We start from the raw sequence: 55,331 nt of genomic DNA, 5'->3' as shown, positions 1-55,331 counted from the left end.
AGCCGCTCGGTGACCACCCGGGCCACGTCGGGGCGCACGTCCGGGTCGACCCAGGCGGCGGTGACCAGGGCGAACAGGGCCGCCTCGGTGACCCAGTCCTCGACCCCCCAGACCAGGTCCAGCAGCACTTGGCGCCGGGTCGACTCCGCCCACGGCTCGTCGGTGCGGTGGTGCAGCAGGCCCAGGCACGCCCACACCTGGACGCAGCGCACCCAGAGCGAGGGGTCCTGCCCGAGTACCCGGCCCAACGCGGTCGGCGGCGCCTCCGGCGGGTGCGCCAGCAGGCCGAGCAGGTCGTCCAGTTCCAGGGTGGCCAGGCCCACCGCCGCGTCGTACGCCGCCGGCGGGTGCGACCACGCCGGGTGGGCGAGCTGCCGCAGCCGCGCCGCCGCCTCCGGCGAGGGCGCCGGCACGGCGGGCACGACCGTCGTCCCGTCGGGTCGCCAGAGCTGCCGGGCGGTCGCCCGCCGGGGCTCGCGCGGGTCCGGGTCGGGCACGCCGGCCACCTCGATCCGCAGCCCGGGCGCGGCCGTCGCGGCGGCACGCAGCGCGCTGGGCGGCGGGGGCTGGTCCAGCCGTACGGCGCCGAGGCCGACGCGCTCGTCGGTGACGGCCTGACGCAGCGCGTCCACCACCGGCCCGGTCGCCGGGGTGACCTGCCCGAGCCAGGGCCGGCCCCGGCAGCTCTCGGCCAGGTCGCCGTGCTCGTGCGTGTCGTCGGGGTGGTCCCGGACGAAGTCGGCGAGTGCGACCAGGTGCGCCACGTCGCCGTCGCGCTGGTGCCGCAGCCGGTGTGCGGTGTGCACGGCGCACTCGAAGGAGGGGTCCCGGGCCAGCGCCCGGTCGATCCAGCCGAGCGCCTCGTCGAGCCGCCCGTTGTCGGCGAGCGTGCCGGCGATGTCGGCGTAGACGGTTAGGTCGTCGGGGTCGTGCGCGACGGCCCGGCCGAGTGCCGCCAGCGCCTCCCGGGTGCGCCCGGCGCTGCGGTACGCGTACCCGAGCCACACCTCGCCGATCTTCGACGGCTCCGCGCGTACGCCCCGGGCGGCCCAGCGGATCGCCAGGTCGACCTCGCCGACGCGCCTGGCCAGCGCGGACGCCGCGCCCAGCAGCAGGCCGTGCCCGGGGTGGACGGTGACGGCGTTGCGGGCCAGTGCCAGGTAGGGGGCCAGGGCGGCCCGCCCGGCCCGGGGCACCGGGTCGGGCACGGCGGCGCAGACCTGCATGAGGATCCGGGCGGCCCGGTCCGGTTCGAGGCGTTCGGCGAGTTCCGGGGTGGTGACCCACGGCACCCCGGCCCAGTCCGTCCCCGGCGCGTGGCCGGTCGCCGCGACCAGCAGGTCCAGCCCCTCGGCTGGCCGGCCGGCGGCGGCGAGCAGGTGCGCGCGGGCCACGACGGCGCCGACGAAGGCGTGGCCCTGGAGCGGGAAGAGGTCGACGCCGCCCGCGCCGTCGGTGGCGGCGAGCCGGGCGAGGGTCTCGTGCACCTCGGGCAGGGTCGGGGCCTGGGCCAGTGCGGCGGCGACGTGACCGGCCGCGTGTGCCAGGTCGTTGTCGTCCATGGCGAGACGGGCCAGGGCAAGTTCCTCCGCCGCGGACAGCGACCGGTCGTCCTCGGGCACGTCGTCCTCTCGCTCGTCGGTCGGTGGGGCCGGGCAAGCCTAGGTGATGTTGCGCCGAGATGGTGATCATCTGCGCACTACTGCTCGTTCGATTGCTCACGCCAGCGCAAACGTGCAAGACTGAGCAGGAAACGCGCGGCAACCGCGCAGTGGGAGGAGTTTCCGTGACGCGTGCAGGGGCCGGCATGGCGGCCGACATCGACGAGCAGCCGGCGGGCTACGAGCGGCTGCTCTCCGCCGAGCACGCCGGGGCGATCGCCCAGGTGGCGGCGGTCATCGCGGAACGCCGCCCGCGGCACGTGGTCTTCACCGCCCGGGGCACCTCCGACCACGCGGCCCTCTACGGGGCGTACCTGACCGAGATCCGGCTCGGCCTGCCCGCCGGCCTCGCCTCGCCCAGCGTCGTCACCCTCTACGGCGCGAAGCCGGACCTCTCCGACGCGCTGGTCGTCGGCGTCAGCCAGAGCGGCGGCTCGCCCGACCTCGCCGAGGTGCTGCGCACCGCCCGCGCCTCCGGCGCGCTCACCCTCGCGGTCACCAACGCGCCCGACTCCCGGCTGGCCGGCGTCGCCGAGCTCAGCGTCGACATCGCCGCCGGGCACGAGCGCGCGGTGGCCGCCACCAAGACCTACACCGCCGAGCTGCTCGCCCTGCTGATGCTCGTCGAGGGCGTCCGGGCCGGCGACGGCGCGCTGCCCGCCGACGAACGCGAGGCGCTCGCCGCCCTGCCCGAGCTCGCCGCGCGCACCCTGGAGGACACCACCCCCACCCAGCTCGCGCCCCGCTACCGGTTCGCCGGCCAGCTCGTCACCACCGGCCGGGGGTACGCGTACCCGACCGCCCGCGAGGCCGCGCTGAAGCTGATGGAGACCTCCTACCTGCCGGCGCTCGCGTTCTCCGGCGCCGACCTACTGCACGGCCCCCTCGCCATGACCGACCCGGACGTGCCGGTGCTCGCCGTGGTCGGCTCCGGGCCGGGCGGCCGGTCGATGGGCGAGGTGCTGCCCCGCCTCGGCGAGCGCCGCGCCGACGTGGTGGTGGTCGGCTCCGCCGACGTCGAGGGCGCCACCCGGATGGCCGTCCCCGAGGTCGACGAGCGCTACGCGCCGCTGCTGGACATCCTGCCGTTGCAGCGCCTGGCGCTGGCGCTGGCGCTCGCCCGGGGCGAGGACCCGGACGCGCCGCGCGGGCTGAAGAAGGTCACCGCGACGATGTGACGCCCGTCGTGGCACGCTGGTCGACGTGTCCACGCTGCGCAACCTCGCCGAGGAGCACACCCGCCTCCGCCCGGCCGACATCGACCACCTGCACCGCATCGCCGGCGACTGGCAGTTGCTCTCCGATCTGTCCTTCGCCGACCTGCTGCTCTGGGTGCCCGTGGACGGGGACGGCGCGTTCCTCTGCGTCGCCCAGGTCCGGCCGACGACCGCGCCCACCGCGTACCTGGACGACCAGGTGGGGCGGATCGTCGGCGGGCCCGAGGTGGCCCACCTGGAGGTGGCCCACCGGCAGGGCCGGATCTGGCGGGAGGGCGACCCGGTCTGGTACGGCGACGTGCCGGCCCGGCACGAGGCGATCCCGGTCCGGTTGCGCACCACCGACGGCGAGGCCGGCGAGGTGATCGCCGTGGTGGGGCGGGACACCAACCTCTCCACCGCGCGCACCCCGAGCCAGCTGGAGCTGAACTACCTCACCACCGCCGACGACCTGGCCCAGATGATCGCCGACGGGACCTTCCCGCCGCCGCGCCATCCCGGGGAGACCACGTCGGCCCCGCGCGTCGGCGACGGGCTGGTCCGGCTCGACGCCGGCGGCAAGGTCACCTACGCGAGCCCGAACGCGCAGTCGGCGTACCGGCGGCTGGGCTATGCCTCCCACCTGGTGGGCGAGGACCTGGCCGCGCTGCACCGCCGACTGGCGAGCGACCCGCTGGAGGGCACCGACGCGGCGAACGGCATCCTCGCGGCGCTGCGCGGCGAGGCGCCGCCCCGCCGGGAGATCGACGCGCGGGGTGCGACGATGCTCACCCGGGCGCTGCCGCTGATGCCCGCCGGGGTGCCGATCGGCGCGCTGGTGCTGGTCCGCGACATCACCGAGGTACGCCGCCGCGACCGTGCCCTGATCACCAAGGACGCCACCATCCGGGAGATCCACCACCGGGTGAAGAACAACCTCCAGACCGTCGCCGCCCTGCTGCGGCTCCAGGCCCGCCGGGTGTCGATGCCGGAGGCCCGGGTCGCCCTGGAGGAGTCGGTACGCCGGGTCGCCTCCATCGCGCTGGTGCACGAGACCCTCTCCATGTCCAGCGACGAGGCGGTCGAGTTCGACGGCATCGTCGACCGGGTGGCCAGCGCCGCCACGGAGGTGGCCGCGACGGAGGCCACGGTCGGCATGCGGCGCGAGGGCAGCTTCGGCGTGCTGCCCGCCGAGGTCGCCACGTCGCTGGTGATGGTGCTCAACGAGTTGCTGCTCAACGCCGTCGAGCACGGCTTCCCGCCGGCCGCCGAGACGCCCGCCGACCCGACCGGCCCCGGAACCCCCGCCCCGGTCGCGGCCGGGCCGCCCGCCCCGGGAGCGGCCGTGGCGGAGGCGGCCGGTCCGGTGGAGCCGGAGGTGGTGCTGTCGGCGCACCGGTTCCGCAAGATGCTGCACGTCTCGGTCACCGACAACGGGCGCGGGCTGCCGCCCGACTTCGACGCCGAGCGGAGCGGCAACCTCGGCTTGCAGATCGTCCGCGCGCTGGTCACCGGCGAGCTGCGCGGCACCATCGAGCTGCGCGACGGCGCGAAGGGCGGCACCGAGGCGACGCTCGTCGTCCCGCTGGTGCGCAACGCCCCCGAGGGCCGTCCCGCCGGCTGACCCGGACGCACCGACGCGACGGCCGGGGCGGGTTGGTCAGCGGGTCAGCAGGGCGACGGTGAGTCCCGGGCGCGGCCAGACCTGTTCGACGGTGTAGCCGGCGCGCAGCGCGTCGCCCTTGGCGCCGGCGACGGCGGCCAGCGGATCGTCGCGGCGGCCGGCCAGGACCAGCCAGACCCGTTCCGCGCCGGCCAGGCACTCGGCCGGGCGGGCGCACTCCGCGGCCCACAGGTCGCCCCGGCGGGCCTGGTCCCGCGTCACCAGCACGTCACGGGGCCGACGGTCGCCCAGGTGGTACGCGAGACCCAGGTCGAGGAAGAGCCAGCTCTCCCGGGGGGAGTAGACGACCGCGTCGCCCGGCCGCTGACCGTCGGCGACGATCCGGGCCGCGCCCCGGTAGTCCACCGTCGCGCTGCGCGGCCACTCGTGGGTACGCCGCAGCGCCGCCTGGTCGGGCAGCCCGAGCAGCCCGGCCAGGGCGACGACGGCCAGCGCGGGCGGCAGCGGCACCGTCGCCAGCGCCGCGCCCGCGAGCAGGCAGGCGAAGGGCACCACGAAGACGAGGTACCGGGGCACCCAGAGCGGTACGACCAGCCCCGCGGCGAAGAGCAGCAGCACGGGCAGCAGCACGGCGAGCCCGGGCAGCAGGGCGCGCCGGCCCAGGCGTGCCGCACCGAGCGCCGCGAGGCCCACCAGGACCCCGCCCACCACCCCGCTCTGCGCCACCCCGCCCGCGAGCGCGGCCAGGTCGTCGGGACGGACGGCATCCACCCAGCCGAGCTGCCGGGAGCGCTGTTCCCTGCCGAGCAGCACCAGCGGGGTCAGCAGCAGCACGGTGGGCAGCAGGGCGAGCGCCCAGCGCAGCGGGCGGTTCGGCGGCCCCGTACGGCGGGTGGCGAGCACCGCCACCGCGTGCGCGGCGAGCAGGGTGAGCGCGACCAGGTGGGTGAGCCCGAGCGCGGCAACGGCGGCGGCGTACCCGGCCCAGCGCGTCCACCCGGGTCGGGCCGTCGCCTCGACCAGCAGCAGGGTCGCCAGCACCGCCAGGAAGGTGGCCAGCGCGTACGGGCGGGCCTCCTGGCCGTACCGCGAGGTGCCCGGGAGCACTGCGAGGAGCAGCCCGGCGAGCAGTCCGGCCCGGGCACCGAGCAGGCGCTGCCCGAGGAGCGCGGTCAGCCCGGCCGTGGCGGCCATGGCCAGTGCGGCGGGCAGCCGCAGCGCGGTCACCGAGTCGCCGAAGACGGCCACCCAGGCGTGCATGAACAGGTAGTAGGGGCTGGTGGCGGCGTCGATGGTGCCGGCGAGCCGGACGAGGTCCCCGGGCGACCGGCTCGCCGCGCTCCAGGTGGCCAGCTCGTCGCGCCACGGCTGCGCGTGGTCGATCCCGGTCAGCACCACGGCCAGCGTGGCCAGGCTCGGCCCGATCCAGATCAGCCGGCCCGTGCGGTCCGGCCCGCTCACCGCCTCGCGCGCCGGCGGGACGCGGTCGCCGGGCGGGTCAGCGGAACCGGTCACATACCGCAGCGTCACACAGTCCGGCCGTCCGGTGCGCCGATCCGCCGATCGGGCGCCGGCGTCAGCCCTCGACCGTGACCCCGTGCCTCCCGCACGCGGCCACGAAATGGGGCAGGATCTGGCGCAGCGTCTGCCGGTAGAGCTCGGCCCCCGGCCCGGTCTCGCCGCGTAGCCGCTGCACCCGTTCCACCTGACCGACCATGGTGGCCCCGACCTTCGCGAGCTGGGGGTCTGCCGAGGCCTGGAAGAGCTCGGTCAGCTCCACCAGCTTCTCGCGGGGCACGAGGGGCCCCTGCTCACCGCGCAGCAGCACCCCGCTGGAGCGGCACGCGCGTACCCCGCTGTCCTCGTCGGCGGGCGACGCGAAGCTCCGGTACGCCACCACGGCGCCGGCCCCCACGAGGAGCAGCCCGAGCAGGGCGGCGGCGACCACCACGACGCGGCGTCGACGCCGGGGAACCGGGCCGGCGGCCGGGGCGGTCGTCGTCCCGGTGCCCGTCGTGACGGGGGCGGCGTGCGGGTCGGTCATGGGGGTTTCCTCCGTTCGGGTGGCGGCGGAGCCTAGCATCGGCGGTCTTCGGGGCGTGGCCCGTGATGTGGGATCCCGCACGCACTCGTTGGCCGGCCCCCCTCGCGTGTGGCAGCATGACTTCCATGACCGCCGCTGTCGTCCGCCGCTTCGTGGCTCGTCGCCACGTCGACTACGGCCGCGTGCGCAGCGCGATCTGTCCGGCCCACTGACGACGCCCGATCACTCTGTCTCGGGCGCGCCTCGCGCCGGCTGTTCCGACACCGTTGTCGCCAGCCCGTTCCGACGGGTCGGCCGCGCGCCTTGCGTGTTCCCGAGGCACCGCAGACAACGGAGGACGCCGCCATGGCGGTCAGCAGCATCCCGGCCCGGGCCGGGGACCCGACGTCCCCCCGACCGGCCCGGACCCCCCGCCGGCCCCGAGGTGAAGGTCAGTGGGCGCTCGGTCACCGCGAGCCGCTCAACCCCAACGAGCGGATCAAGAAGGACGACGACCCGCTGAACGTACGGGCCCGGATCGAGAACATCTACGCCCACCACGGGTTCGCCTCGATCGACCCGCAGGACCTCCGTGGCCGCTTCCGCTGGTGGGGTCTCTACACCCAGCGCAAGGCGGGCATCGACGGCGGCCGTACGGCCGTGCTGGAGCCGCACGAGCTGGAGGACGAGTTCTTCATGCTCCGGGTCCGGGTGGACGGGGGCGAGCTGAGCCTGGCGCAGCTGCGGGTGGTCGCGGACATCTCCCGCGAGTTCGCCCGGGACACCGCCGACATCACCGACCGGCAGAACATCCAGTACCACTGGATCCGGGTCGAGGACATGCCGGAGATCTGGCGCCGCCTGGAGTCCGTCGGCCTGCAGACCACCGAGGCGTGCGGCGACTGCCCCCGGGTGGTGCTGGGCAGCCCGGTCGCCGGGGTGGCCCGCGACGAACTGCTCGATCCGACGCCGGCGGTCGACGAGATCGTCCGCCGCTACGTGGGCGACAAGGCGTACTCCAACCTGCCGCGCAAGTTCAAGACCTCCATCTCCTGGCTCGTCGACACCCCGTACGAGGCGAACGACATCTCCTTTCTCGGGGTGGACCACCCGGACCACGGGCCGGGCTTCGACGTCTGGGTCGGCGGCGGCCTGTCCACGAACCCGATGCTGGCCAAGCGGCTCGGCGTCTGGGTGTCGCTGGAGGAGGTGCCGGACGTCTGGGCGGGCGTGGTCGGCATCTTCCGCGACTACGGCTACCGCCGGTTGCGCAACCGCGCCCGGCTGAAGTTCCTGGTCGCCGACTGGGGCGTGGAGAAGTTCCGCGAGGTGCTGGAGAAGGAGTACCTGGGCCGGGCGCTGCTCGACGGCCCGGCCCCGCAGCTGCCCGACAGGCCGGTGGACCACATCGGGGTGCACCCGCAGCGCGACGGGCGCAACTACGTCGGGGCTGCCCCGGTGGTGGGCCGGGTCTCCGGCGGGCAGCTCGCCCGCCTGGCCGACGTGGTCGAGGCGCACGGCAGCGGGCGGGTGCGGCTGACCCCGTACCAGAAGCTGCTGGTGCTGGACGTGGCGCCGGAGCGGACCGACTCGCTGGTGCGCGGGCTGCGCGGGATCGGCCTGGAGGCGCAGCCGTCGGCCTGGCGGCGCGGCACGATGGCCTGCACCGGCATCGAGTACTGCAAGCTGGCCATCGTCGAGACCAAGGCGCGCGGCGAGGAGCTGGTGGCCCGGCTGGAGGAGCGGCTGCGCGACTTCGACGCCGACATCTCCATCCACCTCAACGGCTGCCCCAACGCCTGCGCCCGCACCCAGGTCGCCGACATCGGCCTCAAGGGCCAGCTCGTCGTCGGCCCGGACGGGCGCCAGGTGGAGGGCTTCCAGGTCCACCTCGGCGGCGGGCTGGGCATGGCCGAGGGACAGACGGCCGGGTTCGGCCGCAAGCTGCGCGGTCTGAAGACCACCGCCGAGGAGCTTCCGGCGTACGTGGAGCGGCTGGCCCGGCGCTACCTGGCGGGCCGGGAGACGGGCGAGACGTTCGCCAACTGGGTGATCAGGGTCGACGAGGAGGAACTCCGATGAGCGATCGAAGCGAGCGAATCAGCGGTGCCGTGGGGCCTCGTCGCGGCGCCGAGCGAAGCGAGGTGACGCGATGAGCGAGACCCGTTCCGCGCCGTTGTACTGCCCGTACTGCGGCGAGGAGGACCTGCGGCCGAGTGAGGCCGGCCACGGCGCCTGGGAGTGCCACGCGTGCGCCCGGGTGTTCACGGTGAAGTTCACCGGCCTGCTCGGCCGGGCGGTGGCCCGGTGAGCGGGGGCACGGGCGACCGGCCCGGTCTCGTCTCGGCGGCGGGTCTGGGCCTGGTCGGCCTGGGCGCTCCGGCTCCGGCCGACGCGGCCCGGCGCGACCCCGACGAGCTGCGCGCGCTGGCCGAGGCGGCCGGCCGGGACCTGGAGGGCGCGCCGGCGCTGGAGATCGCGCGCTGGGCGGCCGAGACCTTCGGCGCCCGGTTCTGCGTCACCAGCTCGATGGCCGACGCCGTGCTGGCCCACCTGGTCTCCCGGGTCGCCCCGGGGGTGGACGTGGTCTTCCTCGACACCGGCCTGCACTTCCCGGAGACGCTCCGGGTCCGCGACGAGGTGGCCCGGACGCTGCCGGTGAACGTGCGCTCGATCCGGCCGCGCCTGACCGTGGGCCAGCAGGACGGCCAGTACGGCCCGCGCCTGTTCAACAAGGCTCCGGACGACTGCTGCCAGCTGCGCAAGGTGGAGCCGCTGGAGCGGGCGCTCGCCGGCTACGACGCCTGGGCCGCCGGGCTCCGCCGGGACGAGTCGCCGACCAGGGCGAACACGCCGGTGGTGACCTTCGACGCGCGCCGGGGCAAGGTCAAGGTCAACCCGATCGCGGCCTGGCGGCAGGCCGACGTGGACGCCTACGTCGCCCGCTGGAACGTGCCGGTCAACGAGCTGTTCAAGCAGGGCTACGGTTCGATCGGCTGCTGGCCCTGCACCCGCCGCACGAAGGCGGGGGAGGACCACCGGGCCGGCCGCTGGGCGATGTTCGAGAAGACCGAGTGCGGCCTGCACGTCTGACCGGGCCGGTCCCGGGCTCTCCCGCGTGGGGGGCGCCCGGGCCGGGCTCTCCCGCGTGGGGAACGCCCGGGCCGTCGGAGGCGGCCGGGTCGTCAGGGGCGGCCGGGCCGTGGCGGCCGGTCGGGCCGTCGGAGGTGGCCGACCCGGTGGTCCTGGTCGCCCACGGCAGCCGGGACCCGAGGGCCGCCGAGGCGACCCGGGCGCTGGCCCGGGCCGTGTCGGCCGCCCGGCCGGGCACCCCGGTGCTCGCGAGCTGGTTGGACCACACCGAGCCGGGACCGGCGACCGTGCTGCGGAACCTGGCCGCCGCCGGGCACCCCCGGGCCGTGCTGGTGCCGCTGCTGCTCACGGCGGCGTACCACCGGCGGGTGGACGTCCCGGCGGCGGTCGCGGCCGCCCGGGAGTCGGGGGCACCGATCGCGGTACGGGTGACCGACGTGCTCGGCCCGGCCGACGGGGCGGTGGACGCCGGTCTGCTGGCGGGCCTGCACCGGCGGTTGGGTGAGGCGGGGGCGGGGCGCTTCGACGGGCTGGTGCTGGCCGCGGCCGGCACCAGGGACGCCCGGGCGCGCGGGTCGGTGGGCCGGGTGGCCGCCGCGCTGCGCGCCGGTCTCGGCGTGCCCACCCGCGTGTCGTACGCCTCGGCGGCCCCGCCGGCCGTCGCGGCGGCGGTGGCGCGGCTGCGGGCCCGGGGCGCCGGGCGGGTGGCGGTGTCGGCGTACTTCCTGGCTCCGGGCCTGTTCCACGACGCCGTCGCCGCGGCGGCGCGGGGCGCCGGTGCGGTGGCGGTGTCCGCCCCGCTGACCGACGCGCCGGAGCTGGCCGATCTGGTCCTGCGGCGCGTGGACGCGGCGAGCCGGATGGCCGGGCTCACGGCCGGGCCGTGACCGGAGGCCGGATCACCAGTACGGCCACCGGACAGCAGTACGCCCCGGCGGGCGTACCCGGCCGGGGCGTACTGACTGGTGCGTGGGGATCAGGCGGAGTGAGCGCGCAGCACCCGGAGGCCACCGCGGCGCTTGACAGCCCGCCGCTCCTCCTCGCTCATCCCGCCCCAGACGCCAGCGTCCTGACCGGACTCCAGCGCCCACTGCAGGCACTGGTCGGTCACGGAGCAGCGCCGGCAGACGGCCTTGGCCTGCTCGACCTGCAGGAGAGCCGGCCCGGACGTCCCGATCGGGAAGAACAGCTCCGGGTCCTCGTCGCGGCAGACAGCATGGTGACGCCAGTCCATGGCGGCAACACTCCTCATTCTGGGTGGGTGGCAGAGATTGCTTCTGTTGCTTTTCCTATATGCATCCGCAGCGCCGAATGGTGACGGTTCGCGTACGCCTATTCGGCAGTGCGTGAGCAGGCTGTGTCGGCCCCGCGGACCTGCTGGAACAGCTCAACCTGACGAGCCTATCCAAACAATGTCCCGGTAACTCAAGTTCGCTTGTGAATACTTTCACGAACGCCCGGGATGTCAAGGGTGACGCTCGGAAAAACTCCGGGCGGTGAGCAAGCCCACAACCCCTTTGTCCGGATTCCAGCACCTTCCTGGTTACCCGGCGTACCACTGTCGAGGATCAATATAGTACAGTCCGCGTGACATTGCTGACATTTCCGGCACAGCCCCTCGGTGTGGCGGCCGTCGCATCGGTCCGGTGTCGCGGCCGCGTCGACCTAGGGCAGTACCCGAGACCTAGCAGATTACTCTCAGTGCGGCGGGAATGGATGTGAATCTGACTTTCTCCCGCTCGCCAAGGTAGTCGCCGTCGAGCTGGAACGCCTGCGGACGGGCCGAGGCCAGGGTGAACTCCGCGACATCGTGCAGCCGCAGCACCTGGCGGCCGTGCGGATCCGGGGTCCGGGAGAAGAACTGCGTCACCGTGCGTGTCGTACTGGCCACCCGGAGCTGCCGCAGGGCGAGCACGTCCAGACCCAGATCGAACGACGCCTCCGGGTTCGGATTGACCTCGCGGTCGCCCAGGTACGTCCACGGCGCGGTGTTCTGGATGATGACCGTCGCCAGCTCGCCCTCCGGCAACTCGTCCGGGCGCTCCAGGCTGATCGCCGGATGGCGGCGGTCGGAGTTGAGGAAGTACTGGGCCGCGGTGGACCGGAAGTAGAGCGCGGGCGTCGAGACCCGGCCCCGCCGGCGGGCCTGCTCCACCCGGTGGATGACGGCCGCGTCGAGGCCGAAGCCCGCGCAGAAGGTGAAGTAGCGGTCGTCGGCCCGGCCGAGCCCGATCGTCCGGTAGCGGCCCAGCCGCAGGCCCTCCAGGATCATGCTGGTCCCGTCCGGCCAGTCCCGGGGCAGGCCCAGCGCCCGCGCGAAGACGTTGGTCGAGCCCCCCGGCACGGTCGCCAGGGCGGGCAGCCGCTCGGCCGGCGTGGTGCTGGCGGGGATGGTCGGCGGCTGCGCCGCCATCAGGCCGTTGACGACCTCGTTGACCGTGCCGTCGCCACCGAGCGTCACGACGACGTCGACGCCCTCCTCGGCCGCCTCGCGCGCCAGGTCGGTCGCGTGCCCCCGCCGTCGGGTGTAGCGCACGGATAGGTCGACTTCGCTGCGCAGTGCCCGGACCAGGACGTCCCGGCTGCGCTCGCTGGTGGTGGTGGCCTTCGGATTGACCACCAGGACGGCCCGCATGGGCGGCACTGTACCGCGCGCCACCACGGGTATCGTGGCGCGCGTGACCATCGACTCCGACCCGATCCCCGCCACCCTCAGCTGGGCGGTCCGGCTGCTGCGGGCCGAGGCGGTCGCCGTGGGACTGGTCGCCGCGTGGCTGCTCTGGGCCGATCTCACCGCCACGACCACCGACCTCACGTCGGCGTTGCTCGTGACCGCGTTCGCCATCGGCGCGGCGGTGGCCCTCTGGGCGCTGGGCGGCGCGCTGGCGCGCCGGAAGGCGGGAGCCCGGGCCCCGGCGATCGTGCTCCAGTTGATGCTGCTGCCCATCGGCTGGTTCATGGTCCAGGGCGGGATGGGGTGGCTCGGCGTACCGCTGATGGCGCTCGGCCTCGGGATGACCGCTCTGCTGGTGAGCGCCCCCACCACCCGGGCCCTCGGCTTCGAGTGACCCCGCCGGGCCCGCGCGGCCCGGCGCCGGACGGGCGGCCGGTCAGTAGCCGGAGGCGCGGCGGGTGAGCAGCGAGATGGTGGCCCGGCCGTCGGAGGCCGTCGCGGCCGCCGCCGTGGTCAGCGCCGTGAGCACCTTCCAGGCGAAGGACGACTCGGCGGGGAGCGTCGCGCCGCGGACGGTCGGCACGGTCACCTCCACGGTGAGCGCGTCGTCCGTGACCGCGAAGCGGCAGTCGAGCTCCGCGTCGCGGGTAGCGATGGCGAGCAGCATCGCGCACGCCTCGTCGACGGCGATGCGCAGGTCCTCGATCTCGTCGAGGGCGAACTGCAGCCGCGCCGCGAGCCCCGCGGTGGCGGTACGTAGCACCCCGAGGTAGCCCCCGTCCGCGGGCACGGTGAGGTGCACGACGTCGTCGTCGGTCGTCGGCTGCCCGGTCAGTTGAGTCACCACTCATCCCCCCGGTCGGGGACTCTACCCGCTCGGCCGCCCGAACGTGTGGGGACCGCCACGTTCCCGCCCGCGGGACCCGTCAGCGCGCCCCGCCCTGCTGGTGGGAGCGGGTTCGGGCCCGGCCGGAACGTGCGCCACGACGACGACGGCCGGCACGCCCTCGGGACGTGCCGGCCGGATCGTCGGCGGACCGGTGAGGGTCACGCCTGCTTGGTCTCCCAGAAGATCTTGGAGATCTCGTCGATCTTCTGGAGCAGCTCGTCGGCCTTGGACGGGTCGGTGCCGCCCTTCGCGCCGGCGGCCCCGGCCAGCTTGGTGGCCTCGTTGAACAGCTGGTGCAGGTGCGGGTACTTCTCGAAGTGGGCCGGCTTGAAGTAGTCGGTCCACAGCACCCACAGGTGGTGCTTCACCAGGTCGGCGCGCTGCTCCTTGATCAGGATGGCGCGGGTGCGGAACTCGGGGTCGGTGTTGGCCTGGTACTTCTCGCAGATCGCCTTCACCGACTCGGCCTCGATCCGGGCCTGGGCCGGGTCGTAGACGCCGCAGGGCAGGTCGCAGTGGGCGCTGGCGGTCACGCGGGGCGTAAGGATGCGCGGAAGTCGCATCAGGATCCTCCATGGGAAGTTTGCGATGATCCAAGACGACATTACTCCTGGACGCGCTCCGGGGAGGCCGGGTGGAGGGGAAACCAATGGGGACCGATCACCCGACGGTGGCCCCCCGGCTGCGGTGGCCGCTGACCGCCGTACTGGTGACCGGTCCGTCCATGTCGCCCACGCTGCGGCACGGCGACGCGGTGCTGGTCCGCCCCGGCGGCCGGGCGGTCCGCCCCGGCGACGTCGTGGTCGCGGTCTTCCGCAGCCGCCCCGACCTGCTCGTGGTCAAGCGCGCGATCCGCGCCCAGGACGGCGGGTGGTGGCTGCGCGGCGACAACGACCTGGTCACCGACGACTCCCGGGCGTACGGGGTGGCCGACGTGCGGGGCCGCGTGGTGGCCCGCTACTGGCCCCGGCCCGCGCGGGTGCGCCCACAGCGGATATGACCCCGCTCACACCGGTGTGACGGTGGCGACACTATGCTCCAGACGTGCCCGGGTGACCCCCGCACCGCGTGCCGCCGCTCGGCGCCTCACCTCGCGTCCGCGCCGGCCGCCCCGTCTGCTCGACAGATCCTGGAGTCACCATGTCATCGTCCACCGTGGACCCCGCTGATCCCGTCTTCCGGCTGCACCGGGGCGGCAAGATGGCCGTCGCCTCGACCGTCCCGCTGACCAGCCGCGAGGACCTCTCCCTCGCGTACACCCCGGGTGTGGCCCGGGTCTGCGAGGCGATCGCCGCCGACCCGACGCTCGCCGACGACTACACCTGGGCGTCGCACACCGTCGCGGTCGTCACCGACGGCTCGGCCGTACTCGGGCTCGGCAACATCGGCCCGCGCGCCTCGCTGCCGGTGATGGAGGGCAAGGCGGTGCTGTTCAAGCAGTTCGGCGGCGTCGACGCGGTGCCGGTCTGCCTGGACACCCAGGACGTCGACGAGATCGTGGCGGTGGTGCGGGCGCTGGCCCCGTCGTTCGGCGGGATCAACCTGGAGGACATCAGCGCCCCGCGCTGCTTCGAGGTGGAGCGCCGCCTGGACGAGGCCCTGGACATCCCGGTCTTCCACGACGACCAGCACGGCACCGCGATCGTCGTGCTCGCCGCTCTGCGCAACGCCGCCAGGCTGCTCGACCGCAAGCTCGGCGACCTGCGGGTGACGGTCAGCGGCGCCGGCGCGGCGGGGGTCGCGGTGACGAAGATGCTGATCGCCGGCGGCGTGAACCCCGACCAGGTGGTGGTCTGCGACTCCAAGGGGATCATCGGCCGGCACCGGCCCGAACTGACCGGCACCAAGGCCGAGCTGGCGGCGGCCACCAACGCCGACGGTCGCGAGGGCGACATCACCGAGGCGCTGCGCGACGCGGACGTGCTGATCGGCGTCTCGGGCGGGCAGATCCCCGAGGCGGCGGTCGCCGGCATGGCCCCCGGCGGCATCGTCTTCGCCCTGGCGAACCCGACGCCCGAGGTGCACCCCGAGGTGGCCGCCCGGCACGTGGCGGTCGTCGCCACGGGCCGCAGCGACTACCCCAACCAGATCAACAACGTGCTGGCCTTCCCGGGTGTGTTCCGGGGCGCGCTGGACGCCAAGGCGACCCGGATCACCGAGGGCATGAAGGTCGCCGCCGCCGACGCGATCGCCGGCGTGGTGGCCGAGTCGCTCACCGCCGAGGCGATCGTCCCGTCCCCGCTCGATCCCCGGGTCGCCCCCGCGGTGGCCGAGGCGGTCGCCGAGGCCGCCCGCCGCGACGGCGTCACCCGCTGAACGTGTGAGGAAGGGCCCTTCCTGTCGCCCAGGCGATAAGAAGGGCCCTTCCTTACACGCCGGTGCCCTTCTTGCCGGGGGCTCGGCTTGTTACCGTGCCGATCATGCGTGCCGCCTTCGTCTCCCGCTTCGACGACGCCAACCCGCTCGCCGCGCTCACCGTCGGCGAGCAGCCTGAGCCGACCCACCCGGCCGACGACTGGGTGACCGTGCAGGTGCGGGCCAGCTCCCTCAACCACCACGACCTCTGGTCCCTGCGGGGGGTGGGGCTGCGCGCCGAGCAGCTGCCCATGATCCTCGGCTGCGACGCCGTCGGGATGGACCCGGACGGCAACGAGGTCGTCGTCTACCCGGTGATCCCCACCCCGGGCGACCCGCGCGGCGTCTCCATCCTCTCGGAGCACTTCCCCGGCACGCTGGCCGAGCGGGTCGCCGTACCCCGGTCGAACCTGCTGGCCCTGCCGGCGGGCCTGGCGGCGGCCGACGCGGCCTGCCTGCCGACGGCGTGGCTGACCGCCTGGCGGATGCTGACCACCGTGGGCCGGGTCGGCGACGCCGACGCCGTGCTGGTCCAGGGCGCCGGCGGGGGCGTGGCCACCGCGGCCGTCGCGCTCGCCGCCGCGATGGGCAAGCGGGTGTACGCGACCAGCCGCGACGCCGCCAAGCGGGAACGGATCGCCGAGCTGGGCGCCACCGCCGTCGAGCCCGGCGCCCGGCTGCCGGAGCGGGTCGACGTGGTGATCGAGACGGTCGGCGCGGCCACCTTCGACCACTCGCTGAAGTCCGCCGCGCCGATGGCCCGGATCGTGGTCTCCGGCGCCACCTCGGGACACGAGCCGAAGGTCAACCTGCGCCGGGTCTTCGCCATGCAACTGGAGATCCTCGGCACCTCGATGGGCACCCCCGACGAGCTGGCCGCCCTGCTCGCCTTCTGCGCCGAGCGCGGCGTGCGCCCGGTGGTGGACTCCGTGCTCCCGTTCAGCGAGGTCGCCGACGCCTTCGCCCGCCTGCATTCCGGCGACGTCTTCGGCAAGGTCGTCGTCGACCACACCGCCTGAGTCCCGCCGTCGCCGTGGGCCTCCCTGGTCGGGAGGCCGCCGTCGGTGTCGCCGGGGGTCCGCGACGGGCGGGCTCTGGGTGGCATCCCCGGTTAGGACGCCGCCGTCGGTGTCGCCGGGGGTCCGCGACGGGCGGGTCCCGGTGGCCTCCCTGACCAGGGAGGCCACCGTCGGTCAGAGGCGGTTGTCGAGGGTGGCGACGTCGTCGCGGGCGGCGTCGGTGGGGATGCGGCCCTTGGCGGCCTGGTCGCCGTAGAGCGACCAGCGCAGGAACTCGACAGTGGTGTCCGAGACCACCCGCAGCGAGGCCCCGTCGCTGAGCAGCGCGCGGCCGTGGTCGCCCTTCGGCAGGCTCAGCATCGCCTTCGGCCAGGGCACCCTGTCGTAGGCGGCCTTGCCGGCGGCGTACTCGACCACCTCGTCGGCCTCGCCGTGCACGAAGAGCTGCGGGGCGGCGGCGCCCGCGAAGGCGGTGCCGACGCCGAGCGCCGTGCCGGCGAAGACGACCCCGGCGTCCAGCCGTTCGTCCCGGCCGGTGGTGAACAGGCCGATGGTGGTCACCCCGCCGGCCGAGTGCCCGGCCGCCGCCACCCGGTCCGTGGCCAGCCGGCCGCGCAGCGGGTCGCCGGCCTTGCCGTCGAGGGCGAGGACCTGGGTCAGCACGTACGACACGTCGGCCGGCTGGTTGAGCACGTCGAGCACGTTGCCGTCGCCACCCCGGGCGGTGTGCGGGAAGGTCGGCGCGGCCACCACGAACCCGGCCGCCGCCCAGCGCGTGAGCAACGTCTCGTAGTCGGCCGGCCGGGCGCTCAACCCGTGGCTGAACATCACCACGGGGAACTTTCCCGTGGCGGCGTCCGGCGACCGCTCCGGCTGCCCGCCGGGCTTCCCGGCCGCCGGGTACCAGACGGTCACCGGCAGCGGGCGCTTCCCGTCGCGGTTCAGCTTCAGCTGCCGTACGCCGACGGCGAAGGCCTTCTCGGGTGCGGTGCCGACGGGCACCTGCGGGGTGGGGCCTGCCGCCTGTGCGGGCGGCGCCGAGACCGTCGCCTGCGGAGCCGCCTGGGAGCCTGCTGCCTGCGGGGCCGGCCCGGCGTCGTCGGAGCAGCCGACCAGACCGGCGGTGAGCAGTGCGGAGGCGAGCAGGGCGGGGGTGACACGACGCGGCATGGGAACGATTGTGCCTCGCGGCGCGCCCCGCTCCGCCCCAGACCGCCGCAGTACGCCCCCACCCGCTGCCCGCGTCCGCTGCCACCGCCACCCCTGAGCACTCCTGCGGCACCCGGGCTGCTGCCGGCGCCTGGACTGCTGGCGGTGTCCGGGCTGCTGGCGGTGCCTGGTGATCAGGACGCCATGGACGTTATCCGGCGGTTCTAGGGTCCATGGCGTCCTGATCACCGTTGGTTGGCGCACCAGCCCGTTCTCCTGATGGCTAGTTCCCATCGGCCTGCTCGGAGCGGCACCGGCCGGGTTCCGCTCGGGAGGGTCAGCGGGCGGGGCGGGTCTCGTAGAGCGTCACGCCGGGGCGGCGGGCGTCGCCGGGCAGGCGGCGGCCGGCGGCCGGGTCGCCGTAGAGCGTCCAGCGGAGGAAGTCCGTGGTGGTGGCCAGGACCTGGTCGAAGCCGGGCCGCCCCGGGTTCAGGTACTCGCCGTGGCCCTGCCCGAGCAGGCTCAGGAAGGCGGTGGGGCCGGTCGTGCGCTGGTACGCGGCGCGGCCGACCGTCACCGGCACGATCTTGTCCGCCGTGCCGTGCACGAAGAGCAGCGGGGCCGCCGGCCCGGCGAAGCTGCCGGCCGTTCCGCCACCGGCGATCACGATGCCGGCGCGCAGCCGCCCCGAGCGTCCGGAGGTGAACATGCCGGCCGTGGTGAAGCCGCCCGCCGAGTGGCCGGCGGCGGCGATCCGGGTGACGTCGAGGTGCCCGGCGAGCGGGTCTCCGGCGCGGGCGTCGAGCCGCGTCAGGTGCCGGATCAGCCGCCAGCCGTCGGCCGGCTGGTGGCGTACGTCGGCACGGCTGAACCGGGCCGCGCCGCGCCGGGTGTGCGGGTAGGCCGGGGCGGCGACCACGAACCCGGCGGCGGCCCAGCGCGCGGTCAGGCCGGCGTGCAGCTCGGGCAGGCTGTGCAGCCCGTGGCTGTAGACCACCACGGGGAAGCGCCCGGCGGCCACCGCGTCGCCCTCCGTCGGGTACCAGACGGTCACCGGCAGGGGACGCGCCGAGGCCGGGTCGACGGTGAACGTGCGTACGCCTACGGCATAGGCGGCAACGGGCGCCGGGCGGGCCGGCGGCGGTGTGCCGGGCGCGGCGGCTCCCGCCGGGGCGCAACCGGCCAGCAACGTCGTCATCAGCACGGCGACCAGCCGCTTTGTCCCCACGGATTCACGGTAGGTGCCCGGCGGCCCGCAGTGGTCCCGCCGTCCGGACCGGACGCCCTCACCACCCGGGCGGATCGTCTCCACCGGCCGGCTGGACCTGACCCCGGGACGCGCGCCGGGGACGGCGGCGCGCAACCGGCTTGGCTAGGGTCACCGCCATGCCTGAGAACCGCACAGACCCGAGCGGCAACACCGAGGCGTTCCGCGCCTACGCCCACACCGCCGAGCCCGAGGCCCAGACCGGCGCGTCCCGGACGCCGCTGCTCGTCGGCGCGGCGGTCGTCGCGGTCGTGCTGGTCGCCCTCCTCGCCTGGCTCGCGCTGGGCTGAGCGGCGTGGAGCCGCCTGGAGGCCCGAAACCGGGCGCGGGAGAGCCGCCGACGGGAAGCTCTGAGCCGGGCGCGGGGGAGCCGCCGACGGGAAGCTCTGAGCCGGGCGCGGGGGAGCTGCCGACGGGAAGCCCGGAGCCGGCGGCGGGCCCGGGGCGCGTTCCGGGGCGGTGGCGGAGGCTCCGCTCCGGTCTTCGCGGCGTCCACCGGGGCAGTGCCGCCCTCGGCCTGGTGCTGCTGCTCGCGGGCCTGACGTACGCGGTGGCCATCGGGGCGTACAAGTGGCACCTGCACGCCAAGGCGGAGCGGCTGCGGGCGGACGGCGTCCCGGTGCGGGCGACCGTGAGCGACCGCCGCGACACCGTCGGCCGCGGCGGCGGCACCGACACCGTCCAGGTCTGGTACGAGTACGGCGGTGTCCAGCACAACGAGCGCATCCTCTGCGGCTCCGCCGGCGGCTGTACCGAGGAGCCTCCGGAGGAGATGATGCTCTGGGTCGATCCGGAGCGCCCGGCGGAGTTCGTGGCCGCCAACGGCAACACCGACGACTCGGTCTTCTTCCTCAACTCCTGGGGCGGTGTCGCGTTCGGGCTGCTGGGTGCGGCGCTGGGCGGGGGTTTCCTCTTCGCGGCCCTCGTTCCGACGGGGATGCTCGACCGGCCCGCCCCCGCACCGCCCCGGCGGGGGCCGGGGCGCGACCGCGTCCGGCGCACCCGGGCCGCCAGGCGGCGGGGCAAGGCCCGCCGCTGAGGCCGACGGCGGCGGCGCGCGGACCTCGACCGCCGGTCGCCGATGCGGGTGGTGACCTGCGGGCCGAGCGACGCGACAAGCTCCGTGGGTGCCGGCCCGGGCGGTCAGCCGGCGTGGGTGCCGGCCCGGGCGGTCAGCCGGCGGCCTCGATGACGGCGCGGGTCTGGAGGGCGATCTCGCGTTCCTCGTCGGTGCCGACGACGCAGACGGTCACCTCGGCGCCCTCCGGCGAGACGACCCGGTCGCCGGAGCCGGCGTTGCGTCCGGGGTCCACCGCGATGCCGAGGCGCTCCAAACCGGCCAGGGCGGCGGCGCGGACCGGCGCGGCGTGCTCGCCGACGCCGGCCGTGAAGGTGACGGCGTCCACCCGGCCGAGCAGCGCGTAGTACGCCCCCACGTAGCCGGTGATCCGCCGGCAGTAGACGTCGAAGGCGAGCGCCGCCGCCGGGTCGCCGTCCGCCCGGCGGGCGAGCACCTCGCGCATGTCGTTGTCGCCGGTCAGCCCGAGCAGGCCGCTGCGGTGGTTGAGCAGGTCGTCGATCTCGTCGACGGAGAGCCCGCCCTCGCGGCGCAGGTGGAAGATCACGGTCGGGTCCAGGTCGCCGCTGCGGGTGCCCATCACCAGGCCCTCCAGTGGGGACATCCCCATCGAGGTCGCCACGCTCCGGCCGCCGGCCACCGCGCAGGCGCTCGCGCCGTTGCCGAGGTGCAGGGTGATCGTGTTCACCTCGGCGTACGGGCGGTCGAGCAGCTCGGCGGTGCGCCGCGACACGTACGCGTGCGAGGTGCCGTGGAACCCGTAGCGCCGGATGCCGTACCGCTCGGCGGTGTCCCGCTCGATCGCGTAGGTCGCGGCGGCCTCGGGCAGGGTGGTGTGGAACGCGGTGTCGAAGACGGCGACCTGCGGCACGTCCGGCAGCGCCGCCCGGGCGACCTCGATGCCGGCCAGGTTGGCGGGGTTGTGCAGCGGCGCGAGCGGGACCAGGTCGCGGATCGCGGCCAGCACCGCGTCGTCGATCAGCACCGGCTCGCCGAACCGCTTCCCGCCGTGCACCACCCGGTGCCCGACGGCGGCCAGCCCGGTCAGGTCCAGCCCGTCGAGGATGCCCCGGACGGCCGTCTCGTGGTCGGCCGGACCGCCGCCGGCCTCGCCGACCCGCTCCACGGTGCCCTTGTCGACCACCCGGTCGCCGTCGAAGAGCCGGTACTTCACCGACGACGACCCGCAGTTGAGGACGAGGACGCGACCCGCCGGGCGCTCCTGCGGGGCGGCGGTACCGCTCATGACGACTCCTCGGTGGCTGCGGCCTGGATGGCGGTGATCGCCACGGTGTTGACGATGTCCGGCACGGTGGCGCCCCGGGACAGGTCGTTGACCGGCCGGCGCAGGCCCTGCATCACCGGCCCGACGGCCACCGCCCCGGCGGAGCGCTGCACCGCCTTGTACGTGTTGTTGCCGGTGTTGAGGTCCGGGAAGATGAAGACCGTGGCCCGGCCGGCGACGTCGCTGCCGGGCAGCTTCGTCGCCGCCACGGCCGGGTCGATGGCCGCGTCGTACTGGATGGGTCCCTCGACGAGCAGGTCGGGCCGGCGCTCGCGGACCAGCTTGGTGGCCGCCGCGACCTTCTCCACGTCGGCGCCCGCCCCCGAGCTGCCGGTGGAGTAGGAGAGCATCGCGACCCGGGGCTCGATGCCGAACCGGGCGGCGGTGTCGGCCGAGGAGATGGCGATGTCGGCGAGCTGGGCGGCGTCCGGGTCGGGGTTGACGGCGCAGTCGCCGTAGACCAGCACCCGGTCGGCGAGCAGCATGAAGAAGACGCTGGAGGCCACCGAGACGCCCGGCACGTTCCGGATGATCTCGAACGCGGGACGGATGGTGGCGGCGGTGGTGTGCGTCGCGCCGGAGACCATCCCGTCGGCGTGCCCCGTCTGGACCATCAGCGTGCCGAAGTAGTTCGGCTGGGCGACGACGTCGTGGGCCAGGTCGGGGGTCATGCCGCGGTGCGCGCGAAGCTCGGCGTACGTGGTGGCGAACCCGTCGCGCCACTCGCTGGTGACGGGGTCTACCACCTGGGCGCCGGTGATGTCGATGCCCAGCTCGCGGGTGCGCCGGGCGACGTCGTCGGGGCGGCCGAGCAGGGTGATGTCGGCGACGCCCCGGCGCAGCAGGATCTCCGTGGCCCGCAGGATCCGTTCCTCCGCCCCCTCGGGCAGCACGAGGTGCCGGCGCCGGGCCCGGGCGCGGTCGATCAGGTCGTACTCGAACATCAGCGGGGTGACCCGCTCGGAGCGGCTGACCCGCAGCCGGCGGGCCAGGTCGTCGGTGTCCACGCAGCGCTCGAACGCGCCGAGCGCGGCCTCCACCTTGCGCGGGTTGGCCGCGCTGGGTCGCCCCTCGATCCGGCTGGACGCGGCCACGGTGTCGTAGCTGTCGCTGGGCACGGAGAGCACCGCGAGCCCGGTGTTGAGGCCCTCGACCAGCCGCATCGCGCGCGGGTCGGGCTGCTCGCCGAGGGTCAGCACCAGCCCCGAGACGGAGACCTGCCCGGCCACGTGCGCGGCGCTCGCCGCCACCAGCAGGTCGGCCCGGTCGCCGGGGGTGATCACCAGAGCGCCCTCGGTCAGGTGGTCCAGCAGCGTCGGCACGTGCGCCGCGCCCACCACGTAGTCGAGCACGTCGCGGCTGAGCGCGTCGTCGTCCCCGGCGAGCAGGGTGGCGCCGAGCGCCGCCGCCACCTCGGCCACCGTCGGCGCCGACACGGTCGGCACCTCCGGGATGGCGTACGTGGGCACGGGCAGCTCGGGAAGCGTCATCGGGCCGGGGACCCGGTTGGCGATCACCGCCAGCACCGTCGCCCCCAGGTCCTCCAGATCGTGGTACGCCCCGCGCGCGGCGGCCGCGATCGCCGCCGGCTCCTGCCCGAAGCCGTCGACGACGGGCACCACCACGCTGCCGAACTCGGTGGCAAGCCGGGCGTTGAAGGCCAGCTCGCGGGGGCCGGCCCCGTCGCCGCCGTCGGCGAAGTCGCTGCCGACCACGACCACGGCGGGGCAGCGCCGCTCGACCTCCCGGTAGCGCTCGACGATGCCGGCGACGAGCTGCTCCCGCCGCCCGTCGGCGACCAGCGCGGTCGCCTCGGCGTAGCTGGTGCCGCTCAGGTCGGCCAGCGGCAGCTCGATCCGGTAGCGGTCACTGAGCAGGGCGAGGATCGGGTCGGGGCCGTGCCCCCGGACCAGCGGCCGGAACGCGCCGATCCGCTCGACCTGCCGGGACAACAACTCGGCCAGGCCGAGGGCGATTGTCGACTTTCCGCCGCCGGATCCCACGCTGGTCAGGTACACACTCCGCGCCACCCACCCACCCTAGAAGATCTTCGGATCCCCGGCTCGGGTCCTTCGCCCCCCTTTCGTTGATCATGAAGTTGTTGCGGCGACACGCCGGAGCGGAGGGCAACAAATTCATGATCAACAAGTCTGGGTGGCGGTGGGAGGGCGCGCCGGCGCCACCTGGAGGACGGGCCGGCGTCAGCGGGGGGCGCCGGGCGCGTCCGGGTGCTGCCGGCGTTCCCAGGAGGGCATGTCGGCGAGAGCCTTCTGGCCGAAGCCGCCGCAACCCGGGCAGACCCTCGACCCGAGACAGACGACGCACCGTCGCCGCACGCCGTCGAGGAGGTATCCCCGGGTGAGGCACTCCGGGCACCAGCCGATCCCGTCGCAGTCGGGGCAGAGCACGTGACCGGGCTTGCGGGTGGCCTCGGTGACGACCGGTTCGGGCGGTACGAACCGCTCCGGCGGCGCGGGAGGGGGAGGGGGGCGGACGGCAGCGCCGGCCGGATCCGCGTAGAGCAGGACGGGCGGGGTGCTGCCGCCGAGGTCGGCCCGGGACAGGCCGGGGTACGCCATTACCCAGAGGAAGAAACCGTCGCGGGTGGCCGACGCGGTGGCGACCGCCGTCGAGGAGGCGTCGACAGTGGCGTGCCAGCCCTGCGCCGCGAGCCGGTGCGCGATGTGCCGGACGACCTCGACCGAGCCGAAGTCGGCGGTGAGACGGAGCGTGGCCCGGCGGGCGTACCAGAGTGGTTCGTGCCAGAGGTGGTCCGCCGGCTCCCGGGACATCGGAACGGGGAGCCTCCGCCCGGGGGCGAGGTGGGCGGCGACCCCGAGGAGTTCCTCGCGCAGGACGCGACCGTGTCGTTCCAGCGTCTCCCGCGCGCCCGGAACCTCGGCGACGTCCTCCCAGCCGTCAATCACGGCCCTCTGCCGGTCGCTCCGGGGCCCCGCTCGCTCCGGGGCGCTCTGCCGGTCGCTCCGGGGCCTCGCTCGCCTCGGCGCGCGTGCGTGGGCGGGACAGCGGTGGGCGCCGTCGGCCGGCGTGACCGTGGCGCCCCCTGCGCGTCTGCATGCCGTACCCCGACCCGTCGAGCGGACAGACCGACGTCACTGTAACGCCGGGCCCGTGACTCGGGTGGGGCTACTCGTCGTCGGGGTCGTCGAGGCGGGCCAGCCAGGTGGCGAAGCGCTCGATCGGGGTCTCGAACTCGGGGTTGAGGTCGACGAAGTCGCGCAGGCGCTCGCCGAGCCATTCCATGCTGACCTGCTCGTCGCCCCGGCGCTGGACCAGTTCCTCGATGCCTCGGTCGGTGAAGTACATGCTCTCCGTTGCCTCCTCGTGGTCGGTGTGCGTCCCGACGCTCCGCGCGGGCCGGCCCCGCCGGGCCCTCGCTCCGGTAAGGCCGAAGCCCGCCGGATCCTCGTGCTGGTGTGGCCAGGCGCCGGGTTCTCGCGCCGGTGCGGACAGGTGCCGTCGCGTGCGGAACGGCCGGGACGGCGAGCGGGGCAGAGCCGTCGGGTCGACGGCTCTGCCCCGGTGCGCTGGGTGGTGCGTCAGGTCACGGGCGGGGCAGGGCCGCCTCGATCAGCGCGGTCTGCTCGACCTCGTGCATCTTCGCCGAGCCGACGGCCGGGGCGGCGGCGGCCGGGCGGGAGATCCGGCGCAGCCGTACGTCCGACAGGTGCTCCAGCAGGTTGAGCGCGACGAACGACCAGGCGCCCTGGTTGGCCGGCTCCTCCTGCACCCAGGCGAAGTCCTCGGCGTTCGGGTACGCCGCGAGGGCGGCCCGGATCTCCTCGACCGGCATCGGGTAGAGCTGCTCGATCCGGATGATCGCGGTGTCGGTGACGCCCCGCTCGGCGCGGGCCTGGAACAGGTCGTAGTAGACCTTGCCCGAGCAGAGCAGCACCCGCTTCACCTGCTCCGGCGCCGGGGAGCCCGAGTCGGGCAGCACCGGCTGGAAGGTGCCGGTGGTGAAGTCCTCGACGGGCGAGACGCAGAGCTTGTGCCGCAGCAGCGACTTCGGCGTGAACACCACCAGCGGCTTGCGCTTCGGCGAGAGCGCCTGCCGGCGCAGCAGGTGGAAGTAGTTCGCCGGGGTGGTCGGGATGGACACCCGCATGTTGTCCTCGGCGCACATCTGGAGGAACCGCTCCGGGCGGCCGGAGGTGTGGTCCGGGCCCTGGCCCTCGTGGCCGTGCGGCAGCAGCAGGGTGACGGCGGAGCGCTGGCCCCACTTCACCTCGCCGGAGGAGATGAACTCGTCGATCACCGACTGGGCGCCGTTGACGAAGTCGCCGAACTGCGCCTCCCAGGCGACCAGCGCGTTGATGTTCTCCACCGAGTAGCCGTACTCGAAGCCCATCGCGGCGTACTCGCTGAGCAGGGAGTCGTGCACGAAGAACCGGGACCGCTCGCCGTCGCCGGTCAGCGACTGCAACGGCAGGTAGTCGTCGCCGGTCTGGGCGTCGACCACGGAGGCGTGCCGCTGGACGAAGGTGCCCCGGCGGGAGTCCTGACCGGCGAGCCGGACGGTGACCCCGTCGTGCAGCAGCGAGCCGAAGGCGATGATCTCGCCGAAGCCCCAGTCGATGTTGCCCTCGACGGACATCCTGGCCCGCCGGTCGAGCAGCTGCTGGATCCGCTTGTGCGGGGTGAAGCCCTCAGGCAGGTTGACGTGCGCCTCGCCGACGGCCTTGACGACGGCCGCGTCGGTGGCGGTCTCCACCTGCGGCTCCGGCTCGTCCTCCCGCTTGGGACGGCTGAGCTGCCGCGGCGTGGTGGCGGCGTCGCGGGTGGCCTTGAAGACCCGCTCCAGCTGCGACTGGTAGTCGCGCAGCAGCTCCTCCGCGTCCTCCACGGTGATGTCGCCACGCCCGATCAGCTCCTCGGTGTAGAGCTTCCGGACGGAGCGCTTCGAGTCGATGATCTTGTACATCTGCGGGTTGGACATCGACGGGTCGTCGCCCTCGTTGTGCCCGCGCCGGCGGTAGCAGACCATGTCGATGACGACGTCCTTGTTGAACGCCTGCCGGTACTCGAAGGCCAGCCGGGCGACCCGGACCACGGCCTCGGGGTCGTCGCCGTTGACGTGGAAGATCGGCGCCTGGATCATCCGGGCGACGTCCGTGCTGTAGAGGCTGGAGCGGCTGTACTCCGGGGCGGTGGTGAAGCCGACCTGGTTGTTGACCACCACGTGGACGGTGCCGCCCGTGCGGTAGCCGCGCAGCTGCGAGAGGTTGAGGGTCTCGGCGACCACGCCCTGGCCGGCGAAGGCGGCGTCACCGTGCACCGCCAGCGGCAGCACGGTGTAGCCCTCCAGCTTGAGGTCTATCCGGTCCTGCTTGGCCCGGACGATGCCCTCCAGCACCGGGTCGACGGCCTCCAGGTGCGACGGGTTCGCCACCACCGAGACCTTGACCGCGTGGTCGCCGTCGGGCGTGGTGAACTTGCCGTTCTGGCCCAGGTGGTACTTCACGTCGCCGGAGCCCTGGGTGGAGCGCGGGTCCAGGTGCCCCTCGAACTCCGAGAAGATCTTCTCGTACGGCTTGCCGACGATGTTGGCCAGCACGTTCAGCCGGCCACGGTGGGCCATGCCGATGACGACCTCGTCCAGCCCGCCCTCGGCGGAGGCCTCCAGCACCTCGCCGAGCAGCGGGATCAGCGACTCGCCGCCCTCCAGCGAGAAGCGCTTCTGCCCGACGTACTTGGTCTGGAGGAAGGTCTCGAACGCCTCGGCGGCGTTGAGCCGGTTGAGTACGTGCTTCTGCTCGTCGGCCGACGGCTTCTCGTACTTGCGCTCGATCCGTTCCTGGATCCAGCGCCGCTCCTCCGGGTCCTGGATGTGCATGTACTCGATGCCGACGCGCCGGCAGTACGAGTCGCGCAGCACGCCGAGGATGTCGCGCAGCTTCATCCGCTGCTTGCCGGCGAAGCCGTTGACCGGGAACTCGCGGTCGAGGTCCCAGAGGGTCAGCCCGTGCTGGAGCACGTCCAGGTCGGGGTGCTTGCGGATCTTGAACTCGAGCGGGTCGGTGTCGGCCATCAGGTGACCGCGCACGCGGTACGCGTGGATCAGCTCGTGCACCCGGGCGGTCTTGTTGATCTGGCCCTCGTTGTTGACCGCGACGTCGCGCATCCAGCGCACCGGCTCGTACGGGATGCGCAGCGAGGTGAAGATCTGGTCGTAGAAGCCGTGCTCGCCGAGCAGCAGCTCGTGCATGACCTTCAGGAACTCGCCGGACTGGGCGCCCTGGATGATCCGGTGGTCGTACGTGCTGGTGAGGGTGATGACCTTGCTGACGGCCAGCTCGGCCAGGGTGGCCTCGGACATGCCCTGGTAGGGGGCCGGGTACTCCATCGCGCCCACGCCGATGATGGCGCTCTGCCCCTGCATGAGCCGCGGCATCGAGTGCACGGTGCCGATGCCGCCGGGGTTGGTCAGCGAGATCGTGGTGCCGGAGTAGTCGTCCATGGTCAGCTCGTTGCGGCGGGCGCGACGGACCACGTCCTCGTACGCCTGCCAGAACTGCCGGAAGTCCATCTGCTCGCAGGCCTTGATGGAGGGGACCACCAGGTTGCGGCTGCCGTCCGGCTTGGCCAGGTCGATCGCGATGCCCAGGTTGACGTGCTCCGGCCGGACCATGACCGGCTTGCCGTCGACCTCGGCGAAGGAGTTGTTCATCTCCGGGTGGGCGACCAGGGCCCGGACCATCGCGTAGCCGATGAGGTGGGTGAAGCTGACCTTGCCACCGCGCCCACGGGTGAGGTGGTTGTTGATCACGATGCGGTTGTCGACCAGGAGCTTGGCCGGGACGGCGCGCACGCTGGTGGCGGTCGGCACGGCCAGCGAGGCGTCCATGTTCTGGACGATCTTCGCGGCCACGCCGCGCAGCGGGGTGGTCTGCGGGCCGGTGGCGGTCGGCTTGGTGGCCGCGGGCTTGGCGGGGGCCGCCTTCGCGGGCGCCGGCTTGGCCGGGGCGGCCTTGGCGGCGGGCTTCTCCGGCTTGGTCTCCGGCTTGGCCTCGGGCTTCTTCTCCGCCGGCTTCTTCTCCGCCGGCTGCGCGACCGCGGTGGCCGCCTCCTGCTGGCCGGCGGGCTCCGGCTTGGCGGCCGGCTTCGGGGCCTGCTCAGTTCCGCGCGGCTTCCCGGCGCCGGGCGCCGGGCGGTAGTCCGCGAAGAAGTCGTGCCAGGCCGAATCGACGCTGGTGGGGTCGGCGAGGTAGCGCTGGTACATCTCCTCGACGATCCACTCGTTCGGACCGAAACCCGCCAGTGGGTTCTCCTGCGAAGTCTGCTGGGTCGACACGGCCGGTAATCGCCTCTTTCACGCGGGTTTGTGTGTCACGCGGTGTCCGGTGTCGCCCTGCCTTCGAGCGCGCACGAGACGGCTCCCAGGCTACGCCGTACGGATGCCACAGGCATTTCCGCCTCCGACCCGTGGCCGGTTTCACAGAAGATGCCAGAAGTTCACCAAACGCTGCGTGCGCGGCCGGCTGCTGGTAAGGCCCGATGTGGTGGTGGGCCCCATGTCGTACGGCGGCGGGGGTGGTGTCCGGCACCACCCCCGCCGCCAACGCCCGGACGCGTCAGGAGATGTCGCGCCGCCGGGTGATGAGCACGCCGACGACCCCGCTCACCACCGCGTAGCCGATCAGCACGAGCGCGCCGACCCACCAGGCGGGGGTGAAGTCGGTCTGGCCCTCGCTGACCATGACGGTCGAGGCGACGGCGGGCCAGATCACCTGCCACTTGACCACCGCCTCGTTGTTGAGCAGGTTGGACAGCAGCATGAAGAGCAGCCCGACGACCTGGGTGCCGACCAGGTAGAGCACCGCCGCGGTGATGACCGCCCCGAGCTGGTTGGTCACCAGCGTGCCGATGCCGATGCCGAGGACCGTCCAGATCGCGTACGCCAGCAGGTTGAGCAGCAACGCCCGCTGCACGGCCCACTCGCCGAGCAGGGTCCCGTGGCCGTTGGCCGACAGGAACACCGCCCCGGCGGCCAGGTCGATCAGCGTGGTCACCAGCCAGAACGCGAAGCCCAGCAGGCTGGCCGCGACCAGCTTGCTGAGGATCACCGACGTGCGCCGCGGCGTGGCCAGGAACGTCGTGGTCGCCGTCTGGTGGAAGAACTCGTTGGTGACCATCAGGATGCCGATGAGCATCACGAACATCAGGCCCAGGTACTGCCCGGAGGTGTACAGGTTGGCGGCCTGCGCCGCCGCGGAGGCCTGGTCGCCGGTGACGCCCAGTTCCTCGGCGTTGCCGTTCAACGTCTCGTTGGCGACCCAGGCGTTGAAGGCGAAGGCCAGCGCGATCGACAGGAACGCGGCGATGGCCAGCCACCACCACGTGCTGGTGGTGCGGATCTTGAGAAGCTCGGACCGGACGAGGTTCATCGGATGCCCGCCTTTCCGGCCGTCAGCTCCAGGAAGACCCGTTCCAGGTCGGGCCGTTCCGTGGTCAGTTCGTGCAGTTCGACGCCCGCCGTCAGGGCGACCCGCCCCACGGTCGGGGCGTCCACCCCGCCCACCAGCAGGACGCCGTGCTCGTCGCGGTCGACGGTGGCCGGCCCCTCCTTGAGGGCGGCGGTCAGCGCGTCGGCCTGCGGGGTGCGGACCCGGACCCGGACGCCCTGCGCCATCGAGCCGATCACCTGCTCGACCGTGCCCTGCCGGACCAGCTGCCCGGCCGCGATGATCACCACGTCGTCGGCGAGCAGCTGCATCTCCGACAGCAGGTGGCTGGAGACCAGCACCGTGCGGCCCTCGTGCGCGAGGTTCTTGAGGAAGCCGCGCATCCACCGGATGCCCTCCGGGTCGAGCCCGTTGGCGGGCTCGTCGAGGATCAGCACGCGCGGGTCGCCGAGCATCCCGGCGGCGATGCCGAGCCGCTGCTTCATGCCGAGCGAGTAGCCCTTGAACTTGCGCTTCGCCGCCGGGGTGAGCCCGACCTGCGCCAGCGCCTCGTCGGCCCGGTGCTTCGGCAGGCCGGCCGCCGCGGCGATCACCCGCAGGTGGTTGATGCCGGTGCGGCCCTTGTGCGCGCTGGACGCCTCCAGCACGGCGCCGACGTGCCGCAGCGGGTCGGTCAGGTCGGCGTAGCGCCGCCCGCTGATGGTCGCCGTCCCGCTGGTCGGCGTGACCAGGTTCAGCAGCATCCGCAGCGTGGTCGTCTTGCCGGCGCCGTTGGGGCCGAGGAAGCCGGTCACCCGCCCCGGTTCGACGGTGAACGACAGGTCGTTGACGGCCCGGACGTTCTTGTACTGCTTCGTCAGGCCGGACACCACGATCTGACCGTCACCGGTGGGGCTTCTCTGCCCGTCAGTCATTGCTCTCCTTCGTGCGGTGGCGTCGGGGTACGCCGTGACACAGCGTGGCGGGCGGGCGCAACCAGGTCAATCAGGCGCACTTCCGAGATCCACCTCCGCCTCAGGCAGGAGGCCCTCATCCCCAGGAACGATTATCCGATGTCGTCGGCCACGGCGATCCAGGTTGCCCGGGCCCAGGCCAACAGAGCGCCGTCGGGTGCGTACAGGCTGGTGTGCACGAGCGCCTTGCGGCCCTCGCCGCCGACCATGACGCCGGTCACCACGCACTCGTCGCCCGGCTCCGGCAGCGCCGCGACCACCGCCGCGATCCGGCCCAGGACGTACGGCCGGCCGGGGGCGATCACGGCCCAGCCGCCGGGGCAGTCCAGCGCGGCCCAGACGGTGGCGGTCGTGACCGACCCGGGCACCCGGAACGGCGCGGCGGTGCGGCCGTCCGGCAGCCGCCCCGGAAAGATCCGTAGCCCGTCGGCGCGGTCCGGGCCGCAGACGTAGCAGCCCGGGAAGGGGTGGTCGACCAGCCCGGGGTACGCCGCCGAGGCGGCCCGCGCGGCCGGCAGGTCCACCGGCGGCACCACCGCCCGGGGGTCCTCCGTGGGGCGGACCTGGGCGACGAGACTGCCCTGCGGGTCGCGGACCTCGCCGTCGACGAGAGTGAGCGGGGTCTCCAACGGGGGCGGGCGACGCAGCGTCACCTCGACCGGCCCGGGGCCGGCGGCGCCGGCGAGGAGCCCGGCGCTCCAGCCGCCGTTGCCCGAGCCGGGCGGCCCGTTGAAACGCGACTCGATGATCATGAGACACCTCCGACCGCGACGCCCGGCCCCGTCGCCGGTGCGCCCCGGGCAGCCTCGCACGTCGCGGCCCGGCACCGGCACGGGCCGGGCCTCAGGGCTGTCGTCGGCGGGCCAGCGAGCGGAGGCCCCGGACCCGCCGGGTCCAGCGGTGCGACGGGGCCGGTGCCAGTCCCAGGTGGTGAGCAGCCGTGTCCAGGCTGTCCTCGATGAGGGCGTCGTGCAGCGGGCGGTAGACCATCGGCCAGCTCACCCACGCCGGCCACCGCGTGGTCATGACGAGAGAGTGACGCAGCAGGCAGCGTCGGTCGGTGACCCGTAGGACCTCGTACCCGTGATGGCCACGGAAGCCGGCCGGCGCGGAGAACTCGAACCGGATCCGCGCCCCGGGCTCGTACGCGACGACGGTGTAGCGGATCGGCCCGTGCCCGCCCCGGGCGCCGACGCCGAGCGGGCGGTCGAAGCGCATGGCCGGCCACTGCCCGCGCGGCCACAACCGGTCATCCGCGGTCGCGAGGGAGTCGATCAACGCGCCCACGGCCACGGGCGGCGCCGCGAGCTGCCGCTCGTGGATGTTGCGGACCATGACTCTCCTAGAGACCATTCGCTAGTTCAAGTAGAGGGTAGTCTCTACCTCATGCCGCAGCCGGTCAAGCACTCGGCCGACGTGATGCTCGACGCCGTCCGCGCCCTGGTGCTCTCGGGCGGGCCTGCCGCCGCCTCCGCCCGTGCCGTCTGCCTGGCCACCGGAGCGTCCAGCGGTTCGGTCTACCACCGCTTCCCCCGCCGCGACGACCTCGTCGCCGCCGCCTGGCTGCGCGCGCAGGACCGCTTCCTCCGCGTCTACCTGGAGGCGCTCGCGCCCGCCGACGCGCAGGCCGGCGTCCGGGCCGCGGTCGCCGTCCTGACCTGGTGTCGTTCCCATCCCGAGGACGCCGCCCTCCTGATGCGCCACGCCCTGCGCGACCTGCTGCGCGGTGACACCTCGCCCGCGCTCGCCCAGCAGGCGCAGGCCCACTACCGCGCCCTCGGCGACGCCCTCGCCGGGATGGCCCGCGCCACCGGGCACCGCCTGGCGGACGTCGTGTTGGCCGTGGTCGACCTGCCCTACGCGGTCGCCCGCCGCGCCATGCGCGACGACGGCACTCCCGGCGAGGACGACGTCGAGGCCGTACGACGGGCGGTCGCCCTGCTGCTGTCCGGCCCGTCGGACTCCTCGCCGGCGTCGCCGCCGTGACCGGGCGCTGAGGACCGGTGTCGAATCGCCCGGGACCGGCCGGCACGAGCGTCCTCCCGGGGAGCCGGTGCACACCGGTGGCCGTCCGGTGCTGTGCCACTGTTGGGGCCGTGCCCATGACCCACCTGCCGGCCGGTCGGACCCGCGAGGCGGCCCGGCGTCGGCTCCGCTCCCTCGCCGGCTGGGAGCTGCTGAACATCCCCCTACAGGCGTGGGTGTGGTTCCAGTTGGTCGGCCTGCCGCCGACGGCGGCGAACCTCGCCGGCTTCGGGGCGTTCGCGGCCCTGCTCGTGGTGGGCGCGGCCTACTGGGCGCTCAAGCTGCGACAACTGCGCCGCGGGGAGCCGCGCCTGCCCGGCCGGCGCCACTTCGTCACCGCCCGCGCCGTCCTGCCGATCCTCCTGGCCACCGTGATCGCCGCCTGCGCGGTGGCCGCCGCACAGGCACCCGGCGCGCGGTCGTACCCGGGGCTGGCCTTCGGCCTCTTCGCCGTACTGGAGTACGTCAACTACTTCCACGTGCAGCTCATGCACGACAACCGGGCCGACCTGCGGCGGCTGGTCACGGTCGGGTTCCGGCGCTCGCATCTCGCCCGGGACCTGCGCGCCACCCGTTGAGGCGAGCGCGCCCGCCGTCGCCCCGACACCGGCACGGGCCGTTCACCTCATCGACACTCCTCACCCCGCCGGCCGGCAACCCGGGCCGCCTACACAGGTCCCATGGCCGTTCTGCACGCCGCTGGCGCACCCCTGACGACCAGCGGCTACACCCTGCTGATCGCCGACGACCCGCGCGAGGTCGCCGCCGCGCAACGCCTCCGTCACGAGGTGTTCGCCACCGAACTCGGCGCCACCCTGCGCCCGGGGGCCGTCGGGCTCGACGTCGACGACCTCGACGCGTACTGCGACCACCTGATCGTCCGGCAGGAGGGCACCGGCGAGGTGGTCGGCACGTACCGGCTGCTCCCGCCGGGCCGCACCGACCGGCGGTACGCCGCGACCGAGTTCGACCTCACCGGGCTCGACCCGCTCCGCGACGACCTGGTCGAGGCCGGCCGGTCCTGCGTGCACCCCGATCACCGATCCGGCGCGGTGATCAACCTCATGTGGGCCGGCATCGTCCGCTACCTGCACCTGCGCGGGTCGCGCTGGCTCGGCGGCTGCGCGTCGGTGCCGGTTGCCGACGGCGGCGGGACCGTCGCGCGGGTGTGGGACGAGGTCTCGGCCCGGCACCTGGCCCCGCCGCGGCTGCGCGTACGGCCGAGGCGCCCCTGGTTCGCCGAGCCGGACAGGATCGCCGAGCCGGACAGGATCGCCGGGCCGGACAGGATCGCCGGGCCGGCGGCGGCCGGCGGTTCGACGGCGCGGGCCACGGTCCCGCCGCTGCTGCGCGGCTACCTGCGCCTCGGGGCCTGGGTCTGCGGCGAGCCGGCGTACGACCCGGATTTCGGGGTGGCCGACTTCTACGTGCTCTTCTCCCTGGACCGGATGAACCCCCGTTACCTGCGGCACTTCCTCGGCGGGGCCGAGCGGTGAGCACCGCCGGACGCCTCTGGCTGCCCGCGTCGGGGTGCGGGCCGACCTGCCTCCCGGCGGCCGGCGAGGTGCCGGCCGTGTCGCCCGTGCGGCGGGCGGGCCGGGCCCTCGCCGTCCTCGGGATGCTGTCGGCGGGCACGGCGCTGGCGGCGCTGCTGCCGGTGCTGCCGGCCGGGGACCGGGCGGCGGCCCTACGCGGTTGGGCCCGGTGGACGCTGCGCGCGTTCGGCGTGCGCCTCGTGGTGCGCGGCCGGCCGCCCCGGCGGCCGGCGCTGCTGGTCGCCAACCACGTCTCCTGGCTGGACGTGCTCGCGTTGCTGGCCGTCGCGCCGGCCCGGATGGTGGCCAAGCGGGAGGTCCGGTCCTGGCCGCTGGTCGGGCTGCTCGCGGCGGCGGCGGGCACGGTCCTGGTCGACCGGGCCCGCCCCCGCGCCCTGCCCGCGACGGTCGCCCGGGTCGCCGCCGCGCTGCGCGCCGGCAGCCCGGTGGCGGTTTTTCCGGAGGGTACGACCTGGTGCGGCGCCGCCGACGCGGTCGCCTGCCGCCCCGGCCGGGGGTTCCGTCCGGCGCTGTTCCAGGCGGCGATCGACGCCGGGGCGCCGGTGGTGCCGCTGCGGATCGGCTACCGGTGGGCCGCGACCGGCGTGCCGACCACGGCCGCCGCATTCGTCGGGGACGACGACCTGCTGCGCTCGGTGGGCCGGGTGCTCGCCGCCCGGGGCCTGGAGGTGCGGGTGAGCGTCTCCGCCGCGCTGCATCCCGCCCGGGACGCCGACCGGCGGCTGCTCGCCCGGGCGGCCGAGTCGGCAGCGCACGTCCCCGCCGAGGCCGTCGGCAGGACGCCGGCGGGGGGTCGACGGGACCACGCGAGCACGGCCCGGGGAACCGTGCCGGGGAAGCCCACCTCGCGCCGGGCGGAACGCGAAGAGGCCCCCGGCGCGGGGGCCCCTTCGGTGCCCGGGTGGAGAGAGAAGCGGGTCAGCCGACCGGGCCGACGTGCTTGGCCAGGCCGACGAACGACTGCCACGCCCGGGCGCTGAAGTGGAGGGTGCCGCCCTCGCGGTCCTTGGTGTCGCGCACCAGCACGACGCCCGGCAGGTTGTCGGCCACCTCGACGCAGGAACCGCCGTTGCCGCCGGATCTCGTCGACTTACGCCACTGCGGGGTCGTCACGTCCATGACTTCGCCACCTCCTTGATCAGCACGGTCGACTGCCGGCGGGGGAGGGCCTCGTTCCGCACGATCTCCCACGTCCTGGCCAGCCTAGCAATGTCGGTGGATGCGTCGACGATCTGCGCGCTGAGCTGGTTGTCCGCATGGGCCACGCGGGTGCCGTCCGGCAGCTCGGCGATGATGAACTGGCCGGCCAGTCCGAGATACATGCCGGCGTCGGCCGGGACGACGTGGAGCTGCACGTGCTCCTGCGTCGCGACGGCCACCAGGTGGTCGAGCTGCTCGGCCATGAGCCCCGGTTGGTCGAGCACCGGCCGGCGCAGCACGGCCTCGTCGACGACGGCGATGAGCTGGGGTGGCCGCTCCCGGCCGAGGATCGCCTGACGCTCCAGCCGGGACGCGACGATCCGCTCGACCTCGTCGGCCGTGAACCGGCCCCCCGCCAGCGTGGCGCGGGCGTAGCGTTCGGTCTGGAGCAGGCCCGGCACGTACGCCAGCTCGAACCAGCGCAACGTCGCCGCCTCCCGCTCGAACTCGATCCACTCCCGCAGCCAGGCCGGCGTGGCGTCCAGCCGGGCCAGCTCACGGAGCATCCGGCCGAACCGCTCGCCCGTGTCGTGCTGGTCGTCGATCGCCTTCATGTACTCCCGGGTCGGCGGGCGACCGCCCGTCTCGACGGAGCTGACGTGCGACCCGGAGTAGCCGATCGTCCTGCCGAAGTCGTCCTGGCTCAGGCCGAGCTGAGCGCGGAACGTGCGTAGCTCACCCAGCACGTAGTTGGTAGCGGTGCCCATCGATTCCCCACATTCTGCCCGGTCCCGTCGGCGTGTCTCCCGTGCCCGCTCGACCGGCTCGTTGACCTGCGCGGATGCGGCGAGCATGTGTCGACGGTAGTGGTGTCCTCACCAGACTGTCACCACGCGGGCCCGTTCGCCGTCGTCGAGGACGTGGGCGGATCCTGCCGGGGCCGCCCCGCTCCCCCCGTGGCGGGGCGGCCCACCTCGACAGCGGGGTGGGGGAGAAGTGGGTCACCGTGGAGGCTGGCACCGGGTCCGGTGCGGACGGCACTGCGCGTGTCCGAACTGCGCGGAACGGCGGGAGATCCGGAGCAGGAGTCCGAAGCCGGCACCGGCGGTTTGGGGCGCGCGGCCGAACGACGCGACCGAGATCCTGTGGTACGGCGCGGCCGATCTCGCCGCCGCCGGGCGGGCGCGCCGGTCGAACGGGGGGCGCTGGTGAGGCCCGCGCTCTCCACCCGGCTCCCGCAGCCCGGCCCCGGGCCGCGCCCCGAGCGGCCCCGCCACCGGATCGAGGGCCGGCCGCCGCACACGCCGCTGCGACCGCACTGGGGTTGTCGCTCGTGCGGCCAGCCGTGGCCCTGCGCGACCGCCCGACTGTTGCTCAAGGCCGAGCACGAGGGCGCGCAGCAGAGCCTCGCCATCTACCTGGCCGGCCTCATGTACGAGGCGATGCGCGACCTCTACCACCTCGACCCCCACGGCGGCCCCAGCCCTCGGGCCATGTTCGACCGCTTCGTGGCCTGGGGCCCGTACCGCCGGCCGCTCGTGGAGCCGGTGCCGTGAGGCCGTCGCGCCGGCGCTTGGCATATCGCGATGTATCGCGTTAGTGTCCTGCCATCCGGCATGCCGACGACGCGGCACGCCGCGGAGGGAGGACCGATGACCGACTGGACCGTGCACGCCCCGCAGCGGATCACCCTGGAGGGGCCCGTCGGCCGACTCGACGTCCACCTGCTCAGCGGTCGCCTCAACGTGGTGGCCACCGACGGGCCGCCCCGGGTGGACATCACCCGGGTCGGGCGCCGGCCGGTCCTGGTGGAGCATCGCGACGGCCGGCTCTCCGTACGCCAGCAGCGACGCTGGCGGCTCTCGGACCACGTCTTCTGGCTGGGCCCGCTGTCCCGGCTGCCCCGGGTCGACGTCTCCGTCGCGGTCCCGCCCGACGTGCTGGCCGACCTGGAACTGGTGGAGGGCTCGCTGGTCGCGTCGGGCCTGCGCGGCAAGACCCGGGCGGAGGTGACCTCCGGCCGGATCGCCCTGATGGGCCTTGACGGCCGGACCTCGGCGAAGACCATGGCGGGCCCGGTCGAGGCGCTGGGGGTGGCCGGGGACCTGGACCTGGAGACCGTCGCGGGAGAGGTGACCCTCGCCGACAGCGCGGCCGGGCGGGTCCGCGCGCACACCGTCTCCGGGGCCATCACCTGCGACCTGGACAACCCCCGGGGCAGCGACATCCGGCTCAGCACGATCTCCGGCAGCATCACCGTCCGGGTCCGGGCGGACAGCGACCTGGCCGTCCGCCTGCACACCACGTCGGGCCGGATCACCAGCGGCTTCCCCGAGGTGCGGGGCAGCGCCGTCCCGGGGTCCGTGGTGGACAGCGAGGGCGTGCTCGGCGCGGGTGAGGGTAGGCTCTCCGCGTCCGCCACGTCGGGCAGCATCGCGCTGCTCGCCCGCCCGGTGGACGACGACGAGGAGGAGCTGCCGTGACCGCCGTGTTCAGTCACGGGCGGCTCCGGCTCTACCTGCTCAAGCTCCTCGACGACGGCCCGAAGCACGGCTACGAGCTGATCCGCCTGCTGGAGGAGCGCTTCCTCGGCCTCTACGCGCCCAGCGCCGGCACCATCTATCCCCGGTTGCAGCGGCTGGAGGCCGACGGGCTGGTCACCCACACCGCCGCCGGTGGCCGCAAGGTCTACGAGATCACCGAGGCGGGCCGGGCCGAGCTGCGGCAGCGGGCCGGCGAGCTGACCGCCCTGGAGTCGGACATCGCCGCCTCGGTGGAGGACCTGTCGGCCCTGGCCGGAGAGATCCAGAACGAGGTACGCGGCTCCGTCCGCGACCTGAAGCGGGAGCTGCGCGAGGCGGCCCGGCAGACCCGTCGTCCCCGCTGGGCGGCCCCCGGCTCCGGCCCGACGCCCGCTTCCGCCCCCGGCCCGTCGCCCGTACCCCCCGTCGGTCCGTCGCCCGCGTTCGGCGCGTCGTCGGAGGCTGGGCCGGCGTCCGCGTCCACCGCCACGCTGGCCGAGTTCGACCAGCGGCTGGCGACCTTCGCCGTCGAGGTGGGCGCCCTGGTCCGGGCCCGTCGGCTCAGCGACTCGCAGCTGCGTACGGCCATCCGGCTGCTCGACGGCGCGCTGGACGGGCTGCGCCGGCTGCTGCGCTGAGCCCGCCACGCCGCCTCACAGGTTCTTTCCAGCGAGTGCCCAGCGCGGACGCAGCGAGAGCACGGATGATGGGCGGCATGGCCGCTACCCAGACCGAGGCGCGACTGCTCGTCGTCGAGGACGATCCCAACATCCTCGAACTGCTCTCCGCGAGTCTGCGCTTCGCGGGCTTCGACGTGGCCACCGCGACGAGCGGCAGCGCCGCCCTCAACGCCGCCAAGGACCACCGCCCCGACCTGGTGGTGCTCGACGTGATGCTGCCCGACCTGGACGGCTTCGAGGTCATCCGGATGCTGCGCGAGGGCGGCACCCGTACGCCGGTGGTCTTCCTCACCGCCCGTGACGCGACCGACGACAAGATCCGTGGGCTCACCCTGGGCGGGGACGACTACGTCACCAAGCCGTTCAGCCTGGAGGAGCTGACCGCCCGGATCCGGGCGGTGCTGCGGCGGACCAGCAGCGGCGAGCAGGCGCCCTCCCGGCTCACCTTCGCCGACCTGGAGCTGGACGAGGAGACCCACGAGGTGCACCGGGCCGGCCAGCGGGTGCAGCTCTCACCGACCGAGTTCAAGCTGCTGCGCTACCTGATGCTGAACGCCAACCGGGTGCTGTCCAAGGCGCAGATCCTCGACCACGTGTGGAACTACGACTTCCGGGGCGACGACAACATCGTCGAGTCCTACATCTCCTACCTGCGCCGCAAGGTGGACAACACCCAGCCCCGGCTGATCCACACCCTCCGAGGCGTCGGCTACGTCCTGCGCAAGCCGGCGGCGTGAAACCGCTCGACCAGGGCAAGGCGCGGCTGCGCAGCGTCCCGCTGCGGGTCAAGCTGGTCGCCGCGGTCCTGGCCCTGGTCGCGGCCGCGCTCCTGGTGATCAGCTCCCTGACCACCGTCTTCCTCCGCGGCTACCTCATCGAGCAGGTGGACGGGGAACTGCGCGGCACCACCCGCTCGGTCAACGCGGTGCTCAACCTCTACAAGGAGGGCAGGACGGGCGGCACCGTGCTGCCCAGCGACTTCGTCGTGGCCCTGGCCGAGCCGGGCGGGGTGATGTCGCCCGTGTACGACACCCGCAACTTCCGGTCCGACCAGCTGCCGCGACTCCCCGACACCGTCGCGGGTTTCGCCGAGGAGACCGGCGAGCCGCGCACGGTCACCTCCCAGGACCACAGGTCCCGCTGGCGGATGCTCTACACCCAGCTGCCCGACGGTGCGGTCCTGGCCGTCGGGCAGCACCTCACCGACGTCGACCGCGCCGTCAAGCGACTGGTCTGGATAGACCTGCTGGTCGGCGGAGCGGTGCTGGTCCTGCTCGCCTCCATCGGCGCGGCGATCGTCCGGACCAGCCTGAAGCCGCTGGTGGAGATAGAGCGTACGGCCGCCGCCATCGCCGGTGGCGACCTCACCCGGCGGGTGCCCGACCCGGAGCAGGGGCAGCCCGTCCCCACGTCCGAGCTGGGGCGGCTCTCCCGGGCGCTGAACGCCATGCTGAACCAGATCGAGGTCGCCTTCACCGCGCGGGCCGCCTCGGAGCTGGCCGCCCGGTCCGCCGAGGCCGCCGCCCGGGAGGCGGCCGGCGCGGCGCGGGCCTCCGAGGCGCGCTCTCGCCGCTCAGAGGAGCGGATGCGGCAGTTCGTCGCGGACGCCTCGCACGAGCTGCGGACGCCGCTGACCACCATCCGGGGCTTCTCCGAGCTGTACCGGCAGGGCGCGGCGAGCGCGCCGGAGCAGACCGCCGACCTGCTGCGCCGCATCGAGCAGGAGGCGGCCCGGATGGGGCTGCTGGTGGAGGACCTGCTGCTGCTCGCCCGGCTGGACCGGGAGCGACCGCTCGCCCTCGCCCCGGTGGAGCTGCCCGTGCTGGCCAGCGAGGCGGTCGAGGCCGCCCGGGCGGTGGCGCCGGAGCGCCGGATCGAGCTGGAGGTCACCCCCGGCTCCGGTCCGCTGGTCGTCTACGGCGACGACGCCCGGCTGCGCCAGATCATCGGCAACCTGATGACCAACTCGCTCACGCACACCCCGCCGGAGGCCTCGGTGACCCTGCGCCTGCGCGCCGAGCCCGGGAACCTGGCCGTGGTCGAGGTGGCGGACACCGGTCCCGGGCTCACCCCGGAGCAGGCGGAGCGGGTCTTCGAGCGCTTCTACCGGGTGGACGCGGCGCGTACCCGGCGGGCCGGCGGCAACACCGGCACCGGCCTCGGCCTGGCCATCGTCGCGGCGCTGGTGCGCGCCCACCACGGCACCGTCGAGGTGGCCGAGACCCCCGGCGGGGGAGCGACCTTCCGGGTCCGGCTCCCGCTCGTGCCGGACGACGAGGGCGATGGCGAGTGACTTTCAGCCAACATTCAGGTGCGTTCCAGGCGGATCGCAGTGGTGCGCGTCAAGGTGGAGACATGACCGAGCACGAGTCCGACCCGCAGCGCCGGCCGGCCCACCCCGACGCCGAGCCGTCGCACCCCACCGCCGAGCTGCCGCGTGCCGAGCGCGCGCAGTCCGACTCCACCCCCGCCGGTGACTCCGACCCGACCGTCGGCCTGACCACCGTGCCCGGCGGCGACCCCGCCCCGGCCGCCGGTGACTCCGCCCCGCCCGGGCCCTTCGCGCCCGCCCCGGCCGTTGCGCAGCACCCGGCCGCCGGCCAGCCCCAGCCGTATCATCCGCAGGCTGCCACCCAGCCCGGTCACCCGCACGCGGCGGGCCAGTCCGGTCACCCGCAGGCCGCAGGCCAGTCCGGTTACCCGCAGGCCGCGGGTCAGCCCGGCTACGCCCAGGCCGCCGGGCAGCCGGGTCACCCGCAGTCCGGCTACCCGCAGGCCCCCGGCGCGCCCTGGTACGGCCAGCAGTCCGGCTGGAGCGGCGGGGGACAGCCGGGCCAGCCGTACGGTCACCAGCCGCACCCCTCCGGCCAGCCCGTCCCGCCCTGGGCGGCCCCGCAGACGGCGGGCCCCCGGCCCAGCCGGATCGCCAAGTTCGCCGGCGCCGGGGTGGCGGTCTTCGCGCTGATGCTCGGCTCGGGCGTCGCCGGCGGGGCGCTCGCGCTCGCCGTCGACGGCGACTCGGGCATCACCCGCACCTATTCCGCCGCGCCGATCATCAACGGCGCCGACCTGCCCCGGATCGCCGCCGCCGTGCAGCCCAGCGTCGTCTCGATCGGCACGGACAACGGCGAGGGCTCCGGCGTGATCCTCACCGCCGACGGCTTCGTGCTCACCAACAACCACGTGGTCGCCTCCGCCACCGACGGCAAGGCCGTGGTGACCTTCGCCGACGGCAAGACCGCCGAGGCCAAGATCGTCGGCACCGACCCGAAGACCGACCTCGCGGTGGTCAAGGCTGACGGCGTCAGCGGCCTCAAGGCCGCCACCTTCGGCGACAGCGACGCGATGCAGGTCGGCGACCAGGTGCTCGCCCTCGGCAGCCCACTGGGCCTCCAGGGCTCGGTCACCGCCGGCATCCTCAGCGCCCGGGACCGCACCATCCAGGCGGGCAGTGGGCAGCAGCGGCAGGACCCGGCGCAGGGGGCCAGCTCGATCGCGGGGCTGCTCCAGACCGACGCGCCGATCAACCCGGGCAACTCCGGCGGCGCACTTGTCAACACCCGGGGCGAGGTGATCGGCATCAACACCGCGATCGCCACCGCCGGGCAGGGCAGCAGCGGCAACATCGGCGTCGGCTTCGCCATCCCCAGCAACAAGGCCAAGGACGTGGCCGGCAAGCTCCAGCGGGGCGAGAAGGTCAGCCACCCGTCGCTCGGGGTCAGCGTGACCCCCGCCGAGGGCGGCGGGGCCCTGGTCGCCGCCGTCACGCCGGGCAGCCCCGCCGAGAAGGCCGGCCTGCAGCGCGGCGACGTGGTCACCCGGTTCGGCGACAAGGTGGTCAACGACTCGGACGACCTGGTCGGCGCCGTGCAGGCCGGCAAGGTCGGCGACCGGGTCGAGGTGACCTACAAGCGTAACGGCACCGAAGCCAGGGCGACCGTGACGCTCGCCGAGACGTCGTAACCGGCAACCGAAGACATTCCTCCTCCCTCCGGGCGGCGGGTGGCGGGGCCAAGGGGGTTGGCTCCGTCACCCGTCGCTCCCTCCGACGGCGGTTCACCCGGTGCGGGTGAGCCGCCGTCACCCGTCGTGCCGGAATCGTCGGCAGTCAGGACCGGCGAGGCGTACGGAGGGTGCGATGACCACGGCAGCGGCCGTTCGGACCGACGAGCGGATCCAGCGGGACGTGCTCGACGAACTGGCCTGGGACGCCCAGGCGCAGCCGAACGAGATCGGGGTGACCGTCCACGACGGCGTGGTCACCCTGACCGGCTGGGTCGACGGGTACGCGCGCAAGTGGGCGGCGCGGCGCTGCGCGCAGCGCGTACGGGGGGTGCGGGCGGTCGCCGACGACGTCGAGGTGCGCCTGCCCGGCGAGCCGGGGCGTACGGACGCCGAGATCGCGATCGCGGCGGGCCGGGCGCTGGAGTGGGACAGCTTCGTCCCCGCCGAGCGGCTGGACGTCACCGTGGCCAACGGCTGGGTGATGCTCCGTGGCGAGGTGGAGTTCGGCTGGCAGCGGCGTACCGCCGAGCGGGAGTTGCGCCGGCTGCGGGGCGTACGCGGGGTGACCAACCTGGTCGAGGTGCGCCCCGTCGCCCGTACCGACAGCGAGCGGCTCCGGCGCGACCTCCAGCGGGCGCTGGGGCGCGGCATCGGCACGGAGCGGGTGACCGTCGAGGTGGACGGGAACACGGTCGTGCTGACCGGGGTGGTGCGCTCCTGGTGGGAACGGGACGAGGCGGAGCGCGTGGCCTGGTCCGGCGAGGGGGTACGAGCGGTGCGGGAGCAGCTCCTCGTGGGCGGGTGACCGCCCGGATCGTCCCGTTTAGTGGCGCCGCCGCCGGGAACCCGTCGTCGATCCCGCCCGCCCCGCGGGCACCGGTCGCGGCGGGGCCGGCCCGGTGATGCCACAGCAGCGACCGAGGGGGAGGAATCCGTGGCCGTGAACCATCCGTCGCCCGACCGATCGGCACCGCGGCCGTTGCGGATCGCGATGGTGGTGCCGCCGTGGCTGTCGGTGCCGCCGCCCGGCTACGGCGGGCTGGAACAGGTGGTGACCGGCCTGGTGGAGACGCTTGTCGACCGGGGCCACGCGGTCACCGTGTTCGGGGCGGGCCGGGAGCACGGGACCGCTGCGGCGTTCGTCTCCACGGTGCCCGAACTCCAGTTCGACCGGCTCGGCGAGGCGCTGCCCGAGCTGGCCCACCTGGCCCGGGTCAACCACCGGGTCCACGCCGGCGACTTCGACATCGTCCACGACCACACCACCATCGGCCCGCTGATCGCCGGCCACCGGGCCGTGCCCACCGTCGCCACCGTGCACGGCAACCCCGTGGGCGAGTACGGCGACGTGCTCAGCGAGACCGACAGGGGGGTCGGGCTGGTGGCCATCTCGCATGCCCAGCGCCGGCTCAATCCGCCGCTGCACTGGGTCGGCACGGTGCACAACGCGATGGACGTCCGGGGCGTCCCGCACAAGACCACTCCCGGGCGGGGGCCGGTGCTCTGGCTGGCCCGGTTCAGCCCCGACAAGGGCCCGGACGTCGCCATCCGGGCCTGCCGGGCCGCCGGCCTGCCGCTGGTGCTGGCCGGCAAGTGCAACGAGCCGGCCGAGCGCCGCTACTACGACCAGGTGGTCCGACCCCTGCTCGGCGAGGACGTCCGGGTGGTGCTCGACGCCGACCGGGCCGAGGCGCTGCGGCTGCTGGTCGAGGCCCGGTGCCTGATCATGCCGATCCGGTGGGACGAGCCCTTCGGCATGGTGATGGTGGAGGCGATGGCGACCGGGACGCCGGTGGTGGCGCTGGACCGGGGGGCGGTGCCGGAACTCGTCCGACCGGGCAGGACCGGCCTGATCTGCGAGCACGTGGACGAACTGCCCGGCGCCCTGCGCGCGGCGACGGGCATCGACCCGGCGGCCTGCGTCGCGCACGTGGCGGAGAACTTCTCCACCGGGCGGATGGCCACCGGCTACGAGGAGGTGTACCGCCGCTTCATCGCGGAGGCGGCGTCGCCCGAGGCGGCCCGGGAGCCGGTCCGGGCGCGCGCCCGCTGACCGCCGGCGGTCAGACCCGCGCCGCCCCGAGCGCGGTGATCGCGCTGTCCAGCCGGCGGGCGTACGCGTCGGTGAGGGCGCCCTCGCCGCGCCGGATCGCGACCTTCTCGCGGAGCCGGGCGATCCGCTCGCCCAGGTCGCCCGAGCGGGCGCGGGCCGCGTCGGTCAGGTTACGCAGCTCGTTGCGGAAGTCGAGGCCGACGTCGGGGCGGATCCCCCCGTCGTCGAGGCCGGCGCCGATCAGCCCGTCGATCCGGTTGGCCGCCTCGATGAGGTCGCCGCGCTCCGGGGACGTCGGGGTCGGCCGGGGCGCGACCGGCGGGGCGGACGTCGGGGCCGGGGAGGCCGCCGGGGGCGGTGCGGCGTCGACCGTGGGCGTGGGGGAGGGCGGTGGGTCGGACGGGCCGGTGCTGGGCAGCGCCCGGGGCGGGCTCGATTCCTCCTGACGGATCGCGGGCACGGCCAGGGCCACCCCCACGAGCAGTACGACCGGCACGATCAGCACCGGGCGCGGCAGGCGGCGCCGACGGCGCTCCCGGGCGTGGCGGGCGCTGCGCGGCTCGGACCCGCCGCCCGGCCCTCCCGTGCCCGGGACCGTCCCGTCCGGCGGCACTGCTCCATCTGCCGGCAGCGTCCCGCCCCCCGGGGTCGGGGTGGCCGGCCCGGCGGGCAGGGTCGGGAGGGTGACCGTCGGCGCGAGCATGGTGGCGGCCTGCGGATCGGCGGGGAGTAGCTGGTCGCGCAGGAGGGTGGCGACCTGGCGGGCGGTGGGCCGCGCCAGCGGGTCCCGCTCCAGGCAGCGCAGGCAGGTGCGGGCGACCTCCGGCGGCAGGCCCGGCAGGTCGGCCAGCGAGGGCGGGCCCTCCCCGGCGAGCGCCTCGCTGAGCTGCTCCCAGGTGTCCGCCGGGTACGGCACCCGACCGGTCAGCGCCTCGTAGAGCAGCACGCCGAGGGAGTAGACGTCGGTGGCCGGCTGGGCGGGTGCCCCGTCGAGCCGTTCCGGCGCCACGTACGCGGGCGTGCCGAAGGTGCCCCCGTCCTCGTCGTCGTCCGGCGCGCCGATCCGGGTGGCGATGCCGAAGTCGAGCACCTTGACCCCGGCCCGGGTCATCATCACGTTGGCCGGGGTGATGTCCCGGTGCACGATGCCGAGCCGGTGCGCGGCGGCGAGCGCGTCCGCCACCTGGGCGGCTACCTCGACCGCCTCGGTCCACGGCAGCGGCCCCTCGGTGAGCCGCACCTCCAGCTCCTCGCCGGCCAGCAGCTCCATCACCACGAACGAGGTGATCGACCCGTCGGGCGCGACGGTCTCGCCGTAGTCGTGCACCGAGGTGACGTGCGGGTGGACGAGCTGGGCGGCGGCGCGGGCCTCCTCGCGCACCATGTCGCGGAAGCGGGCGTCGGCGGCGAGCGACGGGGCGAGCACCTTCAGCGCCACGATCCGGTCGAGCACCTCGTCGCGCGCCCGCCAGATCACCGACATGCCGCCGGCGCCGATCTGGTCGACGAGCCGGTACCGGCGGGCCAGCAACCGGCCGGGGTGCAGTGCTGGCTTCACGGAACGCACCTGCCTCGCTGTGGGAGCGCTATCAGGTTGCGCGAATGTGTCGGGCCTGTCAACGGTCGACTACCTCCCGGGACCCGGGCCGCCTCGGCGACCCGCCCCTCGGCCGCCCCCGGGCCGGCATCGAACCACCGCCGAGCCACGGCCGAGCCACCGTCGGGCCGTCCCCTCGGCCGCCCCTCGGCCGGCACCGGGCGGGCACTTTTCCGCCCGTGCCAGGATGGAACGCATGTCGCAGGGACCGGTGGCGTTCGTGCTCGGGGGCGGGGGAGTCCTCGGCGCGGTCGAGGTGGGCATGCTGCGGGCGCTGTTCCGGGCCGGCATCCGGCCCGACGTGGTGCTCGGCACCTCGATCGGGGCGGTCAACGGCGCGCTGGTCGCCGCCGAACCGTCCGAGGCGGTCACCGACCGGCTGGTCCGGCTCTGGGCCTCGCCCGAGGCGAGCGAGGTGTACGGCGACTCGGTGGCCCGCCAACTGCGCCGGTTCGCCGCCCGTACCCACCTGCACTCGCCGCGCCCGCTGCGCAAGCTGCTGGAGGCCGAGCTGGGTGCGGAGACCACCTTCGCCGATCTCAAGGTGCCCTTCCGCTGCTGCGCGGCCAACATCGAGAGGGCCGCCGAGCACTGGTTCGACAGCGGGCCGCTGGTGCCGGCCGTGCTCGCCTCCGCCTCGGTGCCGGGGCTCCTGCCGCCGGCCCGGATCGACGACCAGCACTACATCGACGGCGGGATCGTGAACTCCATCCCGATCGGCGAGGCGGTCGCCGTGGGCGCCACGCGGATCTTCGTACTCCAGGTGGGCCGGATCGAGCGGGCGCTGACCCCGCCCCGGCGTCCCTGGGAGATCGCCCAGGTCGCGTTCGAGATCGCCCGGCGGCACCGGTTCGCCCGGGAGATGGCGGCCCTGCCCGACGGGGTGGAGGTGCACGTGCTGCCCACCGGCGGGCTGGAGCCGCGCGACGACACGCCGTGGGCGTACCGGGACATGGCGGCGGTGGGGCGGCGGATCAGCCGCGCCTACACGGCCTCCCGGCGCTACCTGGCGACGCAGTTGGAGCACTGATGCCCCTACCGCCGCGGTGGGTACGCCGGCTGCTCCTGGCCCCCGGCGTGGTGCTGCTGGCCTTCCTGGTCGTGACGACCCTGCCGGTCTGGGCGCTGCTCGCGGCGGCCGCCTCGCCGCTGGTCCCGGGCCGGCTACGACCGCTGCGCCTGCTCTGGCTCGGCTGCGTCTACCTGGTCTGGGACGCGACGGCGCTGCTCGCGCTCTTCGTGCTCTGGGTCGCCTCCGGCTTCGGCTGGCGGGTCCGCTCGCCCGGCTTCCAGCGGGCGCACTACGTGCTCGCCGGCTGGTTCCTGCAGGCGCTCTTCTGGCACGCCCGCTGGGCACTGCACCTGAGCATCGACGTGGTGGGCACCGACCCGGACACGGCCCTGCCCGGCCGGCCCGAGCTGGTGCTCTGCCGGCACGCCGGCCCGGGCGACTCGTTCATCCTGATCCACGCCCTGGTGAACTGGTTCAACCGGGAGCCGCGGATCGTGCTGAAGGACAGCCTCCAGTGGGACCCGGCGGTCGACGTGCTGCTCAACCGGCTGCCGAACCGCTTCCTCGCGCCGGGGCCGGATAGCCGGGGGTCGGTGACCGAGCAGATCGGGCACCTGGCCCACGGCCTGGACGACGACGACGCGTTCGTGATCTTCCCGGAGGGCGGCAACTTCACCCCCGGCCGCCGGCTGCGGGCCATCGAGAAGCTGCGCGGCCTCGGCCTCGAACGGATGGCGCGGCGCGCGGAGCGGATGCGGCACGTGCTCGCCCCGCAGCCGGGCGGGCTGCTCGCGGCGCTGGACGCCGCGCCCGACGCCGGGGTGATCTTCGTGGCGCACACCGGCCTGGACCGGATGCTGAGCGTCGGCGACGTGTGGCGGGAACTGCCGATGGACAAGCGGATCATCATGCGTTTCTGGTCGGTGCCGCCCGAGGAGGTGCCGACCGGTCGCCAGGAGCGGATCGACTGGCTTTTCGACTGGTGGGCGCGGATCGACGAGTGGATCGCGGCCAATCGGGACGGTGCCGCGTAGGGTGCGCTGGTGGACCAGATCTGCGTGGTGACGACGGTGGTGGACGCCCGCTCGGTCGCGGACGTGATGGCGGCGGCGGCCGTCGCCGGTCGGCTCGCGGCCTGCGCCCAGGTGGGCGGCCAGGTGGACAGCACCTACTGGTGGCGTTCCGGGGTGGACACGAGCACCGAGTGGTCGGTGCAGTTCAAGACCGCGCCGGACCGGGCCGCCGCGCTCGTGGAGCAGATCCGGGCCAGCCACCCGTACGAGGTGCCGGAGATCCTGGTCACCCGGGTGGAGTGCGGCGACCCCGCCTACGCCGTCTGGGTGCACGAGCACACCCGGCCCTGAGTACCCGCACTCTGGTCAGGTGATCTCCCGGCCACCATGATGGCCGGGTGCAGAACACCGGTTACCCCTGTCCCGCCTGCGGCGCGCCGGCCGACCTCGGCTCCGGCTGCTCCGGTTGCGGCCGACCGCCGTACCCGGCCGCCGCCGAGGTGGTCCGGCTCGACCGGGAGATCGTCGCGCTCGGCGGCGAGGTCGAGCGGGCCCGCGCGGCGTACCAGGGACTCGCCGGCCGGCTGAACGCGGCCCGGCAGCGTCGGGCGGCGCTGGCCGCCGCGGTCCGGGCGGAGTTCCCCGCCCCGCGCCCGGCGGCGCCCGCGACCGCGGGACCGGTGCGCCCCGCGTCCGTCGCGACCCCGGTGCCGACCCGCCCGGTGCCGGGCGTGACCCCGGCGGCCGCGACCCCGGTGCCGGCGTGGCCGGGCCGGGGGCCGGTCGCTCCGGTCCCCGCGACGGCGGGCGCGGGCGTCGGCGGGGCGGAGACCTCCACCCGTACGGTGCAGGGCCTGCTCTTCGTCCTCGGCGGGCTGCTGCTGGGCACCGCCGCGGTGGTCTTCACGGCGGTGGCCTGGGCGTCGGTGGGGGTCGCCGGCCGGGCCCTGATCCTGTTCGCGTTCACCGCCCTCGCCCTGGCCGCGCCGCTGGTGGCGGTGCGGCGTGGGCTGCGCGGCACCGCGGAGACCTTCGCCGCCGTGGGGCTGCTGCTGGTGCTCCTCGACGGGTACGCCGCCTGGTCGGTGGACCTGGTCGGGGTGGCGGACTGGCCCGCCACCCGGTACGCCGCGCTGGTCGTGGGGGCCGGCGCGGTGGTCGCCGCCGGGTACGCCCGGCTCAGCGGACTGACTGTGCCATGGTTCGCGGCCCTGGCGACCGCGCAGCCGGTGCTGCCCCTGCTCGTCGTCGACGCCCGGCCGGACGCCGCCGGCTGGGCGATGACCTTCCTGGGGGTGGCGCTGCTCGACCTGGCGGTGCTGGTCGCGCTGCGCCGCCGAAGCGCCCCGGCGGCCGGTGCCGGTGCCGTCGGGCTGCCGTCGGCCGGTGCCGTCGGGACGCCGGCGGCCGGGGGCCCGACCGTTGGCGTCCCGGTTGCCGGTGCCGTCGCCCCGGCCGGTGTGGCGCCCGCGCCATCCGGCGAGCGTCCGGCGGTCCTCGCCGGGCGCGTCCTCGCCTGGGTGGGGCACGCGGGCGCGCTGTTCGTGGCCGCGTGCTGCGCGCTCGTACCGCTGGCCCTCGGCCGGGCCGCCGGCGTTCCGCTGCTGGCCGGTGCGCCGCTGCTGCTGGTGGCGCTGGCCCTGCTCGGCACCGCGCTGCTCACCGGCGGGGCGGTGTTCCGCGCCGTGGCCGCCGCGCTGCTGGTGCCGGTGCTGGCCGGCGCGGTGATCCGTCCGATTGCCGAGCTGGACCTGTCGCTGCTGCTCGCGGCGCTGGTCGTGGTGGCGGTGGCCGGCGCGGTACGGCTGCTGCCCGCCGGGTGGCGGACCGGTCCCCGGGCCGGCGCGCTGCTGGTGGCCGGTGGGATGGCGCAGTTCGTCGTGCTGCTGGCCGTCGCGCTCGCCGGCGCCACCGCCGGCCGGTCGCTGCCGCCGTGGCAGGGGGCCGCGGCCGGGCCCGACGCCGACGGGGGGTGGCAGCTTCCGGTGGCGATCGCGCTGACCGTGGCCGCCTTCGGGCTGTTGCTGCCGAGGGCGGCCCGGCCGGCGCTGGCCGCGATCGGCGCGGCGGTCGTCGTGCTGGCGGTGCCGGCCGGCTGGCCGTCGCCCTGGCCCGCGGTGGTGGCGCTCGACCTGGTGGCGGCGGTGGGCCTGCTGGCCGTCGCGGTGGGGCGTCCGGGCGTCCGGTCCTGGACGGTCCTGGCCGCGGGGGTGGCCGGGACCCTCCTGCTCGGGCACGGACTGGTCGTCGGGCTCGCCGCGCCGGCGGGTGCGGGTGCGGCGCTCGCGGTGGTGCTGGTCGCCGGGACCGCCGTGGCGGCGGCCGGGCGGCGCGGCACGGCCGTGCAGCGGCGGGTGGCCGGAGCGGCGTCGGCCGTCGTGCCGGTCGCGGTGCCGGCCGGCGCGGTCGTCGCCCTCCTCGCCGCCGGCGCGCCGGCCTGGTGGCAGGCGCGGGCGGCGCTCGCCGCCGTCGCGCTGCTGCCCGTCGGGCTGCTCGCGGTCCGCCGGCACTGGCCCGACCTGCGGGCGTACGCCTCCGTCGGGGTCGCCGTGGCGGTCACGGCGGTCGGGTTGGCGCCGCTGGTCGTACCGGCCGACGAACCGGTGACGCTCTACGCCGCCGTGGCGGTCCTGCTGGCGACGCTGGGCGGTGCGGTGCGCTCCGACGTCGTGCTGCGGGTGGCCGGCATCGGGCTGCTCGTGGTGTCGGCCGCCGCCGCCCTGCCGGTGGCGATGACGGCGCTCGTCGCCCCGTACGGCGAGGTGTCGCCCTGGTCCGGGGCGCCCACGGTCCGGGCCGACCCGGGGGCGCTCCCGGTGGGCCTGGCGTTGGTCGTACTGGCGGTGGCCGGGGTGCTGGCCGGCCGGCAGGACCGGGCTGTCGTGCGGACCGGCCCCACCGGCGTGGACGCGGTCCTGCCGGCGGGCGCTGTCGCGCCGGCCGGCGCCGGTTGGTGGCGGGCCGCGCTGGTCGCGGTGCCGTTCGCCGCGGCCGCGCTGCCCGTGCTGCTGGTGGCCGCAGGGGTGCCGTGGCCGGTGCTGCCGGTCGGCACGCTGCTCGGCGGGGTGGCCCTGGTGCTCCTCGCAGCCCTGGCCGCACCGCGTCCGCTGCTCGCCCCGGTCGGGTTGCCGGTGGGTCTGGTGCTGGCGGCGTCCGGGCTGCTCGGGCTGCTGGCCACCCGGACGGGCACGATCGTCGGCCTCGGCGTGCTCGTCGTCGCGGCGGCGGTGGTCGGGATGGCGGCCCGCCGGGACGACGCCCGGCTGGGCGGCGCCCTGGTCGCGGTGGCCGCCGCGACCAGCCTCGCGGTCGTCGCGCCGCTGGCCGGCGGGCTGCCGGTACGGGCGGCCACGTTCAGCGTGCTCGCCGTCGCGGCACTCACCCTGGCCGCCGCGGCGGTGCTCGGTCAGGTCGCGGCCGGTCCGGCCCGCCGGGGACGGGCCACGGCGGCGGCGTTGGACGCGGCGGCCCAGGCGGTGGCGCTGGTCGCGCTGCTGCTCGCGGTGGGCTCGTTGCGCCACGCGGCGGCGGTCTGCGTGCTGTGGGGCGCCGCCGTCGCGCTGCGGGTGCTGCCCCGGGGCGAGTCGGCGGGCCGGCGGTGGGCCTTCGCGGGCATCGCCGGCGGCAGTGAGCTGCTCGGCGGCTGGCTGCTGCTGGCCGCCGGCGACGTGGCGGTGCTGGAGGCGTACACGGTGCCGGCGGCGGCGCTGGCACTCGTGGCGGGCGTGGTGGCGCTGCGTACCCGGCCCGGGCTGAACAGCTGGCTGGCGCTGGGCCCGGGGCTCGCGGCCGGGCTGCTGCCGAGCCTGGTGTCGGTGCTGGTGGCTGCGGACCCCCAGCCGTGGCGGCGGCTGCTGCTGGGCGTCGCCGCGCTCGCCGCGGTGCTCGCCGGGGCGACCCGCCGCTGGCAGGCGCCGGTGCTGCTGGGCGGGGTGACCCTGGCACTGCTCGCCCTGCACGAGCTGGTCCGTGGCTGGGACCTGCTGCCCCGCTGGATCTTCCTGGCCGTCGGCGGGTTCGCGCTGATCGGGCTCGCCACGACCTACGAGCGGCGCCGCCGGGACCTGGCCCGGCTCCGGGCAGCCGTCGGCCGGATGGGCTGACCGGGCCCGGTCACGGGTGCCGGGGGTAGGGCTCGCCCTACCTCCGACCCGGGGGTGGGCAGGGTTACTCAGCGCAACCGTTCGCCGGAGACTGGAAGCGGGAACGCGCCGGCCGGCGCGCTCCGGGATCGAGGAACGGGAGCCGCGATGGTGCTCGGAGCGGTGGCGGAACCGCCGGTACGGCGGGGCAGTGACTACGCGCAGTTGTCCCGGCGGATCAGCGGGGCGGGCCTGCTGGAGCGACGCCCGGGCCGGTACGTGACCCGGATCGTGCTCACGCTTGGCGTCTTCGCGGCGGGCTGGGCGGCCGTCGGCCTGGTCGGCGACTCGTGGACGCAGCTCCTGGTCGCCGTCTTCCTCGCCGTCGCCACCACCCAGGTCGCGTTCCTCGGCCACGACGCCGGCCACCGGCAGATGTTCCGGCGGCGCGGACCGAGCGAGGCCATCGGCCTGCTCACCGGCAACCTGGCGGTCGGGCTCAGCTACGGCTGGTGGGTCGACAAGCACAACCGGCACCACGCCAACCCCAACCACGAGGACGAGGATCCCGACGTCGGGGCCGGCGCGCTGGTCTGGACGTACGAGCAGGCCGCCGCGACGCGCGGGTTCGGCCGCCGGCTGGCCCGCCGGCAGGCGTGGCTGTTCTTCCCGTTGCTGCTGCTGGAGGGGCTCGCCCTGCACGTGGCGAGCGTGCAGGCGATCGTGGGCCGGGACTCCGACGGCCGGTTCCGCACCCCGATGCGGCGTCGCGGCGTCGAGGCGCTGCTGCTGGTCCTGCACGCCGTGGGCTACCTCGGTGCCCTGCTGCTGGTGATGTCGCCGGTGAAGGCGCTGCTCTTCGTCGCCGTCCACCAGGGGCTGTGGGGCTTCTACATGGGCTGCTCGTTCGCCCCCAACCACAAGGGCATGCCGATGCCCACCGCCGACGACGACCTGGACTTCCTGCGTAAGCAGGTGCTCACCTCCCGCAACGTGCGGGGCGGCCGGCTCGTCGACGTCGCCCTGGGCGGGCTCAACTACCAGATCGAGCACCATCTGTTCCCGAACATGCCCCGGGCCAACCTGCGCCGGGCCCGGCCGATCGTCCGCGCCTACTGCGCCGAGCAGGGCATCCCGTACGCCGAGACGGGGCTGGTCGAGTCGTACCGTCAGGCGCTCGCGCACCTGCACGAGGTGGGCCGGCCGCTGCGCGGCTGAGACGCGCGAACGGGGGCGGCGCCGATCGGCGCCGCCCCCGTTCCGTGTGCGGTCGGGCTCAGGAGCCCATGGACTCGATCAGCTCCTGCGGGGCCTCCTGCGTGTCGCCCGCGGCGGGCTTCTTGACGGTGACCGGGGCGCCGAAGTCCGAGTAGTTGGTGATCATGGTGCCCAGCGACTCGTGCAGCACCTGGGTGTCGATGGCGAACTCGACGAGCCGGCCCTGGTCGTCGACCCTGGCGGTGAACGGGACGGCCTTGGCCTTGTCACCGAGGGCCTGGATGGCCTTGTCATCGGGCTTGGTGCGGGTGTAGTCGAGGGTGCCGGAGTAGCTGCCCGGGGCGGTGCTCTCGACGTCCACCACGCTGTCGACCATCTGCTTCGCGCCGCCCGGGTCGCCGTCGGGCATCAGGTTGAGCTGGCCGCTCTTGCCGAGCTTGGTGGCGTCCATGTGCATCCACTTCTTCGGCATCCCCTGCATGCCGGTGACCTTCAGGTAGACGTCGTTGCCGAGCATCAGGATCCGGAAGGTGCCCTCGGCGCCCATCTTCAGCGTCATGTCGCCGGTCTTGGTGGCCGGGTCCATCACGCCGCTGCCGTTGATGACCGGCGACGTGAGCTGCATCTTGACGGTCTGCTGGTTCAGCTTCTTCGCGGCGGCGGCCAGCTCGGCGCGGGCGTCGGCGGGGGCGCTGCTGGCCGGTGCCGCGCCGGTGGTGCCACCGTCGCCGGCCGGAGCAGCCGTGTCCGTCCCCGTACCGCACCCGGTGAGACCGAGGGCGAGGGCGGCGACGAGCGCGACCCCCGTGGTCGCCAGCCGTCGAGTGTTCATCGTGGAAATCTCCTCACGCAGGGTGGGCCGGGGGCGACGCCGGTCGCGGGCCCGGCCGGGCCGCCGGTCAGCCTAACCCCGCCGGTCCACAGCCGCTCATCTATGCCGTGGCGGTCCCCGGGCCGCCGCGCCGCCGGGGCGGACCACACCTCCCGCCGCTGGTCGGCGTCGTCGCGACCGGTCCCGGTAGGGTCTCCCCATGGCAGACGTGCTCACCGCCGAGGCGGTGCGAGACGAGCTGGGTGGGCTGGCGGGCTGGTCGGGAGACCCCGCCGGGATCACCCGCACCGTGGAGCTGGCCAGCTTCCCGGAGGCCATCGTGGTGGTCGACCGGGTCGCCGTGACGGCGGAGGAACTGGACCACCACCCCGACATCGACATCCGCTGGCGAACCCTGACCTTCCGGTGCGTCACGCACTCGGCGGGCGGGGTCACGCGGCGTGACCTGGAACTGGCTCGGCGGATCGACGAGATCGTGGGGAGCGTCGGATGAGATTCGAGATCAGCAAGGTGCTGGACGCCATCGAGGGCCGGGTCAGCACCGACCCGTCGCTGGCCCGGGCCGTAGTCGACCTGGCCGAGGTGATCCGCTACCAGGACCTCGACGGCGGCCGGCCGGCGAGCCTGCTCCGCCTCGGCATGGTGATCGACGCCCTCGCCCGGGAGATGGAGGAGGACAGCGTCCCGGTCTACGCGGTGGTCCACCGGGCCCTGCTCTCCGACGCCGACCTCACCTCCAACGAGCGCATGGTGGTCCGCCGGTGGGCCGACGACGGGCTGGTCGAGGTGCTCGACAACCCGGGCGACCGGATGCTGGAGGTGGCGGACCTGCTCGGGCTGCCCGTGCTCACCCGGGTGCGGGCCGACGGCCTGCGCGGGCGCTACCCGTGGCTGGTCGAGCAGG

Annotated in this window: 52 protein-coding genes and 1 pseudogene (2 of these 53 running past the window's edge); 31 read left to right on the top strand and 22 right to left on the bottom strand. The window is 74.8% G+C overall.

Features of this window, described 5'->3' with window-relative positions; all coding sequences use genetic code 11:
- Positions 1-1,562: the 5' portion of a tetratricopeptide repeat protein gene (locus AC0OO9_RS09560; RefSeq protein WP_484517902.1), read on the bottom strand. 190 nt of this gene lie to the left of the window's left edge; the window shows 1,562 of its 1,752 coding nt (coding positions 1-1,562); it begins with the start codon at positions 1,560-1,562; its stop codon lies off the left edge, out of view.
- A gap of 245 nt (positions 1,563-1,807) precedes the next feature.
- Between AC0OO9_RS09560 and AC0OO9_RS09555 the strand changes: the two genes are divergently transcribed.
- Entirely contained in the window at positions 1,808-2,839 is a 1,032-nt protein-coding gene (locus tag AC0OO9_RS09555) for an SIS domain-containing protein (RefSeq protein WP_484517901.1), read from the top strand.
- Positions 2,840-2,864: 25 nt separating this feature from the next.
- Positions 2,865-4,481: a histidine kinase N-terminal domain-containing protein gene (locus tag AC0OO9_RS09550; protein WP_484516999.1), complete on the top strand. Its 1,617-nt coding sequence runs from the start codon at positions 2,865-2,867 to the stop codon at positions 4,479-4,481.
- 36 nt (positions 4,482-4,517) lie between these two features.
- On the opposite strand, the gene AC0OO9_RS09545 is transcribed toward AC0OO9_RS09550, so the two are convergent.
- Together AC0OO9_RS09545 and AC0OO9_RS09540 are read right to left on the bottom strand one after the other, a co-directional pair.
- Complete coding sequence (locus AC0OO9_RS09545; protein WP_484517900.1) at positions 4,518-5,942, bottom strand: glycosyltransferase family 39 protein; 1,425 nt, start codon at positions 5,940-5,942, stop codon at positions 4,518-4,520.
- 115 nt (positions 5,943-6,057) lie between these two features.
- The gene (locus tag AC0OO9_RS09540) at positions 6,058-6,525 is read right to left on the bottom strand and encodes a hypothetical protein (RefSeq protein WP_484516998.1); all 468 of its coding nucleotides are present in this window, start codon (positions 6,523-6,525) and stop codon (positions 6,058-6,060) included.
- Between the two features lie 345 nt (positions 6,526-6,870).
- On the opposite strand from AC0OO9_RS09540, the gene AC0OO9_RS09535 reads away from it, so the two are divergent.
- The 4 genes from AC0OO9_RS09535 (at position 6,871) to AC0OO9_RS09520 (ending at position 10,484) form a co-directional block, all read left to right on the top strand.
- Positions 6,871-8,586, top strand: coding sequence for a nitrite/sulfite reductase (locus AC0OO9_RS09535; RefSeq protein ID WP_484516997.1), 1,716 nt, complete (start codon positions 6,871-6,873; stop codon positions 8,584-8,586).
- A gap of 70 nt (positions 8,587-8,656) precedes the next feature.
- Positions 8,657-8,815 carry an IS1 family transposase gene (locus AC0OO9_RS09530; protein WP_121399684.1) on the top strand — a complete coding sequence of 53 codons (159 nt, stop codon included), beginning with the start codon at positions 8,657-8,659 and terminating at the stop codon, positions 8,813-8,815.
- Complete coding sequence (locus AC0OO9_RS09525) at positions 8,812-9,597, top strand: phosphoadenylyl-sulfate reductase (protein ID WP_484516996.1); 786 nt, start codon at positions 8,812-8,814, stop codon at positions 9,595-9,597. Before AC0OO9_RS09530 ends, AC0OO9_RS09525 begins: the two co-directional genes overlap by 4 nt.
- Positions 9,598-9,731: 134 nt before the next feature.
- Positions 9,732-10,484 (top strand): sirohydrochlorin chelatase, encoded by a 753-nt coding sequence (locus tag AC0OO9_RS09520; RefSeq protein WP_484516995.1) that lies wholly within the window; start codon positions 9,732-9,734, stop codon positions 10,482-10,484.
- An 89-nt stretch (positions 10,485-10,573) separates the two neighbouring features.
- On the opposite strand, the gene AC0OO9_RS09515 is transcribed toward AC0OO9_RS09520, so the two are convergent.
- Positions 10,574-10,831 carry a WhiB family transcriptional regulator gene (locus AC0OO9_RS09515; protein WP_007072794.1) on the bottom strand — a complete coding sequence of 86 codons (258 nt, stop codon included), beginning with the start codon at positions 10,829-10,831 and terminating at the stop codon, positions 10,574-10,576.
- Positions 10,832-11,281: 450 nt separating this feature from the next.
- Positions 11,282-12,232, bottom strand: a complete 951-nt coding sequence (locus AC0OO9_RS09510; RefSeq protein ID WP_484516994.1) for a diacylglycerol/lipid kinase family protein — start codon at positions 12,230-12,232, stop codon at positions 11,282-11,284.
- A gap of 43 nt (positions 12,233-12,275) precedes the next feature.
- Between AC0OO9_RS09510 and AC0OO9_RS09505 the strand changes: the two genes are divergently transcribed.
- Positions 12,276-12,665, top strand: coding sequence for a hypothetical protein (locus tag AC0OO9_RS09505; protein ID WP_484516993.1), 390 nt, complete (start codon positions 12,276-12,278; stop codon positions 12,663-12,665).
- A 42-nt stretch (positions 12,666-12,707) separates the two neighbouring features.
- On the opposite strand, the gene AC0OO9_RS09500 is transcribed toward AC0OO9_RS09505, so the two are convergent.
- Both AC0OO9_RS09500 and sodN read right to left on the bottom strand, forming a co-directional pair.
- A complete protein-coding gene (locus tag AC0OO9_RS09500) occupies positions 12,708-13,115 on the bottom strand; it encodes an ATP-binding protein (RefSeq protein ID WP_132231108.1) in 408 nt (135 codons plus the stop codon).
- Positions 13,116-13,318: 203 nt separating this feature from the next.
- Positions 13,319-13,723 carry a superoxide dismutase, Ni gene (sodN, locus tag AC0OO9_RS09495; RefSeq protein WP_088998581.1) on the bottom strand — a complete coding sequence of 135 codons (405 nt, stop codon included), beginning with the start codon at positions 13,721-13,723 and terminating at the stop codon, positions 13,319-13,321.
- A gap of 86 nt (positions 13,724-13,809) precedes the next feature.
- Between sodN and AC0OO9_RS09490 the strand changes: the two genes are divergently transcribed.
- The 3 genes from AC0OO9_RS09490 to AC0OO9_RS09480 all read left to right on the top strand — a co-directional run bounded on the left by AC0OO9_RS09490 (position 13,810) and on the right by AC0OO9_RS09480 (position 16,534).
- Positions 13,810-14,160 (top strand): S24 family peptidase, encoded by a 351-nt coding sequence (locus AC0OO9_RS09490; RefSeq protein WP_151457052.1) that lies wholly within the window; start codon positions 13,810-13,812, stop codon positions 14,158-14,160.
- Positions 14,161-14,300: 140 nt separating this feature from the next.
- On the top strand, positions 14,301-15,476 hold the full coding sequence (locus AC0OO9_RS09485) for an NAD(P)-dependent malic enzyme (protein ID WP_151457053.1): 1,176 nt from the start codon (positions 14,301-14,303) through the stop codon (positions 15,474-15,476).
- Positions 15,477-15,571: 95 nt separating this feature from the next.
- Positions 15,572-16,534 (top strand): zinc-binding dehydrogenase, encoded by a 963-nt coding sequence (locus AC0OO9_RS09480; protein ID WP_484516992.1) that lies wholly within the window; start codon positions 15,572-15,574, stop codon positions 16,532-16,534.
- A 174-nt stretch (positions 16,535-16,708) separates the two neighbouring features.
- On the opposite strand, the gene AC0OO9_RS09475 is transcribed toward AC0OO9_RS09480, so the two are convergent.
- Positions 16,709-17,704, bottom strand: a complete 996-nt coding sequence (locus AC0OO9_RS09475; protein ID WP_484516991.1) for an alpha/beta hydrolase family protein — start codon at positions 17,702-17,704, stop codon at positions 16,709-16,711.
- 316 nt (positions 17,705-18,020) lie between these two features.
- Positions 18,021-18,911 (bottom strand): alpha/beta hydrolase family protein, encoded by an 891-nt coding sequence (locus tag AC0OO9_RS09470; RefSeq protein ID WP_484516990.1) that lies wholly within the window; start codon positions 18,909-18,911, stop codon positions 18,021-18,023.
- 158 nt (positions 18,912-19,069) lie between these two features.
- On the opposite strand from AC0OO9_RS09470, the gene AC0OO9_RS09465 reads away from it, so the two are divergent.
- Positions 19,070-19,240, top strand: coding sequence for a hypothetical protein (locus tag AC0OO9_RS09465; RefSeq protein WP_484516989.1), 171 nt, complete (start codon positions 19,070-19,072; stop codon positions 19,238-19,240).
- Between the two features lie 230 nt (positions 19,241-19,470).
- On the top strand, positions 19,471-19,989 hold the full coding sequence (locus tag AC0OO9_RS09460) for a hypothetical protein (protein WP_484516988.1): 519 nt from the start codon (positions 19,471-19,473) through the stop codon (positions 19,987-19,989).
- Positions 19,990-20,122: 133 nt separating this feature from the next.
- Here the strand turns inward: AC0OO9_RS09460 and AC0OO9_RS09455 are convergent, their stop codons facing one another.
- The 9 genes from AC0OO9_RS09455 to AC0OO9_RS09415 all read right to left on the bottom strand — a co-directional run bounded on the left by AC0OO9_RS09455 (position 20,123) and on the right by AC0OO9_RS09415 (position 32,027).
- On the bottom strand, positions 20,123-21,274 hold the full coding sequence (locus tag AC0OO9_RS09455; protein ID WP_484516987.1) for an acetate/propionate family kinase: 1,152 nt from the start codon (positions 21,272-21,274) through the stop codon (positions 20,123-20,125).
- On the bottom strand, positions 21,271-23,343 hold the full coding sequence (gene pta / locus AC0OO9_RS09450; RefSeq protein ID WP_484516986.1) for a phosphate acetyltransferase: 2,073 nt from the start codon (positions 23,341-23,343) through the stop codon (positions 21,271-21,273). Before pta ends, AC0OO9_RS09455 begins: the two co-directional genes overlap by 4 nt.
- A gap of 171 nt (positions 23,344-23,514) precedes the next feature.
- Entirely contained in the window at positions 23,515-24,240 is a 726-nt protein-coding gene (locus AC0OO9_RS09445) for a hypothetical protein (protein ID WP_484516985.1), read from the bottom strand.
- A gap of 220 nt (positions 24,241-24,460) precedes the next feature.
- Positions 24,461-24,640 carry a DUF6104 family protein gene (locus AC0OO9_RS09440; protein WP_121399674.1) on the bottom strand — a complete coding sequence of 60 codons (180 nt, stop codon included), beginning with the start codon at positions 24,638-24,640 and terminating at the stop codon, positions 24,461-24,463.
- Positions 24,641-24,878: 238 nt separating this feature from the next.
- A complete protein-coding gene (locus tag AC0OO9_RS09435; protein ID WP_484516984.1) occupies positions 24,879-28,628 on the bottom strand; it encodes a multifunctional oxoglutarate decarboxylase/oxoglutarate dehydrogenase thiamine pyrophosphate-binding subunit/dihydrolipoyllysine-residue succinyltransferase subunit in 3,750 nt (1,249 codons plus the stop codon).
- 280 nt (positions 28,629-28,908) lie between these two features.
- Positions 28,909-29,721 carry an ABC transporter permease gene (locus AC0OO9_RS09430; RefSeq protein WP_132231119.1) on the bottom strand — a complete coding sequence of 271 codons (813 nt, stop codon included), beginning with the start codon at positions 29,719-29,721 and terminating at the stop codon, positions 28,909-28,911.
- Positions 29,718-30,653 carry an ABC transporter ATP-binding protein gene (locus AC0OO9_RS09425; RefSeq protein ID WP_416606028.1) on the bottom strand — a complete coding sequence of 312 codons (936 nt, stop codon included), beginning with the start codon at positions 30,651-30,653 and terminating at the stop codon, positions 29,718-29,720. The genes AC0OO9_RS09430 and AC0OO9_RS09425 overlap by 4 nt, the downstream gene beginning before the upstream one ends.
- A gap of 131 nt (positions 30,654-30,784) precedes the next feature.
- Positions 30,785-31,444: a hypothetical protein gene (locus tag AC0OO9_RS09420; RefSeq protein WP_484516983.1), complete on the bottom strand. Its 660-nt coding sequence runs from the start codon at positions 31,442-31,444 to the stop codon at positions 30,785-30,787.
- Between the two features lie 91 nt (positions 31,445-31,535).
- Positions 31,536-32,027 carry an SRPBCC family protein gene (locus AC0OO9_RS09415; protein ID WP_484516982.1) on the bottom strand — a complete coding sequence of 164 codons (492 nt, stop codon included), beginning with the start codon at positions 32,025-32,027 and terminating at the stop codon, positions 31,536-31,538.
- 51 nt (positions 32,028-32,078) lie between these two features.
- On the opposite strand from AC0OO9_RS09415, the gene AC0OO9_RS09410 reads away from it, so the two are divergent.
- The 4 genes and pseudogenes from AC0OO9_RS09410 to AC0OO9_RS09395 form a co-directional block, all read left to right on the top strand.
- The gene (locus tag AC0OO9_RS09410) at positions 32,079-32,678 is read left to right on the top strand and encodes a TetR family transcriptional regulator (RefSeq protein WP_484516981.1); all 600 of its coding nucleotides are present in this window, start codon (positions 32,079-32,081) and stop codon (positions 32,676-32,678) included.
- A gap of 116 nt (positions 32,679-32,794) precedes the next feature.
- Positions 32,795-33,295: a hypothetical protein gene (locus AC0OO9_RS09405; protein WP_484517899.1), complete on the top strand. Its 501-nt coding sequence runs from the start codon at positions 32,795-32,797 to the stop codon at positions 33,293-33,295.
- Between the two features lie 102 nt (positions 33,296-33,397).
- A complete protein-coding gene (locus AC0OO9_RS09400) occupies positions 33,398-34,213 on the top strand; it encodes a GNAT family N-acetyltransferase (RefSeq protein ID WP_484516980.1) in 816 nt (271 codons plus the stop codon).
- Positions 34,210-35,073 (top strand): annotated as a pseudogene (locus tag AC0OO9_RS09395) (lysophospholipid acyltransferase family protein); the annotation flags it as partial. The gene AC0OO9_RS09400 and the pseudogene AC0OO9_RS09395, both read left to right, overlap by 4 nt.
- Before the next feature lie 118 nt (positions 35,074-35,191).
- Here AC0OO9_RS09395 and AC0OO9_RS09390 read toward each other — a convergent pair.
- Both AC0OO9_RS09390 and AC0OO9_RS09385 read right to left on the bottom strand, forming a co-directional pair.
- Positions 35,192-35,392 carry a DUF397 domain-containing protein gene (locus tag AC0OO9_RS09390; protein ID WP_396888809.1) on the bottom strand — a complete coding sequence of 67 codons (201 nt, stop codon included), beginning with the start codon at positions 35,390-35,392 and terminating at the stop codon, positions 35,192-35,194.
- Complete coding sequence (locus AC0OO9_RS09385) at positions 35,383-36,180, bottom strand: Scr1 family TA system antitoxin-like transcriptional regulator (RefSeq protein ID WP_132231374.1); 798 nt, start codon at positions 36,178-36,180, stop codon at positions 35,383-35,385. The genes AC0OO9_RS09390 and AC0OO9_RS09385 overlap by 10 nt, the downstream gene beginning before the upstream one ends.
- A 441-nt stretch (positions 36,181-36,621) precedes the next feature.
- Between AC0OO9_RS09385 and AC0OO9_RS09380 the strand changes: the two genes are divergently transcribed.
- From AC0OO9_RS09380 to AC0OO9_RS09345, 8 genes are all read left to right on the top strand, one after another.
- Positions 36,622-36,969 (top strand): hypothetical protein, encoded by a 348-nt coding sequence (locus AC0OO9_RS09380; RefSeq protein WP_484516979.1) that lies wholly within the window; start codon positions 36,622-36,624, stop codon positions 36,967-36,969.
- 96 nt (positions 36,970-37,065) lie between these two features.
- Complete coding sequence (locus AC0OO9_RS09375) at positions 37,066-37,896, top strand: DUF4097 family beta strand repeat-containing protein (protein ID WP_484516978.1); 831 nt, start codon at positions 37,066-37,068, stop codon at positions 37,894-37,896.
- On the top strand, positions 37,893-38,573 hold the full coding sequence (locus tag AC0OO9_RS09370; protein ID WP_484516977.1) for a PadR family transcriptional regulator: 681 nt from the start codon (positions 37,893-37,895) through the stop codon (positions 38,571-38,573). The genes AC0OO9_RS09375 and AC0OO9_RS09370 overlap by 4 nt, the downstream gene beginning before the upstream one ends.
- Positions 38,574-38,650: 77 nt before the next feature.
- Complete coding sequence (locus AC0OO9_RS09365) at positions 38,651-39,352, top strand: response regulator transcription factor (protein ID WP_089003225.1); 702 nt, start codon at positions 38,651-38,653, stop codon at positions 39,350-39,352.
- Complete coding sequence (locus AC0OO9_RS09360; RefSeq protein WP_484516976.1) at positions 39,349-40,908, top strand: HAMP domain-containing sensor histidine kinase; 1,560 nt, start codon at positions 39,349-39,351, stop codon at positions 40,906-40,908. Before AC0OO9_RS09365 ends, AC0OO9_RS09360 begins: the two co-directional genes overlap by 4 nt.
- A 62-nt stretch (positions 40,909-40,970) precedes the next feature.
- Positions 40,971-42,578: a S1C family serine protease gene (locus AC0OO9_RS09355; protein WP_484516975.1), complete on the top strand. Its 1,608-nt coding sequence runs from the start codon at positions 40,971-40,973 to the stop codon at positions 42,576-42,578.
- Positions 42,579-42,753: 175 nt separating this feature from the next.
- Positions 42,754-43,425, top strand: a complete 672-nt coding sequence (locus AC0OO9_RS09350) for a BON domain-containing protein (RefSeq protein ID WP_484516974.1) — start codon at positions 42,754-42,756, stop codon at positions 43,423-43,425.
- 186 nt (positions 43,426-43,611) lie between these two features.
- Positions 43,612-44,673, top strand: a complete 1,062-nt coding sequence (locus AC0OO9_RS09345; protein WP_484517898.1) for a glycosyltransferase family 4 protein — start codon at positions 43,612-43,614, stop codon at positions 44,671-44,673.
- A gap of 10 nt (positions 44,674-44,683) precedes the next feature.
- On the opposite strand, the gene AC0OO9_RS09340 is transcribed toward AC0OO9_RS09345, so the two are convergent.
- A complete protein-coding gene (locus AC0OO9_RS09340) occupies positions 44,684-46,231 on the bottom strand; it encodes a serine/threonine-protein kinase (protein ID WP_484516973.1) in 1,548 nt (515 codons plus the stop codon).
- Between the two features lie 235 nt (positions 46,232-46,466).
- Between AC0OO9_RS09340 and AC0OO9_RS09335 the strand changes: the two genes are divergently transcribed.
- From AC0OO9_RS09335 to AC0OO9_RS09315, 5 genes are all read left to right on the top strand, one after another.
- On the top strand, positions 46,467-47,300 hold the full coding sequence (locus AC0OO9_RS09335) for a patatin-like phospholipase family protein (RefSeq protein ID WP_132231132.1): 834 nt from the start codon (positions 46,467-46,469) through the stop codon (positions 47,298-47,300).
- Positions 47,300-48,316, top strand: a complete 1,017-nt coding sequence (locus AC0OO9_RS09330; RefSeq protein WP_484516972.1) for a 1-acyl-sn-glycerol-3-phosphate acyltransferase — start codon at positions 47,300-47,302, stop codon at positions 48,314-48,316. Before AC0OO9_RS09335 ends, AC0OO9_RS09330 begins: the two co-directional genes overlap by 1 nt.
- Positions 48,317-48,325: 9 nt before the next feature.
- Positions 48,326-48,646: a divalent-cation tolerance protein CutA gene (gene cutA / locus AC0OO9_RS09325; protein WP_132231134.1), complete on the top strand. Its 321-nt coding sequence runs from the start codon at positions 48,326-48,328 to the stop codon at positions 48,644-48,646.
- A gap of 47 nt (positions 48,647-48,693) precedes the next feature.
- Positions 48,694-52,398: an SCO7613 C-terminal domain-containing membrane protein gene (locus tag AC0OO9_RS09320; protein ID WP_484516971.1), complete on the top strand. Its 3,705-nt coding sequence runs from the start codon at positions 48,694-48,696 to the stop codon at positions 52,396-52,398.
- Between the two features lie 147 nt (positions 52,399-52,545).
- Positions 52,546-53,595: a fatty acid desaturase family protein gene (locus AC0OO9_RS09315; RefSeq protein ID WP_484516970.1), complete on the top strand. Its 1,050-nt coding sequence runs from the start codon at positions 52,546-52,548 to the stop codon at positions 53,593-53,595.
- 58 nt (positions 53,596-53,653) lie between these two features.
- Here the strand turns inward: AC0OO9_RS09315 and AC0OO9_RS09310 are convergent, their stop codons facing one another.
- The gene (locus AC0OO9_RS09310) at positions 53,654-54,427 is read right to left on the bottom strand and encodes a hypothetical protein (RefSeq protein ID WP_484516969.1); all 774 of its coding nucleotides are present in this window, start codon (positions 54,425-54,427) and stop codon (positions 53,654-53,656) included.
- Between the two features lie 199 nt (positions 54,428-54,626).
- On the opposite strand from AC0OO9_RS09310, the gene AC0OO9_RS09305 reads away from it, so the two are divergent.
- Positions 54,627-54,920 carry a 4a-hydroxytetrahydrobiopterin dehydratase gene (locus AC0OO9_RS09305; RefSeq protein WP_484516968.1) on the top strand — a complete coding sequence of 98 codons (294 nt, stop codon included), beginning with the start codon at positions 54,627-54,629 and terminating at the stop codon, positions 54,918-54,920.
- Positions 54,917-55,331, top strand: partial view of an FHA domain-containing protein gene (locus AC0OO9_RS09300; protein ID WP_421454286.1) — the 5' portion only. It continues 737 nt past the right edge of the window; 415 of the gene's 1,152 nt are visible here — the first part of the coding sequence; its start codon is at positions 54,917-54,919; the stop codon falls past the right edge of the window. Before AC0OO9_RS09305 ends, AC0OO9_RS09300 begins: the two co-directional genes overlap by 4 nt.

The sequence above is a fragment of the Micromonospora sp. USAFONa4 genome, from assembly GCF_057197825.1.
The sequence above is the reverse complement of the archived record's forward strand: the minus strand, read 5'-3'. Positions and strand labels throughout refer to the sequence as shown.

Excerpts from the sequence above, each read along its gene's own strand:
- AC0OO9_RS09440 (WP_121399674.1), bottom strand. The coding sequence starts at position 24,640 with ATGTACTTCACCGACCGAGGCATCGAGGAACTGGTCCAGCGCCGGGGC.
- AC0OO9_RS09385 (WP_132231374.1), bottom strand. The coding sequence starts at position 36,180 with ATGGGCACCGCTACCAACTACGTGCTGGGTGAGCTACGCACGTTCCGC.
- AC0OO9_RS09405 (WP_484517899.1), top strand. The coding sequence starts at position 32,795 with ATGACCCACCTGCCGGCCGGTCGGACCCGCGAGGCGGCCCGGCGTCGG.
- AC0OO9_RS09305 (WP_484516968.1), top strand. The coding sequence starts at position 54,627 with ATGGCAGACGTGCTCACCGCCGAGGCGGTGCGAGACGAGCTGGGTGGG.
- AC0OO9_RS09365 (WP_089003225.1), top strand. The coding sequence starts at position 38,651 with ATGGCCGCTACCCAGACCGAGGCGCGACTGCTCGTCGTCGAGGACGAT.
- AC0OO9_RS09485 (WP_151457053.1), top strand. The coding sequence starts at position 14,301 with ATGTCATCGTCCACCGTGGACCCCGCTGATCCCGTCTTCCGGCTGCAC.
- AC0OO9_RS09315 (WP_484516970.1), top strand. The coding sequence starts at position 52,546 with ATGGTGCTCGGAGCGGTGGCGGAACCGCCGGTACGGCGGGGCAGTGAC.
- AC0OO9_RS09535 (WP_484516997.1), top strand. The coding sequence starts at position 6,871 with ATGGCGGTCAGCAGCATCCCGGCCCGGGCCGGGGACCCGACGTCCCCC.
- AC0OO9_RS09345 (WP_484517898.1), top strand. The coding sequence starts at position 43,612 with ATGGTGGTGCCGCCGTGGCTGTCGGTGCCGCCGCCCGGCTACGGCGGG.
- AC0OO9_RS09455 (WP_484516987.1), bottom strand. The coding sequence starts at position 21,274 with ATGAGCGGTACCGCCGCCCCGCAGGAGCGCCCGGCGGGTCGCGTCCTC.
- AC0OO9_RS09310 (WP_484516969.1), bottom strand. The coding sequence starts at position 54,427 with ATGAACACTCGACGGCTGGCGACCACGGGGGTCGCGCTCGTCGCCGCC.
- AC0OO9_RS09400 (WP_484516980.1), top strand. The coding sequence starts at position 33,398 with ATGGCCGTTCTGCACGCCGCTGGCGCACCCCTGACGACCAGCGGCTAC.
- AC0OO9_RS09350 (WP_484516974.1), top strand. The coding sequence starts at position 42,754 with ATGACCACGGCAGCGGCCGTTCGGACCGACGAGCGGATCCAGCGGGAC.
- AC0OO9_RS09490 (WP_151457052.1), top strand. The coding sequence starts at position 13,810 with ATGGGGACCGATCACCCGACGGTGGCCCCCCGGCTGCGGTGGCCGCTG.
- AC0OO9_RS09530 (WP_121399684.1), top strand. The coding sequence starts at position 8,657 with ATGAGCGAGACCCGTTCCGCGCCGTTGTACTGCCCGTACTGCGGCGAG.
- AC0OO9_RS09515 (WP_007072794.1), bottom strand. The coding sequence starts at position 10,831 with ATGGACTGGCGTCACCATGCTGTCTGCCGCGACGAGGACCCGGAGCTG.
- AC0OO9_RS09465 (WP_484516989.1), top strand. The coding sequence starts at position 19,070 with ATGCCTGAGAACCGCACAGACCCGAGCGGCAACACCGAGGCGTTCCGC.
- AC0OO9_RS09420 (WP_484516983.1), bottom strand. The coding sequence starts at position 31,444 with ATGATCATCGAGTCGCGTTTCAACGGGCCGCCCGGCTCGGGCAACGGC.
- AC0OO9_RS09375 (WP_484516978.1), top strand. The coding sequence starts at position 37,066 with ATGACCGACTGGACCGTGCACGCCCCGCAGCGGATCACCCTGGAGGGG.
- AC0OO9_RS09425 (WP_416606028.1), bottom strand. The coding sequence starts at position 30,653 with ATGACTGACGGGCAGAGAAGCCCCACCGGTGACGGTCAGATCGTGGTG.
- AC0OO9_RS09410 (WP_484516981.1), top strand. The coding sequence starts at position 32,079 with ATGCCGCAGCCGGTCAAGCACTCGGCCGACGTGATGCTCGACGCCGTC.
- AC0OO9_RS09335 (WP_132231132.1), top strand. The coding sequence starts at position 46,467 with ATGTCGCAGGGACCGGTGGCGTTCGTGCTCGGGGGCGGGGGAGTCCTC.
- AC0OO9_RS09415 (WP_484516982.1), bottom strand. The coding sequence starts at position 32,027 with ATGGTCCGCAACATCCACGAGCGGCAGCTCGCGGCGCCGCCCGTGGCC.
- AC0OO9_RS09475 (WP_484516991.1), bottom strand. The coding sequence starts at position 17,704 with ATGCCGCGTCGTGTCACCCCCGCCCTGCTCGCCTCCGCACTGCTCACC.
- AC0OO9_RS09355 (WP_484516975.1), top strand. The coding sequence starts at position 40,971 with ATGACCGAGCACGAGTCCGACCCGCAGCGCCGGCCGGCCCACCCCGAC.
- AC0OO9_RS09330 (WP_484516972.1), top strand. The coding sequence starts at position 47,300 with ATGCCCCTACCGCCGCGGTGGGTACGCCGGCTGCTCCTGGCCCCCGGC.
- sodN (WP_088998581.1), bottom strand. The coding sequence starts at position 13,723 with ATGCGACTTCCGCGCATCCTTACGCCCCGCGTGACCGCCAGCGCCCAC.
- AC0OO9_RS09555 (WP_484517901.1), top strand. The coding sequence starts at position 1,808 with ATGGCGGCCGACATCGACGAGCAGCCGGCGGGCTACGAGCGGCTGCTC.
- AC0OO9_RS09540 (WP_484516998.1), bottom strand. The coding sequence starts at position 6,525 with ATGACCGACCCGCACGCCGCCCCCGTCACGACGGGCACCGGGACGACG.
- AC0OO9_RS09390 (WP_396888809.1), bottom strand. The coding sequence starts at position 35,392 with ATGGACGTGACGACCCCGCAGTGGCGTAAGTCGACGAGATCCGGCGGC.
- AC0OO9_RS09430 (WP_132231119.1), bottom strand. The coding sequence starts at position 29,721 with ATGAACCTCGTCCGGTCCGAGCTTCTCAAGATCCGCACCACCAGCACG.
- AC0OO9_RS09510 (WP_484516994.1), bottom strand. The coding sequence starts at position 12,232 with ATGCGGGCCGTCCTGGTGGTCAATCCGAAGGCCACCACCACCAGCGAG.